This is a genomic window from Bordetella genomosp. 13, from assembly GCF_007679965.1.
In the GTDB taxonomy this organism is placed as follows: Bacteria; Pseudomonadota; Gammaproteobacteria; order Burkholderiales; family Burkholderiaceae_B; genus Bordetella.
Map to the genome: position 1 here is coordinate 169,545 of NZ_VEHL01000002.1, position 55,325 is coordinate 224,869.

Here is a 55,325-nt window from a genome sequence, read left to right on the forward strand (position 1 = left end):
TCGACGCGGCCCGGACGACGCATGCGGACGCCATCGGGCCAGGCGTGCCGGTCATCGCGCTCGGGATGGGGCGGCTCGCTCGCCGCCGCGCCCCTGTGCCGCGCACGCCGGCCCCCGTTGGTCGAGCGCACTGGCGCGCTCATGGCTCGTACTCCGCATGGGGCTCGGCCGCTGCTTCGGCGGATTGCTCGATCTCGGTCATGCGGACCAGGTCCAGCAGGTTGAAGCGGCCGTCGTGATGCCAGCCGGCTTCGGGCGTGCTCATGGCGCCCAGCGCGCTGATGCGGGTGACGCCCGCCGCGCCCAGTTGTACGCCCAGCGCATACAGCTCGTGCGGCGCGGCGGCCACGCCCGCGGTCTGCAGGTAGGCATGCAGGCCGGCCAGGGCGGGGGCCACCTGGTCCAGCGTATCGATGGCCGCCACGACGATGCTGCGTTGCAGGGCCGTCGGGGCCAGCACGCGCGGCGCGTCGACGTAGGCCACGTTCCAGGCGGCGTCGGGCTCGCCCAGCAGCGCATCGCTGGCCGGCAGCGTCCATTCGATCGATTGCCGCCACTTCGCCACGCTGGCCGATTCCTCCAGGTCCAGCGCGCGGCGCGGAAAGCGCCGTTGCAGGTTGGCCAGCTCCGCGCCCAGGTAGCCCGCGAAGTCGCGCGGCGAGACCGGTCCGCCGCGCTGCACGTAGAAGACGTGGGGCGAATAGCAGCCCTGCTGGTCGTAGCGCATCACGTCCCAAGCGGCGCGGCGCGCCAGCACGGGGGCGTTCACGGCGTCCAGCGCACTGGCGCTGACCACGCCGAAGCCCAGCTTGTGGCCGTGGGCCAGCAGGCGCGTCGTCACCGGCAGGCGGCGCTGGATGGCGTGCAACGCGTCGTTGCCGCCGTACGCCACCACGGTATCGGCCTGTGCGTACAGGGCGTCCGCCTCTTCGCCGCCCGCGCCGCGCCACCACACCACGGCCAGGCACTCGGCCAGCGGCGGATGCACTTCGGCCAGCAGGCGCGCGAACCAGCCGGCGAACAGCGGTTCGGCGCTGGGCAGCTTGCCGATGCTGCCGGCCTTGACCAACAGCCCGCATACCAGGCTCCACAGCGCCAGCGCGGGCACGTTGCCGGCCCAGCTGTGGGCCAGCAGCCGCGGCCCGTGGGCGCATACCGCGCCGCCCTTGGGTGCCGGCTGGAAGCCGTCGAGCACTTTCGGGTTGGCGAAGTCCTCTGCCACGAAGCGATGCAGCTGCGGCGCGCGAAACGTCTTGAAGAAGCCGGTCAGGCCCAGGCGGACCATCTCGGGGTCGTAGCCGCTGACCAGCGGCAACAGCGCGTCGGCCTGCCGGCGATACGGATCGTCGCGGTCGAGCAGCCGTGCGATGGCGCGGTCGATGACGGCGATGATCTCCGACACGGTCATGGTCTTCAGGTGCCGGGCGCTGGCCTGCCCGACGCGCTCGGCCAGCGCCTGCATCTGCGCCGCGGACAGCACCGGCACCGCGACGTCCAGTCGCTGGCCGTCCCGGACGAAGGGCAGCGTCTGCCATCGCACCTGGTCGGACGGCAACCCCGGCAGATAGCCCGCCTCGATCCTGCGTACGTTCATGCTCGCTCCTGCGCACCGCGGTATTCGCCCTTGGGGCGGCCCGGCGGGCTCATGCCGCCGCCGACCGGACGAACTCTTCCACCGCCAGCGAGCAGCCCTTGGCCTGCGCGCCTTCGGCGCGGCCCAGCAGCAGGAAGCCGCCCTCCGCGGGCTCGCCGACGTCTTCGGTGAGGATCGTGCTGACGGAATTGAAGTTGCCCAGGTCGCAATGCGCCAGGATGCCGCGCTCGCCGGCCGGCACGGTGCGGCCGGTGGCGGGATCGACCAGGCGCGAGCGTATCCAGTGCGGGCCCGACTTCACCGACGGCACGTCCACGTTGCCGTCGTCGTAGAACTGCGTGCTCAGTTCCGTCATGCCGTACATGTTGATGCACAGCGCGCGCGGCACGCCCAGCAGTTCCGACAGTTCGGCATAGAACGTGTCCAGCGGCAGTTCGCGCGACTGGCCCTTGTAGCCACCGGTGTCCAGGATGCGGCTGCCCGGCGCCAGGCGGAACGTGCGGCCCGCCTGGCGCAGCGCGTCGATCACGTGCACGAAGCTGAAGCTCGCGCCCAGCAGGGCATAGGGCTCGGCGCGCTGTTCGGCCTGTTCCAGGCGCTGCAACAGGCCTTGCAGGTCGATGCCCCGCGGCGACATGAAATAGCGGCTGTCGTCCGTGCCGAAGGCCGTCCTGGCCAGCGCCAGATAGTGGGCCAGCGACGAGTTCGGCATCGCGGCTTCGTCCGGGAACAGGATGCCCATGGGCATGCGGGCCACTCCCCGCATGACGCGCGCGGCGAAGTTGCGCGTCATGGAGAGATCGTAGACGTCCAGCCGGGGATGGAAGTGCCGTCCGCGCATGTCGGCGCGCGTGGTGCCGCTGGTCATGAAGACGCGCTCGCCCGGCAGGGGCGGCTCGCAGCGCAGCTCCATCGCCTTGAAGGCGTCGATGGGCACGGCCGGGATGTCGCTCCACGTCTTCACGGTGCGCGGCGTGGCGCCGCGGCGCTGGCAGAAGCTGCGATATGGCGCGTTGGCCGCGTATTGGTAGGCGAACAGGCGCAGCGCGATCTCGTCGAACTGGTCGTCGGTGCAGCCGTCCTGGGCGATGAATGAGAGCAGGTCCGCAACCGGGGGTTGGGCGTGGTTCATGGGCGTTCGTGATTCCTGTGCAGGGAAACTCCGAAGCCCGCCCTGCGCAAGGGCGCGTGTGTGCCACGCGGGACCCTGCCGAGGTCGATGCTCTTCTTACGCCGGTATGAGCCGGGTCAAGTTCGCGGGTCTGAATCTCAGCACTGGCGTGCACCCCGGAGCAATGGTCATGTTAACCCGCAATGCGCCGCACGGCTCGGCGGCCGCATGCCGCGGTGCAGCAAGGCGGCGGCCGGCGGTGTCAGGCCAGTGCGCTCAGCGCCTGGAGCAGCCGTTCCCGGTACCGCGGCAGCAATGCGCGCACGCGGGCCTGCCGGTCGTGCCAGACGGGCGTCTCGGCGCCCGCTGCCACGCGCGGCGCGGCCCAGACCGCGTCGGGAAAGTGCCGGTCGCCGCGCCAGCGCGGAATCACGTGCCAGTGCAGGTGCGGCACCATGTTGCCCAGCGCGGCCAGGTTGACCTTGTCCGGATGCAGCACCTCGCGCTGCGCCCGCTCCACGGCATACACGGCGCGCATGACGCGGTCGCGGTCCGGTTCGGACAGGGCGGTCATCTCGGCCACGTGCGCGTTCCACACCACGCGCGTGAAGCCGGGGTAGTCGGCATCGTCGACTTCTATCACGCGCAGCTGGTCGCCGCGCCACAGCAGCGCGCCGCCCGCCTGCTGGCAGAGCGGGCAATCGGCATCGTGGTTGCTCATGAAGGGCTCCTGGATCAATGCGAGGCGTTCAACGGCAGCGTTTTGCGGTACTGCACGAAGCCGGACCGGTCGGCGATGCGGTCGTACAGCTGCATGGCGGTCTGGTTGGTCTCGTGCGTCAGCCAGTACACGCGGGGCGTGTTGTTGCGCTGGGCGTCGGCGTACACGTGTTCGATCAGTGCGCGTCCCGCGCCGGTGCCGCGCACGTCGGGCGCCACGAACAGGTCCTGCAGGTAGCAGTAGTCGCCTGCCGTCCACGTGGACCGATGATAGATCCAGTGCACCAGCCCGACCGCGCGCCCGTCCTGCATCGCCAGCGCGGCATGCATGGGCTGCGCGGGATCGAGGAAGCGCTCCCAGGTGTTGCGCGTGACCGTATCGGTGATGTCGACGCGGTAGAACGATTGATAGCCTTTCCACAGCGGCAGCCAGGCATCGAAATCGTCGGGGGAAACAGGGCGGATCAGCAGGTCGGACATGGGTGTCGGCAAGTCAGAGTTGGGATTCCAGTGCATGCACCACGTGGCGCAGCACTTGCAGGCGCGCATGGCGCTTGTCGTTGGCCGGGACCAGGTGCCACGGCGCATGGCTGCTGTCGGTGCGCGCCATCATCTCGTTGGCCGCATCGGCATAGGGCTGCCATTTCTCGCGGTTGCGCCAGTCGTCGGGCGTGATCTTGAAGTTCTTGAAGGGCGAGGATTCCCGCTCCTGGAAGCGTTCGAGCTGCACGTCGGCCGTCACCGCCAGCCAGAACTTCAGCACGATGGCGCCGCTGTCGGCCAGCTGCTTCTCGAAGTCGTTGATCTCGCCGTAGGCGCGCTGCCATGCGGCGGGCGGGGTGAACTTCTCGACCCGCTCGACCAGCACCCGGCCATACCACGAGCGGTCGAAGATGGCGACGCGCCCGTGCGAGGGAATGCGGCGCCAGAAGCGCCACAAATAGGGCCGGGCCAGCTCGTATGGCGCGGGCGCGGACACCGGCGTGATGTCGAACTGGCGCGCATCCAGCGCCTGCGTGACGCGCCGGATGGCGCCGCCCTTGCCCGCCGCGTCCTGGCCCTCGAACACCAGCACCAGCGAATGCGCGTCGAACTTCGGCGAGCGCACCGCGCGCGCCAGCCGGCCCTGCAGCAGGCCCAGCTCGGTGTCGTAGTCGTCCTTGTCGGCGTGCACCGCGTAATCCAGTTTGCCGAGGCGGTCGGTGATGCGCGGACGGGCTGGCGTGCGCGGCTGCGCCACGCGGGGCAGGCTGCGCCGGCGCAATGCGCGCAGCACGGCCTCGGCGGTGCTGACGGTGCGCATGGATTCATCGGCGCTGGGTACCACCACCCACGGCGCGTGCGGCACGTCCGTGTGCGTCAGCGCGACCTCGGCCGCCGAGCGCAGCCGCTTGAATTTCCTGGCCACCTTGCGGTCGGCGGGCGTCACCTGCCATGAGGTCTCGGGGCTGGCCAGCAGGCGCTCGGTGCGTTCGGCCTGCGCTTGCGCCGACAGGTGATACCAGAGCTTGATCACCTGCACGCCGTTGGCGGCAAGCTGCGCCTCGAACGCACGCACGTGCGTGGCATGGCGTTCCAGCACATCGGCATCGGGCTTCTTGCGCGCGGCTTCGCGCAGCAGGGGCTGGTACCAGGAGCCGAAGACGATGCCGATGCGGCCGTTCTCCGGCAGCTCGTTCCAGTAACGCCACAGCGGCGGGCGCTGCGCCTCGGACTCGGCGGGATCGCCGAATGCCATGGTGTGGATGTGGCGCGGATCCATCCATTCGTTCAGCAGGTTGATCGTGGCGCCCTTGCCGGCGCCGTCGATGCCGGCCACCACGATCAGCAGCGAACGGTCCGCTTTTTTCAGCAGGTCGTATTGCGCCTTGAGCAGCGCGGTGCGCAGGCGTGTCTCGTGGGACTTGAACGTTTCCTTGGCCAGGACGGGATCGGTTTCCGCTTCGCTGAACATGAGGGCAGGGCGCCTTGCTGGGGGATGGTGGATTCGGGAATGGTGCGGGATATCGGCCGGCGGCGCAAGGCGGGGCGTCCGGTGGGCCTTTGCCGATGGCGCGTGCGGCAATCCTCGTCGCTGGCTGGGCGTGGGATTCGAGGCGCGCGCCGAGCGACGTACGTAGATCCCGCAATGGATGAAAGCGTGCGCGGCGCGGCCTGCCAGCCGGCCGCGCCGGTAGCGTATCGGTCATCCCGGACTCTTGATGAAGGCGCCATGACCCGCCACGACACCCTCTACAAACGCCTGTTTTCGCACCCGCCGATGATGCGATCCCTGCTGCAGGGATTCACGCCGGAAAGCTGGACCCGGCAGCTCGACTGGTCCACCCTGGAAAAACGGTCCGCCGAGTTCGTCGCCGAGAACCGGCGGACGCGGCGTGGCGATCTGGTCTGGCGCGTGCGTGCGGGGCGCGACGGTCCGCCGGTCTACCTGCTGCTGGAGTTCCAGTCCCGGGTGGATGCGCGGATGGCGTTGCGCATGATGACGTACCTGGGGCTGTTCTGCGAAGAGCTGGTGCGCCAGGACAGTGTCGGGCGCCTGCCGCTGGCACTGCCGCCGGTGCTTCCGATGGTGCTGTACAGCGGCGTTTCGCGCTGGCGGGCGGCGTGCGACATCGGCGATCTGTTCCTTTGCGGCCCGGACGTGCTGCAACCGTATCGCCCGCGATTGCGTTATCTGTTGATCGACCAGATCCGCGCGGTTCGTTCCGCGGAGCTGCCCGAGGAGAATCTGGCGGCGGCATTCTTCCAGATCGAAAGCGGCGCGTCGGTCGAAGTGTTCCTCGCCGCGTTGCAGACCTTGCATCGGGGCACGCTGGCGCCTGAAATGGCCGAATTGCGCGGTGATTTGGTCTTATGGTTGCGGGCGCATCGCGAATTGGCCGAACAGGCCATTAAGCTGCTGGAATCTCAAGACATGGAGACCGAGATGGGATTGTTCAAACGCGCCGAGGCCAATCGGATGCGGGCAATGATCGGGCAGATGGCCCATGAGGCGCTCGAAGCGGAAGCCCGCAGGAAATTCGCGCAAGGCATCGAGCAAGGCATCCGTACGGCAGGCATGGCAATGCTCGAACGGCAGCTGTCGCACCGGTTCGGCCCCTTGCCCCCCGACCTGCAAGCGCGCCTGGCTTCTGCGCCTGCGGAACAGATCCAGCAATGGGCCATCGCCGTGCTGGACGCCTCCAGCCCCGAAGAGGTGTTCGCGCTGCCTGGCCATTGACGTGCCGATGCCGGCCCGCCAGCCGCCAGGCCGACGGGCGCGCTCAGTCATACGACCGCACGTCATCGATCACCTTCCCGTCATTGGGCAGCGACTGCGGCGCGACCCATTCCACCTCGGCTCGCAGCTTGGTCACCTCGCGCACCGTCTGCGCGATGCGGGCGGCCAGGTCGGGCGTGCCGGCGCCGTGCTCTATCTTCAGTGTCATGGTGTCGCTGCCCACCTTGCCGCTGATCACCAGCCGGGCACGGCCGATGCCGGGATGGCGCGCGGCCACCTCGGCTACCTGTGACGGGTGCACGAACAGCCCGCGCACCTTGGTGGTCTGGTCCGCGCGTCCCATCCAGCCGCGGATGCGCGTATTGGTGCGGCCGCAGGGCGACAGCCCGGGCATCACCGCCGACAGATCGCCGGTCCCGAAGCGCACCAGCGGATAGTCCGGATTGAAGGTGGTGATGACGACCTCGCCCACCTCGCCCTCGGGCACGGGCTCGCCGGTGCCCGGCCGCACGATCTCCAGTATCAGTTCCTCGCCCAGCACCAGGCCGTCGCGCGCCGGCGTCTCGAAGGCGATCATGCCCAGGTCCGCGCTGCCATAGGCCTGGTAGCCGGCCACGCCGCGCGCCAGCAGCCAATCGCGCAGCGACGGCGGGAAGGCCTCGCCCGACACCAGTGCGTGGCGCAGCGAGGGCAGGGCCACGCCCATCTCGTCGGCCTTTTCAAGAATGATCTTCAGGAAGCTGGGCGTGCCCACGTAGCCGTGCGGCGCCAGGTCGGCGATGGCGCGCACCTGCTGCTCCGTCTGCCCCGTGCCGCCCGGAAACACCGTGCAGCCGATGGCGTGCGCGGCGGTTTCCATCATCGAGCCCGCTGGCGTGAAATGGTACGAGAAGCAGTTGTAGGCCAGCTGGCCCGAGCGAAACCCCGCCGCGTACAGCGCGCGCGCGAAGCGCCAGTAGTCGGGCCGCGCGCTTTCGGGTTCGTAGATGGGGCCGGGCGAGGCAAAGGCGCGCATGGCCTGTCCCCAACCGATGGCCGAGAAGCCGCCGAAAGCCTTGGCAGGTCCGGCCGGCGCATTGCCCGCGCGGCTGTGCTGCTGGGTCTCCAGCAACTCGTGCTTGCGCAGCACGGGCAGCCGTGCCAGGTCGCCCCGGCTGGCCACGCCGCGCAGGTCGATGCCCTGCAGTTGCAGCCCGATGGCCGGGGCGCCCGCGGCCGCGCGCTGCAGCGCCTGCGGCAAGGCCGCCATCAGGCCGCGCTCGCGCTCGGCGGGGTCGCGGGTTTCCAGGGTGTCGAAGTAGTCGGACATGTGAGCGCCTTTATGCGATGCGGATGCGCCGATGTGGGAATCAGGATTCAGGCCAGCCAGCGTTTGCGGCGGCGATAGAACTTCTGGTCGCGGAAACTCTTGCGTTCGCCGCTGGCGATGCCCAGGTAGAACTCCTTGACGTCCTCGTTGCGCGCCAGGTCGCCGGCCGCGCCGTCCATCATCACGCGGCCGTTCTCCAGGATGTAGCCGTAGTCGGCATAGCGCAGCGCGATGTTGGTGTTCTGTTCGGCCAGCAGGAAGCTGACGCGTTCGCGCTGGTTCAGGTCGCGCACGATCTCGAAGATCTCTTCCACGATCTGCGGCGCCAGCCCCATCGAGGGCTCGTCCAGCAGGATCATGTTGGGGCTGGCCATCAGCGCGCGGCCGATGGCCGTCATCTGCTGCTCGCCGCCCGAGGTGTAGCCGGCCTGGCTGGCGCGTCGCTGCTTCAGGCGCGGAAAATACTGGTACACCTTGTCCAGCGAGGCCGCCACCTCGCCGCGGCCGTGGCGCGTGTACGCGCCAGTCAGCAGGTTCTCTTCCACCGTCAGGTGCGCGAAGCAGTGCCGGCCTTCCATCACCTGTACGACGCCGCGCCGCACCAGTTCGGCCGGCGACAGCCGCTCGATGCGCTCATCGCGATAGCGGATGTGGCCCTTGGTGACGTCGCCGCGTTCGCCCTTCAGCAGGTTCGACACCGCGCGCAGCGTGGTGGTCTTGCCCGCGCCGTTGGCGCCCAGCAGCGCCACGATGCGGCCCTCGGGCACCTGAAGCGACACGCCTTTCAACACCAGGATGACGTGGTTGTAGATGACCTCGATGCCGTTGACGTCCAGCAGCACCTTGTCGGCGGCCGGCACGGGCGCGACGCCGGAAGCGGGTAGGGTGTCCATCGCGATTCCTGTGGGGTTGTGGCCCGCCGCCGGCACCGGCCGGCGGCGGCCGCGATCATCAGCCGGCGCAGTTGCGCGGGGTGATGTTCTTCTCCTTGGCGTACTTGGCCGCCATTTCCTTCACCAGCGGGCCGACCACGTTCCTGTCGGCCTGGTACCAGTCGGACTTCACCTCGAACTTGGCCCCGTCCCACTGCGCGATGCGCGCCCAGTCGCCGCCGGTGTGGTCGGCGCAGCTGGTCTTGACCGGCCGCATGATCTCGCCGAAGCCCAGTTCGTTCAGCCGCTCCTGTGTCAGGTTCAGGTTCTCGAAGCCCCAGCGCACCTGCTCGGGCGTCAGCGCCTTGCCCTTGCCGTACTTCTCCTGCGCGGTACGGATGGCCTCGACCTGAAGCATCGAGATCATCATGCCGCGCGTGTGCGCGATGGTGCCCAGCGTGTTCTTGGCGCTGCTGTCGCTGCCCTGGCCCTTGTCGTAGACGAATTTCTTCAGGTCGGCGTGCACCTTGCCGTTGGCCGTGGCGCTGTTGTGGATGGTGACGGTGTTGTAGCCCTTGGCGACCTGGCCCAGGTCCTTCACGTCGCCTTCGGAACCCGCCCACCAGATGGCGTACATCTTGTCGCGCGGATACCCGCTGGCCTGCGCTTCGCGGATGGCGGTCGGCGTCATGATGCCGGCGCTCCACAGCAGCACGTACGCGGGCCGCTGCTGGCGCACCTGCAGCCAGGTCGACTTCTGCTCGACGCCCGGTGCGGTCACGGGATAGAGCAGCAGCTCGAAGCCGGCCGCGGCCGCGCGCTTCTGCAGCAGCGGAATCGGTTCCTTGCCGTACGGCGAGTCGTGGTAGACCAGGGCGATCTTCTTGCCCTTGAGCTTGTCCATGCCGCCTTCTTTCTTGGCGATGTCCTGGATCATGACGTCGGCCGCGGTCCAGTACGTGCCCAGCAGCGGGAAGTTCCACTCGAACACGCTGCCGTCGGTGGACTGCGACAGCCCGTAGCCCACGGTCTCCACGGGGATCTTGTCGACCATCGCCTTGTCGCTGACCGCGAAGGTGATGCCGGTCGACTGCGAATCGAACCCTGCGGCCCCGGTGCCCCGTCCCTTCAGCCGCTCATAGCACTCGACGCCACGATCGGTCGCATACGCGGTCTCGCACTCCTCATACGTCAGCTTCACCCCGTTGACGCCGCCATCCCGGGCATTCACCAGCTTCAGGTAATCCAGCTTGCCGTCGGCCCACGGAATGCCCAGCGGGGCGAACGATCCGGTGCGATACACCAGCAGCGGAATGAACTGCTCATCGGCGGCGGCCGGCGCGGCGGCCGCCAACGAGCCCAGAACGGCCAGCGCGGCCGCGGCGGATTTCAGATTCAGGCGCTTCATAGTCGTTGTCTCCGTTTGTCCGGTCTGCATGCCGGGTTTGCTTCGTTTTTTCAGACTGGTTCAGCTGACTGCACGTACATCTCTGAATGCGTTGATTTGACCTTGAGCCGCATCGCTGCGTCTGGAATGGGCCGCGCCGGCCAGGTCGTCGGGCTCGGGCGCGCCACCAGGCGCCCTCGGTCCCCTGCGGGGACTACCCCTCCTCCAATTGGCCGTCACGGCCCATTCCAGACGCAGCGATGCTCAAGCATCTCCATCAACACCCTTAACATCCTTGCCCCAAAAAAAGCGTTCTCGCTCTGCCGCCATCCCCACGCCAAGAACGCCTGTTTTCTCTCTCACCCCCCGACATCGGCCAACACGATGTCGGGCCCTGCGATTCATGAGTCAGTCGGCAACCCGAGGCCTCGACGGCCAATTGGAGAAGGGGAAGCCGCGCAGCGGCCGAGGGCGCCTGATGGCGCGCCCGAGCCCGACGACTTGGCCGGCGAGGCCTCGGGTTGCCGACTGACTCCTCAAGAACCCAAACAACCCCTCCAAAGCAATCAATGCGGAAACGGCCATATCCGCAATTTCTCCTTCCCGATGCTCCACAACCTGGCCAACCCATGCGGCTCCGCGATCAGGAAGAACACGATCAACGCCCCGAACACCATATGCTCCACGTGCGCCGCCGTATCCACCGACAATGGCAACCCCAGCATGTGCGGAATGTTGGTCAGCGCCACCGGTACCAGCACGATGAACGCCGCCCCGAAGAAGCTGCCCAGGATCGATCCCAGCCCGCCGATGATCACCATGAACAGCAGCTGGAACGAGCGCGCCAGGTCGAACGCCAGCGGCTCCCACGACCCCAGGTGGATGTAGCCCCACAGCGCGCCGGCCACCCCCACGATGAACGAGCTGACCGCGAACGCCGACAGCTTCGCGTACATCGGCCGGATGCCGATCACCGCCGCGGCCACGTCCATGTCGCGGATCGCCATCCACTGCCGGCCGATCGCGCCGCGCACCAGGTTCTTGGCCAGCAGCGTGAACACCGCCACGAAGCCCAGCACGAACAGGTACTTCTGCATCGCCGTCTGCACGGGCAGTCCGAAGGCGGTCAGCGCGGGCACCGATACGCTGCCCGACGAGGAATAGTTCGTGAAGAACGGGATGCGCAGGAAGGCCCAGTCCACGAAGAACTGCGCCGCCAGCGTGGCCACCGCCAGGTACAGGCCGCGGATGCGCAGGCTGGGGATGCCGAAGATCACGCCCACCAGCGTGGCGAAGCAGCCGCCTACCAGGATCTGCAGCACCAGCGGTGCGCCGGGCAGCCGCACGCCTACATTCCAGGCCGCATACGCGCCCACGGCCATGAAGGCGCCCGTGCCCAGCGAGATCTGCCCGCAATAGCCCACCAGCACGTTCAGGCCCACCGCAGCCAGCGACAGGATCAGGAAGGGAATCAGGATGGCGCGCAGGAAATAGTCGCTGGCCAGCAGGGGAATGGCCACGAAGGCCACCGCCAGCAGCAGCGCGATGAAGATGCGGTCCTGGCGGATCGGGAAGATCTGCTGGTCGGCGCGGTAGCTGGTCTTGAACTGGCCGTTTTCGCGATAGAACATGTCTTTATCCTCAGATCCGGTCGATGATCTTCTCGCCGAACAGCCCCTGCGGGCGGAACAGCAGGAACACCAGCGCCAGCACGTACGCGAACCAGATCTCGATGCCGCCGCCCACCAGCGAGCCCAGGTAGACTTCGGACAGCTTCTCGCCCACGCCGATGATCAGGCCGCCGATGATGGCGCCCGGCACCGACGTCAGCCCGCCCAGGATCACCACCGGAAGCGCGCGCAGCGCCGCGGTCGACAGCGTGAACTGCACGCCGAACTTCGAGCCCCACACGATGCCCGCCACCAGCGCGACCAGGCCGGCCACGCTCCACACGATCACCCAGATGCGGTTCAGCGGAATGCCGATGGACTGCGCCGCCTGGTGGTCGTCGGCCACGGCGCGCAGCGCGCGGCCCGTGGACGTGTACTGGAAGAACAGCGCCAGCGTGGCCACCAGCAGCGCGGCCACCAGGGCCGCCGTCAGGTCCTCCAGGTTGATCAGCAGGCCGCCCTCGAACATGCCCTCCAGGATCACCGCCGGGTCCTTCGGCATGCCCACGTCGATCGAATACACCGAGCTGCCGAAGGCGATCTGCCCCAGGCCGTCCAGGAAGTAGCTGATGCCCAGCGTGGCCATCAGCAGCGTGGTGGCCTCCTGGTTCACCAGGTGGCGCAGCACGAAGCGCTCCACCGCCATCGCCAGCAGGAACATGATGGCCGCGCTGACGATGAAGGCCAGGATGTTGGCCACCAGCATGTTCTCGAAGCCCAGCCAGCGCGGGATCCATTCGGAGAAGCGCGCCATCGACAGCGCCGCCACCAGCACCATCGCGCCCTGCGCGAAATTGAAGACGCCCGAGGCCTTGAAGATCAGCACGAAGCCCAGGCCGATCAGCGCGTACAGCATGCCGCTCATCAGCCCGCCGAACAGGGTTTCCAGGAAAAATCCCATCGTCGTTCCTTGTGCTCAGTGCGCCAGCGCGGCATCGCCGCCCACGCCCAGGTAGGCGCGGATCACGTCCGGATCGGCGCGCACCTCGTCGGGCGTGCCGTCGCCGATCTTCTTGCCGTAGTCCAGGACCACCACCCGGTCGGAGATGTCCATGACCACGCCCATGTCGTGCTCGATCAGCACGATGGTCGTGCCGAACTCGTCGTTCACGTCCAGGATGAAGCGGCTCATGTCCTGCTTCTCCTCGATGTTCATGCCGGCCATCGGCTCGTCCAACAGCAGCAGGCGCGGCTCCATGGCCAGCGCGCGGCCCAGGTCCACGCGCTTCTGCAGGCCATAGGGCAGGCGGCCCACGGGCGTCTTGCGATAGGCCTGGATCTCGAGGAAGTCGATGATGTTCTCGACGAACTCGCGGTGCGCGATCTCCTCGCGCTCGGCCGGGCCCCAGCGCAGCGCCTGCGCCAGCAGGCCGCATTTCATGCGCAGGTTGCGGCCGGTCATGATGTTGTCCAGCACGCTCATGCCCTTGAACAGTGCCAGGTTCTGGAACGTGCGCGCGATGCCCATCACGGCCGCGCGGCGCGGGTTCATGCGCGAGAAGCGCTCGCCGCGCAGCATGATGCCGCCCTTCTGCGGCGTGTAGACGCCGTTGATGACGTTGAGCATCGAGCTCTTGCCGGCGCCGTTCGGGCCGATGATGGCGCGGATCTCGTGCTCGCGTACGTTGAACGAGATGTCGGTCAGCGCCTTCACGCCGCCGAAGGACAGCGAGATGTTCTGCATGTCCAGCATGACGTCGCCGATGCGCTGCGCGTGTTGTCTGTCGCTCATGTCGTTGCCTCATGCCGCCAAGCAGCACACGCTGCACCTGGAATGGATGCGGCCCGATCGGGGACGCGGCGGATCCGGCTTTGCCCGGCCGCCCGCGTCGCCCCCTGGGGGGCGCGCGTCAGCGCGTAGGGGGGAGTCATCACTTCATGCCGCCTTTGCCGTGATGGCGGGAAAGGTCTTCACGGAGCAGATGCGCAGGTCCGCCGAGATGCGGCCCGTGCGGCCGTCCTCGTACTTCACCTCCGTCTCGATGAACTGGTTCTGGCGCCCGTCGTACAGCGCGTCCACCAGCACCGCGTACTTCTGCGCGATGAAGGCGCGCCGCACCTTGCGCGTGCGCGTCAGTTCGTCGTCGTCCGGGTCAAGCTCCTTGTGCAGGATCAGGAAGCGCGCCACCTGCGAGGCGGCCAGCCGCGCGTCGCCCGCCAGGTCGGCGTTGACCTGCTCCACGCAATCGCGGATCAACTCGTATACGGCGTCCTTGCCCGCCAGGTCGGTGTAGCCCGCGTAGGGCAGGCCGCGCCGTTCCGCCCAGTTGCCCACGGCTTCCAGGTCGATGTTGATGAAGGCGCATGCCTCGGCGCGCCCCGCGCCGAAGGCCACCGCTTCCTTGATGTAAGGAAAGAACTTCAGCTTGTTCTCGATGTACTTGGGCGCGAACAGGCTGCCGCCGGCCAGCTTGCCCACATCCTTGGCGCGGTCGATGATCTTCAGTTGTCCATCGCCGTCCAGGTAGCCCGCGTCGCCGGTATGGAACCAGCCTTCGGCGTCGCGCGCCTCGCGCGTGGCCTCGGGATTGCGGTAGTACTCCTTGAACAGCCCGGGGCTCTTGACCAGTATCTCGCCGCTGTCGGACACGCGGATCTGCACGCCGTCCACGGGCGGGCCCACGGTGTCGTCGCGCACCTGGCCGTCGGCCTGCACGCACACGAACACCGAAGTCTCGGTCGAGCCGTACAGCTGCTTCAGGTTGATGCCGATGGACCGGTAGAACACGAACAGGTCCGGTCCGATGGCCTCGCCGGCGGTATAGGCCACGCGTACGCGGCTCATGCCCAGCGCGTTGCGCAGCGGGCCGTACACGGTGACGTCGCCCAGCAGGTAGCACAGGCGGTCCCAGGCGCCCACGGGCTGGCCGTCCAGGATGCGCGTGCCCACGCGCCGCGCCAGCCCCATGGCCGCGTGATACAGCTTGCGCTTGAGATAGCCGGCGTCTTCCATGCGGATGGTGACGTGCGTCAGCAGGCCTTCCAGCACGCGCGGCGGCGCGAAGTAATAGGTGGGACCGATGTCGCGCATGTCGATCGACACCGTCTCGGGCGACTCGGGATGGTTCACCGTGAAGCCCGACACCAGCAGCTGGGTGTACGAGAACATGTTCTGGCCGATCCACGCCGGCGGCAGGTAGGCCAGCACGTCTTCCTGGTCGGTCAGGCGCTCCATCTCGGCCACGGCGCGGGCGCGGTCGATCAGCGCATGGTGCGTCAGCACCACGCCCTTGGGGCGGCCCGTGGTGCCCGAGGTGTAGAACATGGCGGCGGGGTCGTGGGGCTGCACGGCCGCGGCCGCCCGTTCGAAGTGATCGGGATGCTGCGCGGCGTAGGCCTCGCCCAGTTGCTCCAGCCTCTCGTACGCGCACAGCATGGCATCGGAATAATGGCGCAGGCCACGCGGGTCGTCGTACACCACGTGCGCTAGCGCGGGGCACTGCTCACGCACCTCGAGCATCTTGTCGACCTGCTCCTGGTCCTCGACCACCGCCACGCTGATCTCGGCGTCCTGCAGCACATACACCATCTCCTGCGCCACGGCGTCCTGGTACAGCGGCACGGGAATGGCGCCCAGCGCCTGCGCGGCCATCATCGCCACGTACAGGCGCGGCCGGTTCTCGCCGATCACGGCCACGTGCATGCCGGGGCCGATGCCCAGATGGGCGAGCCCATTGGCCACCAGGCGGGCGTGATGCGCCACGTCGCTCCAGCTCAGCGTCTGCCAGATCCCGAGATCCTTCTCGCGGATGGCGGGACGCGCGCCGCGGACGCGGGCGTGTTCCTGCAGCAGCGCGGGAAACGTCTGCGCCGCCGCCGGCACCGCCGCGGGCGTTGGATGTGCCACGTTGTCTCCTCCGGTGCATGGCGCCCGTCGTCCGCAAGCGTGGCGGAACGATGGGTGCGGCCCAGTTCGTTTTTAGATTTACGGCAGGACTTAAGGTATAAGGTTACGCAGCACTCAACTGTCGTTATCGCGACATTCGACGACAATCAAGGGTAATTCCCCATGCAGATCGCCGACTCCCTGCAGCTGGCCGCCGCCTGGTTCCGCGTCCTGGACGCGGACCAGCAGGCGCGCGTCGAACGCGACGTGGCGGTGCAGCAGGTGCAGGCCGGCGCCATCATCGAACGCAAGGGCGATCCCGCGCTGGTGTGGATCGGCGTGCTGGCCGGGCTGGTGCGCGTGTCGGTGGGCAACTCTGACGGCAAGGTCGCGTCGTTGACCGGCGTGCCCGCGGGCGGCTGGATCGGCGAGGGCTCGTTGCTCAAGCGCGAGGTGCGCAAGTACGACGTGGTGGCCTTGCGCGATTCCGTGGTCGCGCGCCTGCCCGCCGCCACCTTCGACTGGCTGCTGGACACCAGCATTCCGTTCAACCGCTACCTGCTGCACCAGTTGAACGAGCGCGTCGCGCAGTTCATCGGCAAGGCCGAATACGATCGCCTGCTCGATCCCGACGCGCGCGTGGCGCGCTGCCTGGCCGAGTTGTTCAACCCCTTGCTCTATCCCGGCATGGGCATGCGCCTGGCGATCACGCAGGAAGAGGTCGGGTACCTCGCGCGCGTGTCGCGCCAGCGCGTGAACCAGGCGCTGCGCAAGCTCGAGGAAGCGGGCTTGCTGACCGTGGAATACGGTGCGGTGCGCGTGCGAGACCTGGACGGTTTGAAGCGCTACGGGTCGGATGCGTTGCGGGATGCGGCGGTGGTTTGAGGCAAATGTCTGGCGTACGCTACTTCCACGGATTGAAGAGCGTTGCGCCCGTCGATTCGAAGTCGGCCACATTCCGCGTGACGACGGTCATGCCGTGCACCAGCGCCGTTGCAGCGATCAACGCACCGGCTTCGGCTCCGGGATCGGGAACGTGCATCCGCGCGCAGCGTTGTGCAACGACGGTATCGACAGGAAGCACGCGTGCCGCGAACTCGGGCAGGACGCGGCCTTCCAGCCAGGCTCGCAGCAAGGCCCCTTGCCTGGCGTCCTTGCGTTCCAGCTGAAGCACGCCTACCTCCAGCTCGAGCACCGTGAGCGCGGACAGATAAAGGCTGTTCGCGTCGACGCTTTCGGCCCACTTCGCGACGCAAGGGTCTGCCTTGCCCGAACTGATCTTGCGCAGTTCGGATACGACGTTGGTATCGAGCAGGTACATCATGAGAAATCCGCGGGCCGTATGCCGATGTTGATGCGCGGTGGGTCGAACTCGATGTCAGCGACTTCGGGCATTGCCAGTGCATCCGCGATCTTCCGACGGCCGCCGGTAAGCCGTTGATAGTCTTTCATGCTCAGCAGCACGTGTGCCGGTTTGCCGCGGTCCGTGATGAAGACCGGGCCATCGGCTGCGGCTTTTTTTGCGCGGCCGGTGTCCTGGTTGAACTCGCGGCTGGTTAGGGTGGTGATGGGCATGGGCAGCACCGCGGGCAGGCGGCCGGGGTTGATATGTATAAACATTACTACATACTTCCTGGCGTGGACAACCGGGAACCATTCCTATTTTCTGGGCAGGCGTTTGCCTCAAGAAAGGGTAAATTCATGCGCGGGCTCTTTGCGGTGCAGCAAGTCGATCGATGTCGCTCAGCTTATTACTTGTCCGGGCCCGTTCAATTGGACAAAAAAAGCCCCGCGTCGTAAACGCCGCGCCGCCGCCCTTCAATGCCCCCCACCCAGATACGCCGCCACCACCGCCGGATCATGCTTCAGCTTTTCCGCCGGCCCGTGCACGGATATGCGGCCGTTCTCCAGCACGTACCCATAATCCGCCACGTTCAGCGCCGCCGCCGCGAACTGCTCCACCAGCAGCATGGTCACCCCCTGTTCCTTCAGGCGGCCGATGATGCGGAACACTTCTTCCACCAGGATGGGCGCCAGGCCCATGGATGGCTCGTCCAGCAGCACCAGCTCAGGGTTCAGCATCACGGCGCGGGCCATGGCCAGCATCTGCTGCTCGCCGCCCGACAGCGTGCCGGCCAGCTGGTTGCGCCGCTCTTTCAGGCGCGTGAACAGTTCCAGCGCGCGCTCCAGGTCGGCCTGCACGTCGCCGCGCGGGCGCTTGCCGGTCAGGCGCGGATACGCGCCCAGCAGCAGGTTGTCGGTGACCGACAGCGTGGGGAACACGCGCCGGCCTTCCGGCGAATGCGCCAGTCCCAGGCGCGCGATGCGGTGCGAATCCAGGCCGTCGATGCGCTTGGCATCCAGCGTGATCTCGCCCGCAGTCGGCTTGATCATGCCCGACAGCGCGCGCATCGTGGTGGTCTTGCCCGCGCCGTTCGAGCCGATCAGCGTCACTACCTTGGCGCGAGGCACGTCCATACTGACGCCGTGCAGCACCTTGACCTTGCCGTAGCCCGCTTCCAGATTCTTGATGGACAGCATTGTGTAGTTCTCCGGATCAGGCGGGCTGGCCGCCCAGATACGCTTCGATGACCTTGGGATTGGCCTGCACCTCGCCAGGCAGCCCCTCGGCGATCTTCTGGCCGAAGTCCAGCACCGACACCGTGTCGCACACGCCCATCACCACGTCCATGTGGTGCTCGATCAGGATCAGCGTGATGCCGTGGTCGCGCACCTTGCGGATGATGGTCAGCAGCTCGGCGATGTCCGGCGCGGTCAGGCCCGCGGCGGGTTCGTCCAGCAGCAGCAGTTGCGGGTTCAGCGCCAGCGCGCGGGCGATCTCCAGCAGGCGCTGCTTGCCGTAGGGCAGGTTGCGCGCCTCTTCGGCCGCCAGTTCGCCCAGGCCCACGAACTCCAGCAGCGCCTGCGCCCGCGCGCGGCCGTCGCGTTCCTCGCGATGCCACTTGCCGGTGCGCAGCGCCACGCCGGGCAGGCCGGTGCTGAAGCTGTGGTGCAGGCCCACCAGCACGTTCTCCAGCGCGGTCATCTCGCTGAACAGCTGCACGTTCTGGAACGTGCGGCCCACGCCGGCCGAGGCGATATCGGCCGGCTGCAGGCCCACCAGCGAACGCCCGCCGAACTCCACGCTGCCCGCGGTGGGCACGTAGATGCCGGTCAGCACGTTCATCATCGTGCTCTTGCCCGAGCCGTTGGGGCCGATCAGCCCGTGGATGGTGCCGCGCCTGACCACCAGGTCGACCTGGTTCAGCGCCTTCAGGCCGCCGAACTGCATCAGCACGCCGCGGGCGGCCAGCAGTTCCTCGCCCGCGGTGCCGGCGGTGGTGAAGGGCACCGCGTCGGTGGCGCGCGCCGCGTCCGCCTGCACCGACAGGGCCTTGCGGCGCGCCGAGAACAGCTGGTTGCGCACGAAGCCCACGATGCCGTCCGGCAGGTAGTACACGACGAACAGGATCATCACGCCGAAGATGGTCAGGCGCCAGTCGGTGACCGACTCCAGCCAGAACGCGAAGATCGCCAGCAGGATGGTGCCGACCACGGGTATCGCCAACCGTTGCGCGGTGGCCCGGCCGCGCGCCACGGCCAGCGCCGATCCCAGCGCGACCAGCACGGCCACCGTCAGCGCGATGGTGCGGAAGGTGCCCACGTCGTCCAGCATCTTGGGCAGCAGCACGATGATGGCTGCGCCGAGGATGGCCCCGGTGCGCGTCTTGCGCCCGCCCATGATGATGGCCAGCAGGAACAGGATGGTCAGCTCGAAGTTGTAGGTGTTGGGCGAGATGTACTGCTCGGAATACGAATACAGCGCGCCCGACAGGCCCGCGAAGCCCGCGCTGACCACGAAGGCATACACCTTGTAGCGGTACACCGACACGCCCATGCAATCCGATGCGATCGGGCTGTCGCGCAGGGCTTCGAAGGAGCGGCCCAGGTGCGAGCGCAGCACGCGGTGCGCCACGATCAGCGACAGCACCAGCAGGGCGGCCACGAGCCAGAAGTACTCGCGCTTGTCCAGCATGTGCGCGCCGAACATGGGCTTGGAGATCTTGATGCCCAGCGGGCCTTCGGTCAGGAAGTCCATCTCGTTGATCAGGATCTGGATGATGGTGCCGAAGGCCAGCGTCACCATGGCCAGGTAGGGCCCGATGACGCGCAGCGCGGGCAGTGCCAGCACCGCGCCGAACACCGCGGCGATGGCGATGGCCGCGGGCAGCGTCAGCCAGATGGGCATCTGCAGGTGGAAGAACAGCACGCCGGCCACGTACGAGCCGATGCCGAACAGGCCCGCATGGCCCAGCGAGACCTGCCCCGTGTAGCCCACCACGATGTCCAGCCCGAACAGCAGGATGGAATAGATCATGATGGTCTCGATCAGGTGCAGGTAATACGTGTTGGTCACGCCCAGGGGAATGGCCGCCAGGCACAGCACGCCCGCGATGGCGAGGAATATGCGCAGGGACTTCATCGATTACACCTTCTTGATCGCGGTCTTGCCGAACAGCCCGGCGGGTTTGACGGTCAGCACCAGCAGCAGCAGCACCAGGCCGGGCACGTCCTTGTAGCCTGTTGACAGGTAGAAGCCGGTGGTGGTCTCTGCGATGCCCAGGATCAGGCCGCCCACGACCACGCCCATGCCGCTGGACAGGCCGCCGATGATGGCGACCGCGAAGGCCTTCAGGCCCAGCACCGCGCCCATGGTGGCGCCGGTCAGGGTCAGCGGCGCCACCAGCACGCCCGCGAAGGCGGCGGTCAGCGACGACAGCGCGTACGAGAAGGTGATGACCATGCCGGTGTTGATGCCCATCAGGCCGGCCGCGTCGCGGTCGGCGGCGGTGGCCACGAAGGCCTTGCCGTGGATGGACTTGCGGTTGAAGACTTCGACCAGCAGCATCATGGCCAGCGCGCCGAACACCACCAGCAGTTCCATGGGCAGCACGTTCGCGCCCAGCACCTTCATCGGGGCTTCGGGCAGGGGAGAGGGAAAGCGCAGGTCGTCGCGGCCCCAGACGTTCTCCGCCACGTTGCGGAAGATGATGCCCAGCGCGATGGTGGCCATGATCCACCCGAATTCCGAACGCGTCTTGATGGCGGGGCGCACGCCCACGCGCTCGACCAGCGCGCCCTGCAGCAGGCCGAAGACGCACACGATGGGAATCATCACCCAGTAGTTCACGCCGAGGCCGACCAGTGTCAGGCCGACCAGCGCGCCCAGCATCAGGGACTCGCCCTGGCCGAAGTTCAGCGTGCCCGACGTCGCGAAAGTCAGCTGGTAGCCGAATGCGATGACGGCGTAGATCATGCCCAGCGCGATGCCGCTGTAGATAAGCTGTAGAAGAATCATCGAATACCCGCGGATGAAGGCATCCTTCCCCCATCCCCAGGAGAAGGAAAAACAGGAAACGTGCTGGTCCGAACACCGCGCGGGCCGGCCAGGGCAATGCCCGGCCGGCCCGCGCGGTGCGCTGCGGAAGTTACTGCGCCCTGACCACGCGGCCGCCCTTGACCTCGCCCATCACCACGTTCTTGGCGGAGATGGCGTCATGGTTGTCGTGGTTGAACGGCTTGTCGTAGGTCATCACGACGCCGTCGTACGGCGTCTGCAGGTTCTCGAGCGCCTCGCGCACCTTCACGCCGTCGGTCGAGTTGGCCTGCTTGAAGGCCGCGGCCAGCAGGTAGATCGAATCGTAGGCCTGCGAGGCCGACACCGGCGAGTCGATGCGGTTGTTCTTCGGCTTGAACTTGGCCAGGTAGGCGTCGATGAAGGCCTTGCGCTTGGGCGTGTCCGGATCCTGGATGAAGGTCTGCGGCATGATCGCGCCTTCGCCGTTGGCGCCAGAGTTGTCGATGTAGTTGGCCATGGACAGCGTCCAGCTGCCGATGATCGGCACCTTCCAGCCCAGCTTGGCCATGCCGTTGGCGATCTGCGCCAGTTCGGGGCCGATGCCGTAGGTCAGCACGGCTTCGGCGCCCGCTTCCTTCGACTTCAACAGCTGGGCCGTCATGTCGACGTCCTTGATGTTGAATTTCTCGACGGCCACGGGCTTGACGCCCTTGGCGGCCAGCGCCTTTTCCAGGTCTTCGCGGCCCAGCTGGCCGTAGTTGGTGGAGTCGGCCAGGATGGCGACCTTCTTGAAGCCGCGCTTGGTGACCGCCTCTTCCACGATCATCGGTGCCTGCAGGCTGTCGTGCGCGGCGTTGCGGAAGACGTAGTTGTCCTTGAACTCGGGCGGATTGAACTGGTGCGTGATGACGCTGCCCGTGGCCACGTTGTTGAACACCGGGATCTTGGCGTCCTGGTAGAAGCGCTGCGAGGCCAGCGCCACGCCCGTGTTGATGAAGCCGACGGTGGCGGCGACCTGTTCCTTGTTGATCAGTTCCTGGGCGATCTGCACGCTGCGTTCGTTCTTGGCCTCGTCATCGCGTTCGACGGCCTGGAGCTGGCGCCCGAGCACGCCGCCGTTCTTGTTGATCTCCTCGATGGCCAGGCGCACGCCGTCGCGCATGCTGACACCCATCGACGAGGAACCGCCCGTGAAGGGGCCGGTCACGCCGATCTTGATGTTGTCGGCTGCCTGGGCGGCGGCGCAAAGGGTGAGGGCCAGGGTTCCTGCAAGCAGCTTCAAGCGAAAATCCATCTATGTCTCCGTTTTGGTACTTGTATCGATGGCACTGCAAAACCGCTGCCGGCGAGGACATCGCGTTGCATGGACGACGCGTCGGCTCACCGTGATGGCGTAACTCTCTGCCATATCCCTGACTGCCACCTGAACATTTGTACAGCTTCCGCGTAAACACCTACGCTTTGGTCTGACCATCTCACCCGAATGGATGAAAAGCGCAACGCCGGGCATCGATGCCCGGCGTTGCGTGGCAAAGAAGGTGCAATCGCCCTAGGATGCCAACGCAAGCCGGATGGCCAGGCAGGCCATGACCAGCGCGATCGCGCCGTCCAACACGCGCCAGGCGCGAGGGCTGCCCAGCAACGGCGCGCACAGCCGGGCGCCCAGGCCCAGCACCGCCAGCCAAAGGGCGCTGGCGGTGAGCGCCCCGCCGGCGAACGCCAGGCGGGCTTCGCCGAAGCTGTGGGCCAGCGTGCCCACCAGCACGATGTCCAGCCAGAAGTGCGGATTGACCAGCGTGAAGCCCAGCGCGCCCAGCAGCGCCGCGCGCAGCGTGATGGCGCCCTGGCCGGCCGCGTGCAGCCCGTCGCCCCTCCGCAACGCCCGGCGTGCCGACTGCAGCGCGTACCAGGCCAGGAAAACCACGCCGCCCACCATCATGGCCTCGGTCAGCCACGGCGCGGCCGCCGTCATCACCTGCAGGCCCAGCACGCTGCCGAAGATGAACAGCGCGTCCAGCAGCGCGCAGACCGCCAGGATGCTGCCCAGGTGGGCGCGCATCAGGCCCTGCCGCAGGATGTAGGCGCTTTGGGCGCCCACCACGGCGAACAGGCCCAGGCCGGTGGCGGTGCCACTGAGCCAGGCGCTGAACAGGGGGGAAAGGGCGGCGGTGAACGGCATGCGGGACTCGGCTTCTGCGGCGGCTGTGCGGGCGGCGCGGCATGCGCCGCCCTGTATGAATCCGCATTCTGGCGTGCCGGGCATGGTGAAATACAGCTAATTTCCTTAAAGCAAATTAAGTATTCCTAATCCAATGCAGATCGATCATGCCAACCTGCGCGCGCTGGCCGCGGTGGTGCGCGAAGGCAGCTTCGAACGCGCCGCGGCGGCGCTGCACGTCACGCCATCGGCGGTCTCCCAGCGCATCAAGACGCTGGAGGACCGCATGGGCCGGTTGCTGGTGCAGCGCACCGTGCCTGCGCGCGCCACGCGCGATGGCGAGGTCCTGGTCCACCTGGCCGAGCAGACCGCGCTGCTGGAGCACGATGCGCTGGGTCGCCTGGGCGTGGGGACCGAGGCCCCGCGCGCCAGCATTCCGGTGGCGGTCAACCACGACAGCCTGGAGACCTGGTTCGTCCAGGCGGCCATCCGCTTCTCGGCCCATGCCAACGCCACGCTGGACTTGCAGTCCGAAGACCAGGACCACACCGCCGCGCTGCTGCGCAACGGCTCGGTGCTGGGCGCGGTCACCACGCTGTCCGAGGCCGTGCAGGGTTGCCGCATCCATGCACTGGGCAGCATGCGTTACGTGGCGACCTGCACGCCCGAATTCCATGCGCGGCACTTCGCGCAAGGGGTCAGCGCGCGCACATTGGCGCAAGCTCCCGTGCTGGTGTTCAACCGCAAGGATGCGCTGCAGGCGCGGTTCGCGCGGCGCATCATGCGCGGCACGCCGTGGCGGCCGCCGGTGTGGTGGCTGCCGTCGACGCGCGCCTTCGTGCAGGCCACGCTGGGCGGGCTGGGCTGGACCATGAACCCCCTGATGCTGGTGCGACAGGAGATCGAGGCCGGCACGCTGGTGCCGCTGCGGGCGCGCGCCTGGGAAGACGTGCCGCTGTACTGGCAGCATTGGCGGGTAAACTCGCAGGCGATGAACGCCTTGACCGACGCGGTCCTGGCGGCCGCCCGCGTGCTGGTCCGGCGGCGCTGAATCCGCCCGCGCCGCGCGCCGGGCCCGACACCTACCGGAGACTTCCATCATGACGATCCGTAATCTTGCCCTGGCCGCTGCCCTGAGCATGTGCGCCGCCACCGCCTGGGCCGACAGCTACAAGGCCGGCCAGATCGAGGTCGACGACCTGTGGGTGCGCGCCACCGCCCCGGGCCAGCCCAACGGCGCGGGCTACTTCGAGATCGAGAACGAAGGCAAGACGGCCGACCGCCTGGTGTCGGTGCGCTCGGACGCCGCCGAGCGCGTCGAACTGCACAACGTCGTCACCGAGAATGGCGTGGCCCGCATGCGTGCTGTCGATGGCGGTGTCGAAGTGCCGGCCGGCGGCGAACTGAAGTTCGCGCCCGGCGGCTACCACGTGATGTTCCTGAAGGTGAAGGGCGCCTTCGCCGAGGGCAAGGACGTGCCCGCCACGCTGACCTTCGAGAAGGCCGGCGACGTGGCCGTGAAGTTCACGGTGAAGCCGCTGTCCTACAGCCCCGGCGCGGGCGGCCACGCCATGGGTGGCCACGACATGGGCGGCATGAAGCACTGAGGCGGCCTGTCCGGACCGCCGCAGGGCTGGCTGGCGCAATCCCCGGCTTCGTAAAGCAAGGCGCCTGGTGCACGACGTGCCCAGGCGCCTTTGCTCATCGGCGGGCCGGCGCGGGGCAGGCCCATGCTTGGGTCACTCCAGCCTGATGCCGGCCTTCTTGATCACCTGCGCCCACGTGTCGCGTTCCTCGGCGGCATAGCGCGCGAAGTCCTTCGGACCCATCGGCATCGGCTGCACGCCCATGTCGGCCAGCTTCTGCGCGATCTCGGGCGATTTCATCGTGGCTTCCAGCTGCGCGGACAGCTTCTGCACCACGTTGTCCGGCAGGCCCGCGGGGCCGACCAGTCCCTGCCACGCGTAGGCCGTGAAGTCTGCCACCCCGGCTTGCGCCATGGTGGGCGCGTCCGGCAGCGCCGACACGCGCTCGGGCGTGGCCGAGGCCAGCACGCGCAGCTTGCCCGCCTTCACGTTGGGCAGGCCGGCGGCCAGGTCGATGAACATCATGTCCACCTGTCCGCCCAGCAGGTCCTGGATCGCGGGCGCGGCGCCCTTGTAGGGCACGTGCAGCACGTCCACGCCGGCACGCTGCTTGAACAGCTCCAGTGCCAGGTGATGCGGCGAACCCGAGCCCGCCGACGCCGCGGTCAGCTTGCCCGGCGTCTTGCGCGCGGACTGCAGCACGTCGTCCACCGACTTGAAGGGCGAGTCGGCGCGTACCGCCAGCAACAGCGGAAAGCGCGCGATGCCGCCGATGTAGGTGAATCGGGTCGGGTCGTAAGCCAGCTTGGCGTACAGCGACGGGTTGAAGGCCAGCGTGCCCGTGTCGGCCGTGCCGATCATGTAGCCGTTGGGTTCGGCGCCGGCAATGGCCGTGGCGCCCACGATGGTGGCCGCGCCGGGCCGGTTCTCGACCACGATGGTCTGGCCCAGCGGCTTCTCCATGCCGCTGGCCACCGCGCGCGCCACTACGTCGGCGCCGCCGCCGGCCGGGTAGGGCACGATCCAGCGGATCGGTTGGGTGGGCCACTGCTGCGCGCCGGCGGCAGCGGCGAACGACAGGGCGGCAAGCGCCAGCAGGCGCCTCGCAAGAATGCGCATGGGGTGTCTCCTCGTGCGGGATGGATGATGGATCGTCATGGCGGACGGCATCGGCCGTCTCGCGCAGGCGGCTATTATGCGCCGCGTGCCTCCGGTAACGACTACACGCCATAGTCCCGCGCGCCGAACAGCGCGCTGCCGATGCGGATCTCGGTGGAGCCTTCCTCGATGGCCAGCTCGAAATCGCCGCTCATGCCCATCGACAGCCGGTCCAGCGACACGCCGTCGATGCCTTCGCCGCGCAGCTGGTCGCGCAACTCGCGCAGCCGCGCGAAACAGGCACGCACCGCCTTGGGATCGTCGGAATTCACCGCCAGCGTCATCAGCCCCTGCACGCGCAGGGCGGGGCAGTCTCGCGCCACGGTGCGCAGCAGGGACGGCAGCTCCTCCGGCGCCAGGCCGAACTTGCTGGGTTCGGGCGAGGTCTTGACCTGCACCAGCACGTCGAGCGTGCGATCTTCCTGCTCCAGCCGCCGCTGCAAGGCCTCCGCCAGCTCCAGGCGGTCCAGCGACTGCACCTCGAAGGCATCGCGCGCGGCGTCCTTGGCCTTGTTGGTCTGCAGGTGGCCGATCATCACCCACTGCAGGCCCAGGTCGGCCAGCGGGCCGGCCTTCTGGCGGATCTCCTGCGTCTTGTTCTCGCCGAAGCGGCGCAGGCCCAGGGAAGCGGCTTCGCGCACCGCCTCGGCGTCGAAGGTCTTGCTGACGGGCAGCAGCGCCACGCCGTCGGCGGGCCGCCCCGCGCGTACGCAGGCGGCGGCCATGCGCGCGCGGATCGCCGCCAGCCGGCCGGCCATGGAAGTCGAGGAAGAGGTGCTCATGGATGTGCTGCCACCAGAAACGCCCGAGGGCTCGTGCACCGATTATCCCATCTCGGCCGTCGCGTTGACCCTGCCTGGAGGCAGGCATAGAATCGGCCGGAATTCGCATATATCCAGATCGTCTTTCCCTTCGGCGCGCCCGCGCATCCCCCCTTTCCCTTCCCGCCCACCATGTCCGCCGCCGCGCAGCAATACCCTTTCGCCGCTCCCTTCCAGCAGCAGTACATTCCCCCGATCCGCTCCCTGATGCCCTACGCGCTGCGCCCGGGCACCGTCTCGCTGGCCGGCGGCTATCCCGCGCAGGAACTGTTCGACCTCGAGGGGCTGGGCGAGGCGTCCACCCAGGTGCTGGCGCGCCTGGGTTCCTGCCTGCAGTATTCCAACATCGATGGGCAGGCCAGCCTGCGCAACGAGCTGGCGCGGCTGTCCGCGCAGCGCGGCATCACATGCGACGCCGATACCGAACTGGCCGTCACCGGCGGATCGCAGCAGGCCATGGCCCTGGTCGCGCGCGTGATGCTGCAGCACGGCGACTGCGCCATCGTCGAGAATCCCGCCTTTCCCAACACGGTGAACGCGTTCTCGTATACCGGCGCCACCGTGCACACCGTGCCGTCGGGCCCGCTGGGCATCGACGTCGACGCGCTGGACGAGCTGGCCGGCCGGGTCAAGCCCAAGATCGTCAGCGTGGTGGCCTCGTTCTCGAATCCCTGTGGCGCCACGCTGGGGCGCGCCCAGCGGGTGCGCCTGCTGGAACTGGCCGTCAAGCACAACTTCCTGATCGTCGAGGACGATCCCTACGGCGAGCTGCGCTTCGCCGGCGAGATGATTCCGCCCATCATGGCACTGGCCGAGGGCGAGGCGCGCAACCGCGCCGTCTATATCTCCAGCATGTCCAAGACCATGGCGCCCGGGCTGCGCATCGGCTGGCTGGTCGCGCCCGCCGACGTGCGCCGCCGCTGCGTGGCCGCCAAGGCCGCCGACGACATGGCCTGCCCGGCCTGGATCCAGGAGATCGTGGCCCAGTACCTGGCCAACGATCGCTACGCCGTGCACGTGCCGCGCATCCGCGAGGCCTACGGCAAGCGCTGCGACGCCATGGCCGACGCGCTGTCGCGCGACATGGCCGGCCACATCGAATTCATCAAGCCCGAAGGCGGCATGTTCTTCTGGGCGCGCCTGACCGGCGACATCGACGCCACGCGCCTGCTGCCCTACGCCATCGAGAAGGAAGTGGTCTACGTGCCCGGCAAGGCCTTCTATGCCAACGAGGCCGGCGCCGATCGCCACGCCATGCGCATGTCGTTCGCCACCATGAACGAGGCGCAGATCGCCCTGGGCATCGAGCGTCTGGGCCTGGCCATGCAGGCCTGCGAAGCCGGCGAACCGACCTCGATCACGCTGCCCTGACGCCGTCCGCGGCGCGCCGCCCTCAACCGGATATAAGCAAGGATGCCGGGGAAATTTGGCGGCGCGGCCCGCTGTCGCTAAGCTTCTCCCATCGAAGGCGGCGCCATCCGGCCCGCCTGCCGAAGGAGAAGCGACATGAAGACCCGGAAAACGGCACAGTATCTGCTGGGCGCGGCCCTGATGGCGGGCGCCCTGGGCGCGCAGGCGGCCACGCTGGACGTAGTGAAACAGCGTGGCGCCGTGGTGTGCGGCACCACCACCGGCTTCGCCGGATTCTCGGCGCCCGACGACAAGGGCACGTGGAAAGGCCTGGACGTGGACCTGTGCCGCGCGGTGGCCGCGGCCGTGTTCGGCGATGCGTCCAGGATCAAGATCGTGCCGCTGAATTCGCAGCAGCGCTTTACCGCCCTGCAATCGGGCGAGATCGACGTGCTCACGCGCAACACCACCGTGACGCAACAGCGCGACACCGGCCTGGGCATCATCCACGCCGGCATCAACTTCTACGACGGCCAGGGCTTCCTGGTGCCCAAGTCGCTGGGCGTGAAAAGCGCCAAGGAACTGAACGGCGCCTCGATCTGCCTGCAGACGGGCACGTCCAACGAGAACACGCTGGCCGACTGGGCGCGCGCCAACAAGGTCACCTACAAGCCCGTGGTGATCGAGACATTCGACGCCGTGGTCAACGCCTTCGCCTCGGGTCGCTGCGACGTGTTCAGCACCGACGCCTCGGGCCTGGCCTCGATCCGCATCTCGAAGCTGCAGAAGCCCGACGACTACGTCGTGCTGCCCGAGATCATCTCGAAAGAGCCGCTGGGCCCTTTCGTGCGCCAGGGCGACGATGCCTGGCTGAACGTGGTGCGCTGGTCGCTGTCGGCCATGATCGAGGCCGAGGAATACGGCGTCACCTCGGCCAACGTGGACGAGCAGGCGAAAGGCGACAATCCCAATGTGCGCCGCATCCTGGGCACGACGCCGGGCGCGGGCAAGAACATGGGCCTGGACGACAAGTGGGCCTATAACATCGTCAAGCAGGTGGGCAACTATGGCGAGAGCTTCGAGCGCAACGTGGGGCAGGGCAGCCCGCTGAAGATTTCCCGCGGCTTGAACCGGCAGTGGACGGACGGCGGCCTGATGTACGCGCTGCCGATCCGCTGAGCGGCCGGCGCACGGGGCCGCGCGGCGCCGGCGGCAGCGCTACTGGCGCGCCCGCCCCTGGTACAGCGCCGAGATCTTCTCGAATGCCGTCTGCAGTTCGCGCGTGCCGCCCTGGAACACCACGGGCGGGCCGCGATGCGGGAACACCACCAGGCGCTTCGAGAACAGCAGGGGCACGAAACGCGCGAAATGGATGTCGTGCCAGGCCACGTGGCGCGGCCGGATCCAGCTCTGGTGCAGGCCGGTTTCATCGATGGTGGTGACGGCCGTCTGCATGTGCAGCGATACGAAGCCCAGCGCCAGGAAGCACAGCGCCACGAAGCCCGCCATGATCCAGTTGGCGTGTTCCTGCGGCATGCGGATGGCCGCGCTGATGGCCTGTACGCCGACCACCGCCAGCACCACCCAGGCCAGGATGCGGACCCAGTCGGGCCACGCCTGGCCCGACAGCGGAAGCGGGCCGATCTCGTTCAGCAGCGCTTCGTGCTCCAGGTTGGTGGGAGCGGATGACGCGTCGGTCATGGAGCGGGTTCCTCGTCGCGTAAAAAGGCCGCTGGGCGGGGACGCGCCCATTCTACGAAAAACCGCGCCGCCCTGGCGCGTGTGCGGGGTCCGGCCGCGCGGCGTCAGGCGGCTCTCTTGGCGGCGATGGCGTTGCCGGCGCGGCTGCCGCCGGCGCGTTGCAGGTAGGCCGAGATCCACTGGCCGGTGTCGACCACCGCGTCGAAGTCCACGCCGGTATCGATGTCCAGGCCGCGCAGCATGTACAGCACGTCTTCGGTGGCCACGTTGCCGGTCGCGCCCTTGGCGTAGGGGCAGCCGCCCAGGCCAGAGGCCGAGGCGTGGAAGATGCCGATGCCGACTTCCAGCGAGGCCAGGATGTTGGCCAGCGACTGCCCGTAGGTGTCGTGGAAATGGCCCGAGACGCGCGCCGGGTCGATCACCTGCGTGACGGCGCTCATCACTTCGCGCACGCGGCGCGGCGTGCCCACGCCGATGGTGTCGGCCACGTCGACCTCGTCGCAGCCCAGCGCCATGTAGCGCCGCACCACGTCGACCACGGCCTCGATGGGCACCTCGCCCTGGTAGGGGCAGCCCAGCGCGCAGCTGATGCTGCCGCGCAAACGCACGCCGGCTGCCTTGGCAGCCTGCGCCACCGGTTCGAAGCGCGCGATGGATTCTGCGATGGAGCAGTTGATGTTCTTCTGCGAGAAGGCTTCGCTGGCGGCGCCGAAGATCACCACTTCGTCGGCCTTGGCCGCCAGCGCGCCCTCCAGGCCCTTCATGTTGGGCGTCAGCACGGAATAGATCGTGCCCAGGCGGCGCGCGATGCCGGCCATGACCTCGGCGCCGTCGGCCATCTGCGGGACCCACTTGGGCGACACGAAGGACGCGGCCTCGACGTTGGCGAAGCCCGCTGCGGACAGCCGGTCGATCAGCTCGATCTTCACCTCGGTGGGCACGAAGGTCTTTTCGTTCTGCAGGCCGTCGCGGGGAGCCACTTCGACGATCTTGGCGCGGGTGGGCAATGCCATGGGTAAATCCTGTCTCGGGGATGGAGGGCCGGGCGTGGACGCCCGTTTTCCCAATAGTAGTCCCGCAGGGCCCGCCGCGTCGTGCAGGGCACCGGGGGCGGCTTACTTCAAGCGCTGGAAACGGCCGCCGTCGATGCGGGCCACGTAGCCCTGCAGTTCGAGTTCCAGCAATTGCGTCTGCAGGGTAGAGGTGTCCAGGCCGGTGCGCGCCTGCAGGGTGTCGGCGTGCAGGGGGTCGAAGCCGAGCGCGCGCAGCAGCGGGTGGTCACGGTCCGGGCTGCCTGCGGGCGTGGCGTTCATGGCGGGCGGGTAAGGCGCCTGTCCGGCGGCCTGATCCGATGCCTGCCCGGCAACCTGTTCCAACTCCTCCCTGGAGGCATGCTCCGCAACCGGCGCCGGCGTGGCGGACGCCGGTTGCCGCCGGCTCCTGCGGCCGCGCGGCGGCTCGGCGGGCGGGGCGCCCATCGTACCCAGTTCGTCCGTGATGTCCTGCGCCGTCTCGACCAGCTTGGCGCCTTGCCGGATGAGCGCATGGCAGCCGCGCGAAAGCGGCGAGTGGATGGAGCCCGGGATCGCGAAGACCTCGCGTCCGCCCTCCGCGGCCAACCGCGCGGTGATCAGCGAGCCGCTCTGGCGCGCCGCCTCGACCACCAGCACGCCGCGCGCCAGGCCGGCCACCAGGCGGTTGCGTTGCGGGAAGTGGTGCTTCAGGGCCGGCGTGCCCAGCGGCAGTTCGCTGATCAGCGCGCCCTGGGCGGCGATGCGGTGCGCCAGGTCGCGGTGGCTGGCCGGGTAGACCCGGTCGATGCCGGTGCCCATCACCGCCACCGTGCCCGCGCCGGCCGGTCCAGCCGACAGGGCGCCCTCGTGCGCGGCCGCGTCGATGCCCTGGGCCAGGCCGCTGATCACGCACCAGCCGTGGCCGGCCAGGTGCCGGGCGAAAGCCCGCGCGTTGTCCTCGCCGCCCGGCGTGGCGCTGCGCGCGCCCACCACGGCCAGCGCCGGACCCGTGAGGCGTGCCGGATCGCCCGTGACGTACAGCAGCACCGGCGGGTCGGCGATGTTGAGCAACTGCTGCGGGTAGGCGGGATCGGACAGCGTCAGGATGTGGCGGCCGGGCTCGGCCACCCACTGCAGCGTGCGTTCGATCTGCGCCCGCACCTCGTCGGACGGCGGCCCGGCCAGCTGGATGGCCAGGTTCTGCGGCACGTGGCGTGCCAGCGTGGCGGCGCCGTGGTCGTAGATTTCTTCAGGCAGGCCCAGGGCCGCCAGCAGCGTGTAGGCCGTGGCGGGGCCCACGCCCGGTTCCAGGGACAGGCGCAGCCAGGCGGACAGTTCGGCTAAGGAGTGCGACAGGGGCATCGGGCAGGGCGGGATGGCGCCGGCGCAGGGCCAGCCATCAGGAAAAAGACGCACAGTGTCGCATGGCCCGGCAGGCCGCCGTGCTGCAAACGGCACTCCTGCGCTATGCGGCTTTTAGCGGAAAACTATTAGAAATCAAGCCCCTGATCAACTATGATGTAACACCAAGGTTTTCCGAACACGGCTTTTTCCATGGCACTGCTTCCCATCCTCCGATTCCCCGATCCTCGCCTGCACAAGAAGGCCAAGCCGGTCGCGGTGGTGGACGACCGCATCCGGAAGCTGGTTCGCGACATGGCGGACACCATGTACGAAGCGCCCGGCGTCGGCCTGGCGGCCACGCAGGTCGACGTGCACGAACGCGTCATCGTCATCGACGTCTCCGAGGACGGCAACCAGCTGCGCGCGCTCATCAATCCAGAAATCGTCTGGAAGAGCGACGAACGCCAGACCTACGAAGAAGGCTGCCTGTCCGTGCCCGGCATCTACGACGAGGTCGAACGCGCGGCACGCATCCGCTGCAAGGCCCTCGACGAAAATGGCAAGCCCTACGAGTTCGAGGCCGACGGCCTGCTGGCCGTGTGCGTGCAGCATGAAATCGATCACCTCGACGGCAAGGTATTCGTCGAATATCTGTCGTCGCTCAAGCAGAACCGCATCAAGACCAAGATGAAGAAGGCCGAGCGCGATACGCAGAAGGCTTGAGCGTCGAGGCGGGTGTTGTTTTTTACGGAAAGTTTTTATCCGGAATAACCCTGCTTGATAATCGCAGGCCTTTGCTCGGGATATTTTCCCGAGCCATTTTTCAAGCGGTCTTCCCGAGCGTAGTTCCCATCTTCCATAAAGGCGCCCGCTGGGGCGCTTTTATCTTTGCCTGCCCGTCCGGATATTCGCGCCATGTCTCGTGCGCTAAAACCGCCACGCCTAGCGGGATTCCTCTTTTCGTTTTTTCTGTTTCCCGCGATCCATTACCCATTTGAGGTATGGACGCGTTTCGTTGCGCCCCGATAGACTCGGTCGCCTTCAGCGATCACCGGTTTTCCGGTTGATCGCGGGCAGCGGGACATATACCTCACGCAGGCATTTTCGGAGCAATTCATGGATTACAAAATGGGCCGCCGGGTGTTGCCGGCTTTGGTGAGCATCGCGCTTCTGAGCCTGGCCGGTTGCGGCGGCGGGGGCGGAGATGGCGATGACGACAATGGCGCCAGCAATCCTCCGGCCACCACGCCGGTCGCAGCAACCCGCCTGACCGGCACGGCCGCCACGGGCGCCGCGCTGGCCAACGTGGCCATCAGCCTGACCGACGCCACGGGCAAGGTGCTGACCTCGAAGACCGACGCCGATGGCTCCTTCGTGTTCGACATCAGCGGCGCCAAGGCGCCGTTCGTGCTGGTGGCGGCCGATCCGCTGGGTCGCTCGGTGCCCGTGGTGTCGCTGCTGTCCGAAGTGCCCACCGCCGCCGGCAAGGCGCCCACCGCCGTTGTCAACCTGACGCCGCTTACCACCGCCGTGGCCGCGCTGCTGACCAAGTCAGGAGACCCTCTGGAGCTGGCCAAGAATCCCGCTCTGGCCAACGTGTCGCCCGCCACGCTGCAAGCCGCCGTCGCTGCGCTGAAGACGATACTGGCCGACATTCTGTCCGCCAATGGCGTGCCCGCCAATTTCGATCCTTTCACCACGGCATTTGTTGCCGACCACAGCGGTGTCGATGCCGTCATCGACTCGCTGTCCGTGCAGAACACGACCGGTGGCCTGCGTATTGCTTCGATCGGCGATACCGCCGCCGGCCTCGTTCTGAATCAGGACGCGCTGTCCTCCGGTGCCCTAGGCCAGAAATTGGCCAAACCTCCCGTTGCTGCCAACTATCTGGCTGCTCTGCCTGCTGCGTTGCAGAGGTGTCTGGCCGACGGCCGCATCGGCAGCAGCGAGGCCGCCTGCGCCACGGCCATTTCGTCCGGCTATCGCTTCAACGGCCTGACCAACTTCGTCGACGCACATATCGAAGCGGCCGCAGGCGTCACCGCCGTGGGAACGCCCAAAACGTTGACCCTGCTGAACGACGGCAAGCGTGCGCTGGTGCAGATTCCGTATACGCTGGCCAACGGCACCACCGGCTCGTGGACCGAGTTCGTGGTAAACACGCCCAATGGCGGCTGGCAGGTCGACGGCAACCAGCAGGTCTACGAGGTCCGCCTGCGCAGCTTCCTGAGCCGCGTGCGGATCCTCTCCAGCCCCGGCACGGACCACCTGGAGGCCGGCGTGCAGTTCGGTATCCCTGCCGGCGGCAAGATTGGCGAAGAAACTGTGACCTATGCGTCCGTTGCCGGTCCCGGCATTGCCGGCAAGGCATGGCTGGCGCCGCGTTATGCACAGGGTGCCGCTTCGTTGGGCCTGCTCCAGGGCACGATGGAATCCCTGCCCAGCCCGCCGTTCCAAATCAATGGCTACGACACGGCGCTGTACCGCTGGTCGTGGATCCCGCTGAACGAGGACAACCACTACACCGCACCCTACTGGCCGGGCGTCTACAACCGCGCCACTCGCGTGTACGACGCCAGCACGATCCCGCCGTACTCCGCCTATACCGTTACGTTCTTCAATGCAGACGGGGTAAAGATCGGAGAAAGCGCGGTCATCAATCCCGCTCTGCCGATGATCGCCGATGCGGGCCGCACCCTGAACGCGTGGCGCGACCTGACCCAGGAGAGTTCGGATGCTTTCCTGTCGCCCTCGGGTGCGCAGGCTGGAGAAGTACCGTCGGTGACGCTGTCCTGGACCGAGACGGTCATCAATGGCGTCAACGTCACGCCGGCATTGGCGACGACCCAGGTCAAGAGCACCGATGCGGTGGGCTTTGGCGTTCATGGCAATCGTCGCCGTGGGGATGTGCCCACTGTCTCAAATGGTGTATACAGCCTGACCATTACGGCCGGCGTGCCGCAGAACGGTACGGCGTCCGTATGCGACCCGGCTTGCAGCTTCCTGGCGTTGACGCCTGGCGTGAATCGCCTGATCGAGTTCAGCGGCACGCTGAGTGAAGCGGCCATTTATGACGATACGTCTTTCTACAACGCGGGACAGCTCCGAAACTAGCGATGGCTGTTGCCGGGACGCCCGCGCGTTCCGGCATTGTCGTCTTACTAAGTGCGCACGCCGATCCGTGCGCATTTTGCTTTTTACGCCGCAAATTCATTCACGGCCGCGGTTGTTTCGATTTGCTCGTGCGCTGGTGTTGCAAGCGGTCGTGGCGCCGGCGCCGCATTCGGCCCATCCATGTGTAACTTCCCACCCATATTTCGTACGATGTTGTAACGTGTACGAAACTATTAACAGGGTGGGACGGGTTTCATGGATGTGTCGTATGCACGTTATGACGCGCTAGTGCATGCGTTATACGAGGCCGCGCTGCATCCGTCCGCGTGGGGGCGTTTCTTTGCCGACCTCAGCCTGGCTCTGGACGTGCCCACCGTCCATCTCATGGCGGTGGACAAGCGCCATGGCCTGGTGGCCTACCTGGACGGGCACAACCTTCCCGCGCCGTCCCGCATGCGCTACCTGCAGCAGAACGGCCGTATCCACCCGCGCGCGGCCGTGCTCGCGCCGTATGCCGTCGGCCACTGGCTGCATTCGCATGAGCACTGCGACGATGCCTTGGTCTCGGCGGACCCCTTCTTCCAGGAACTGCTGATTCCCAATGGCCTGCGCCACGTGTCGGGCTGCAAGCTGCTGGACGACGAGGCGACCTGCGCCTTTTTCTCGGTGCTGCGCGGTGTCGACCAGCCGCCGCTGGGGCCGGACGAGATCAGCCTGCTCGAACGCCTGACCCCGCATCTGCGCCGCGCCGCGCAGTTGCAGAGCGGCCGCTTCGCATCCTCGACCCAGGCGCTGATCGGGCGTGCGCTGGTGAATAAACTGCGCCAGCCGCTGGCGCTGCTGGGGGCCGACGGCACCGTGGTGTCGGTCAACGACGCCTGCCGGCGGCTGCTGGAGGCGACGCCCCTGCTGGCGTCGGCGGGCGGCATGCTGCGGCTGCCCGAACCCTATCAGCAGCAGTTCATGGAAGGCTGTTGCGCCATGGCGGCAAGCCTGGGCGACGCTGCCGGCGCGGCGATGGGGTATCGATCGATGCAGATCGCCTCGCCCGACTTTCCCGACGCGGGCAGCGACGTGCTGTATGCGTTCTATACCTTGCTGCTGCCCGAGCCCCGGGCCGACGCTTACGGCATGCAGCCCTTGATGCTGGTGCTGTTCCACCATCCCGCCACCGCCGCGCCGCTGGACGCGGAACTGCTGGCCGAGACCTTCGACCTGACGCCGTCCGAACTGCGCGTCAGCCGCATGCTGGCCGGAGGTTATACGGTGAAGGAAATCGCTTCGCGTGCCGGCGTGCAGCACGACACGGTGCGCAAGCAACTGCAATCCATCTATCGCAAGACCACGACCAGCCGGCAGGCCGACCTGATACGGCTGATGCTGCAGCTGCCGTCCAACGCCTTCATGGCCTGAGTCCACGCTGGCTCCTGCCAAGCGGGCAGTGCGCATCACCAGCGCATTCCGCAAAATTTTGTATCAAGTTGCACGTTTCAGACACTTTTGGCATTGCTGAAACACAAATTGCAAGATTTTTCGCGATACTCCTCGCAGATCCGGGAATGTCGCGCTTCAAGCGGCTTTCCAGCGCCGCTGCGCCCCTGAATGCGCCATGTTGGCCCCGCCCGCCAGGCAGCCGCAAAAAATACGAGCCGTGATCGCGCCGGCCCCGCTGTTCGGGCCAACTTCGACAGTGCCTTCAACCTAGCTTCCTCTTTCCGATGCGATCCGTCCCGTCCCGCACCTTGTTCGTGCGCAGCGTCCTTGCGCGCGCCGCTTTCGTTCACCTGCGCGCCGCCGCCTTGCTGGCCACCACGGCCGCCGCCGCGCTCGCCACCCATCCCGTCCACGCACAGGAGGTCTACGCCAATGCCGGCTTTCTGGGCGCGGGCATCGGCTATGCCCAGGGGATCACCCAGTCGTTCACCCTGCGCGCCGATTTCAGCACCGTCGGCACGGTCAAGCACAGCGGCACCACCAATGATTTCGACTACGACGGCCGGTTCCGCAGCAACCAGGCCATGGTTTACGCGGACTGGTTTCCGTTCGACGCCGGCTTTCGCCTGACGGCCGGTATCGGCTGGCGCGAGATGACGGGCTCGGCCGAGCCCCGGCCCGACGAGAACGGCCGCATCCGCATCGGCGATACGAAGCTGCGCTACCGCGAGGGCGACTATGCCCGCGCCAAGCTGGACTTCCCGCGGATCGCGCCATACCTGGGCATCGGCTGGGGCCACAATGTTGTGCAACGCAAGCAGGGCTGGGGCTTCATCGCCGACCTGGGCGTGTTGTTCGGCAGGCCCACGGTCAACATGGACGTCAACCCGGCGCTCTACACGCGACTGGGCATCCGCTCGGGCGATGCGCAGCGCGAGATCGACAAGCAGCGGGACAAGATGCAGGACGACGCGAATTCGCTGCGCTTCTTCCCCCAGGCCTACGTGGGCGTGTCGTACACGTTCTGAAGCCGGCCGGCGGCGCGATCGCGGTATAAATCGGGCTGGATGTCATCGCGCCTGACGCGCGGTGGCTGCACTTCATACTTGCCCGATCCCCATGCGCCTTGTCTTTGCCGGAACCCCCGAATTCGCCCGTATCGCCCTGGATGCCCTGTTGGCCGCCGGGCACGAGATCCCGTTGGTGCTGACCCAGCCCGACCGTCCCGCGGGCCGGGGCCTTAAGCTCACGCCCAGCCCGGTCAAGCAGGCGGCGCTGGCCGCCGGCATCGAGGTGGCGCAGCCGCGCAGCCTGCGGCTGGACGGCCGCTATCCCGACGAGGCCGCGGCGGCGCGCGACCTGCTGGTCCGTACGGCGCCCGACGTCATGGTGGTGGCCGCCTACGGCCTGATCCTGCCGCAATGGACGCTGCAGCTGCCGCGGCTGGGCTGCCTGAACATCCATGCCAGCCTGCTGCCGCGCTGGCGCGGCGCCGCGCCGATCCAGCGTGCCATCGAGGCCGGCGATGCGCGCACCGGGGTCACCATCATGCAGATGGACGAAGGCCTGGATACCGGCGACATGCTGCTGGAACACGTGGTGCCCATCGGCCCGCAGCAAAGCGCGGCCGAACTGCACGACGCGCTGGCCGCCGCGGGCGGACAGGCCATCGTGCAAGCGCTGGCTGCCCTGCCGCGCGGCGAGCTGGTGCCGCGCAGCCAGCCGGAAGACGGCGTCACCTATGCCGCCAAGCTGGACAAGGCCGAGGCCGCGCTGGACCTGGCGCAGCCGGCCGAGACGCTGGCACGCCGTATCCGCGCCTTCAATCCCGTGCCGGGCGCCACGCTGCGCCTGCCGGGACTGCCCGATCCCGTGAAGGTGTGGCGCGCCCAGGTGCTACCGGCCGAGTCCGCGGGCGCCGAGCCGGGCCGCGTGTTGCGCGCGTCCGCGCAAGGCGTGGACGTGGCCACGGGTGAGGGCGTGCTGCGCTTGCTGGAGCTGCAGAAGGCGGGCGGCAAGCGCCAGCCGGCCGAGGCTTTCGTGCTGGGATGGCAGCCGCCGCAGGCGGGCTGAGGACCGACCGGACAGGCTTGCGGCCTTCCTGCCGGCAGCGCCGCGGGCGATGCGCCGATGCGGCGTCGGCGATGAGCCGAAGATCGACGCGATGCGCGGGGAGCCCGCGCCCCTAGGCCAGTTGCGCCGGGATGTCCGCCACGTCCAGGAACAGCGTATCGGGCGATCCCGCGCGCAACGCGTCCACGTGGTTGTAGCCCCAGGCCACGCATCCCACGCGCACGCCGGCCTGGCGCGCTGCCTCGATATCGCGCAGCTCGTCGCCCACCAGCATCAACTGCTGCGGCGGGATGGCATGGCGCGCCAGCAGGCGCTTGAGCTTGGCCGGCTTGCCGAACATGTCGGTGCCGCACTCGTAGTCATCGAACAGCGTCTGGACCTTCGGGCCCAGCACGCGCCGCACGTTGTCCAGCGAGTTCGAGCTGACCACGGCCAGCTGCACGCCGGCCTCCTTCAATTGCGCCAACGCGTCGGCGATGCCGTCGAACAGCCGCACCTCGCCGGGCGCGGCATCGGCCATGCGCTGGCGCACGTGGATCATGATGGCGGGCAGTTTCCAGAAGGGCACCCGCAGCATCCGCAGGATCTCTTGCGCGCTGCAATGGCGCATGCGCAGCCGCTCCTGCGCGTCCGGCTTGCGAAAGCCGTAACGGTCGGCCACGTCGTCCAGGATGCCATCGAACCACGGCAGGGTGTCGGCCAGCGTGCCGTCGAAGTCGAAGGCCGCGATGCGAGGCTTCAAGCCGTCTCTCGGGCAGGGGGCGGACCGTTGCGGCGGATCCATTGCAGGACCGGCGCCAGTTCCTCGATGGCCGGCGCGGCGGCCACGACCTGCGTGGCGTTGGTCCACGGATAGGGCAGGCCGGTCAGCCATTCCAGCACGGGCTCGCTGTCGCGCGCCGGCAGCGTCAGCATGGTCTCGATGGTGATGACCAGCTTGCTGGCCAGGTGCGGCTCGCGCTGGAAGGTCCAGTCGTAGCGGCCGCAACCCAGGCGCACCTGGCCGCTGGCCTTCTCGGTCATGCCGACGATCCAGTCGCAGTCGTACGTGTCCAGCACGGCGCCTTCCTCGGGCCGGGACAGGTAGAACGTGTAGACGTTGTCGTAGGTCTGGCCGAAGCGCCGCACCAGGGTATCGGTGATTGCCTCGCGGCCGCGCGCCTCGGGCGGGAAGGCGATGGCCTCCGTGCGCAGCGCCATCTTCAGGATGGCGTCGGACGCGAAGGCGCGCCCCATGTACCACGGGCGATTCTCGTCCTTGGCATGGAAGTAATCGCGCAGCACGGCTGCGCTGTCGCGCGCCTGGAGGGAGGATTTCAATGTTCGCCCTTTTCGATCCATTTGGATACCGTGGGAGCAGTGTAGGCGGCGAAGCGATCCAGCAGCGCCGCGGGATCGGACTCGACCGTCAGCATGGCGCGGTGCTGCTCGCGCACGAAGGCTTCTTCGACGGTGTGGTCCAGGAAGGCCGCCAGCTGGTCGTAATAGCCGGCGATGTTGAGCAGGCCGCAGGGCTTGGCATGCATGCCGAGCTGGGCCCAGGTCCAGGTCTCGAAGATCTCTTCCAACGTGCCGGCGCCGCCGGGCAGGGCGACGAAGCCGTCGGACTCCTGCGCCATCAGCGTCTTGCGCTCGTGCATCGATTGCACCACGCGCAGGTCGGTCAGGCCGTGATGCGCCAGCTCCTTGCGCACCAGCGCTTCGGGGATGATGCCCAGCACGCGGCCGCCCTCGGCCAGCACGGCGTCGGCCACCGCGCCCATGATGCCGACGCTGGCGCCGCCGTACACCAGGCCGATGTCGCGGCGCACGAGCTCGCGCCCCAGGGCCTGGGCCTGTTCGATGTAGACGGGTTGGCGGCCGCTGTTCGAGCCGCAGTACACGCAGATGTTCTTCAGGGACATGGGACGCGCCGGCGGGTCGCGCCGGTTACAAATTGGGTGAGAGACGCAAGAATGATTAACTAGTTTACGCAACTCGCCGGGCCTGCCAGCCGCGCTGCCCCATGGGCGGGGCATTTCCGGCGCACTTTTGCCAGCAAGAATTCGACACAGCACAAAAAATCTCCATCGATACACTGGGTCGTTCCAGGCGCCCGGACAGAGAAGGGGCGTCTCCACCAGCCAGGAGCAACGACATGACACAGTCCACCCAGACCTCAGGTTCGTTCGATATGGATGTGCAGGCCATCCGCGCCAAGGCGCGTCAGGACATCGAGTCCGGCGCCGTCACCGACACGTACCGCGCCGATCGCGAAACGGTGCTGAAGCTTCTCAACGAAGCGCTGGCCACCGAAGTCGTCTGTGTGCTGCGCTACAAGCGCCACTACTTCATGGCCCGCGGCCTGAACGCCGAGCCCGTGGCGGCCGAGTTCGCCGAGCACGCGGCCGAAGAGCAGTCGCACGCCGACCGCCTGGCCGAGCGCATCGTGCAGTTGGGCGGCGAGCCCAACCTGTCGCCCGAGGGTCTGACCGCGCGCAGCCACTCGGAATATGTGGAAGGCAGCACGCTGCAGGACATGATCAAGGAAAACCTGATCGCCGAGCGCATCGCCATCGACAGCTATCGCCAGATGGTCGAATACATCGGCGACAAGGACACCACCACGCGCCGCCTGCTGGAAGAGATCCTGGCGGTCGAGGAAGAGCACGCGGACGACCTGTCGGACTTCCTGGAGAAGTGATGGTCCAGACGCCGCCGGCGCGACGTCCGTCATGGACGCGGCCGGTGGCCGGACGCGGCTACAGCAACGCGTCGTAGGGCGCCTGCTTCAGCGCTGCCGGGCATTGATGCGGCGGCAGGTCCGCCGCCAGCGTGAAGTCCCGGAACTCGAAGCCCGGGCCCACGGTGCAGCCGGCCAGGGCGTATTCGCCCGCCGGGCGCGCGGCCTGCCAAGCGCCCGCCGGAACCACGCGCACGGGCAGGGCATCCGCGTCCGCCATGCCAAGTTTCCAGGTGATCACCTGGGAGGCGCCGGGCAGCAGCACCATCAGGTCGATGGGCGCGCCTTCGTAGTGATGCCACGCCTCGTCGGCATCGACGCGATGCCACCGGCTGCACGCGCCTTGCGGCAGCAGGAAGAAGATGGACGTCAGCGCGCCGCGCGCCTCGCCGTCGGGCTGCCGCAGCACCGTCAGGCCCGAGCGGAAGACTTCGCGATACATCCCGCCTTCGGGATGCGGCTCCAGGCGCAGCCGCTGCGCCAGCTCCTTGGCGCGCGCGGACAGCGTCACAGCGCCTCGCCCCACAGATCGTATTCGTCCGAATCGGTGATCCGCACGCGCACGATGTCGCCGGCGGCCAGCGGACGGTCGCTGTCGACGTAGACGCAGCCGTCGATCTCGGGCGCATCCGCGCTGGAGCGGCCGATGATGTCGCCGTCCTCGTCAGTGCCGTCGATCAGCACGTCGATCTCGCGTCCCACCTTCGCCTTCAGGCGCGCGGCCGAGATGGCCTGCTGGTGCTCCATGAAGCGCTCCCAGCGTTCCTGCTTGACCTCGTCGGGCACGGGATCGGGCAGGTCATTGGCTGGCGCGCCTTCCACCGGCGAATACTGGAAACAGCCCACGCGATCCAGCTGCGCTTCGCTCATCCAGTCCAGCAGATACTGGAAGTCTTCCTCGGTCTCGCCGGGGAAGCCGACGATGAAGGTGGACCGCAGCGTCAGGTCGGGACAGATCTCGCGCCAGCGCTTGATGCGGGCCAGCGTCTTGTCCTCGAAGGCCGGGCGTTTCATCAGCTTCAGCACGCGCGGGCTGGCGTGCTGGAAGGGGATGTCCAGGTAGGGCAGGATCTTGCCCTCGGCCATCAGCGGGATGACCTCGTCCACGTGCGGATACGGGTACACGTAGTGCAGGCGCGTCCACACGCCCATCTCGGACAGGGCCGCGCACAGCTCGGTCATGCGCGTCTTCACCGGGCGGCCGTTCCAGAAGCCGCTGCGGAACTTCACGTCCACGCCGTAGGCGCTGGTGTCCTGCGAGACGACCAGCAGCTCCTTCACGCCGGCCTTCACCAGGCGTTCGGCTTCGCTCAGCACGTCGCCCACCGGACGGCTGACCAGGTCGCCGCGCATGGACGGGATGATGCAGAAGCTGCAGCGGTGATTGCAGCCTTCGGAGATCTTCAGGTAGGCGTAGTGGCGCGGCGTCAGCTTGATGCCTTGCGGCGGCACCAGGTCGACGTAGGGATTGTGGTTCTGCACCGGGGGCGCGGCCTGGTGCACGGCCTGCACGACCTGTTCGTATTGCTGTGGACCCGTCACGGCCAGTACGCTGGGATGCACCTGCCGGATGGCCGATTCTTCCACGCCCAGGCAGCCCGTGACGATGACGCGGCCGTTGGCCGCGATGGCCTCGCCGATGGCTTCCAGCGATTCGGCCTTGGCGCTGTCGATGAAGCCACAGGTGTTGACCACCACCACGTCGGCGTTGTCGTAGCTGGGCGTGATCTGGTAGCCCTCGGTGCGCAGCTGGGTCAGGATGCGCTCGGAGTCCACGAGCGCCTTCGGACAGCCCAGCGACACGAAGCCCACGCGCGGCACGCGGCCATCGGCGGCGGCCGCCGCGATGGCGTCGTCCAGTTGCTTGCCGGTGTCGTTGCCGGGGGCGTTGTCGGCATTGGAGGAGCCTTTGCCGGCCCGGGATTTTTCAAGGGTTTCCAATCTGGTTCACCGTAGTGTTCGTGTCTTCCGCATGCCAGGGCGGCAGGTCGCGCAAGGTCTCGGGGTGGAGGATGGCCACGCGCAACAGGGTCTTGGCCGCACCCGACGGGTTGCGGCGGCCTTGCTCCCAGTCCTGCAGGGTGCGCACGCTGACGCCCAGCAGGTCGGCGAAGTCGGCCTGGGGCAGGCCGACGCGGTTGCGCGCCTCGCTGATATGCGACGGCTGCCACTGTGCGGCTTGCGCCAGTGGGGCTGCTTTCTTCATGGTTGGTTCGAGGGTTGGGCGGCGGCGCGTTCGCGCGGCAGTCCGGAATCCAGGCCGTCGTGCCGGGGTGGCGACGAGGGAGGTGGCATTATACGGCATTGCCGTAGGGTGCCGTCCGCGGGCGCCGCGATCGCGTGGCAGCCCCTGGCATCCGACCCCACTAGACACTTCTTTTGCAAATGACCGGTAGGTGAAAGCGCGTCGGCCCTGTAGGCTGGGTCTTGCCGATCCAATGTGACAGAGCAATGCCATGACCCAGTGTGTACGCAGCGCGGGCGCGGTGCCGCTGGAGCATTCTCCTCCTCCGAATCCGACCTACCCCGACAAGCACCAGGACCGCCCGCCGCCCGCACCTCCTGCCCAGCGCACGCCGCCGCCGCAGAGGCACGGCTGAGCGCGCGCACCTGCCCGGCCGCACTGGCGGGGCGCAATCCCGCTGCCCTGTACGCGCGATTCCATGCGCGTATCGACAGACGGGGACGATCGTCCTACTCAACTGCCGGCGAGGCAAGCGCCATCCCGGCATGGACGGCATGACACAGGTGCAGAATTTGCCAATGACTTTTTCCTCGGCGACGAAGAGCCGGCCCCGCGAGACCGAATGGACGCCCCGCGCCTACCAATGCGCATGCGGCCGGCGGATCTTTTTCCGGAATACGCAATGCCTGGCCTGCAAGGCTTCGCTGGGCTACGTGGCGTCCCGCCGCACCGTCTATCCGCTGCTGCCCGGCCCCGGACCGCAGACGTGGCGCATCGTCGCGGACGAGGACGGCGACAGCCGGCCATATCGGCGATGCGCGAACTTCGCGACAGCCGCAGCGTGCAACTGGCTGCTCGAACCGGGTGAAGGCCACGCCATGCATTTCTGCCGGTCCTGCCGGCTCAACCGCACCATCCCCGACCTGTCCCAGGCACGCAATCCGCCGTTGTGGCTGGGCATGGAGCGGGCCAAGCGCAGGCTGGTATCGCAACTGATCGGCCTGGGGCTGCCCGTGGCATCCAAGGTGTCCGAAGATCCGCGCCACGGCCTGGCGTACGATTTCCTCTGCAACGCCGCTGGGCAGCCGCGCGTGATGACCGGGCATGCCGACGGCATCATCACCATCAACCTGGAAGAGGCCGACGATGCGGCGCGAGAGCGCATCCGCATCGACATGGGCGAGCCCTACCGCACGCTGCTCGGCCATTTCCGCCACGAGGTCGGTCATTACTACTGGGACCGGCTGGTGCGGGACAAACCGTGGCAGCAGGACGGCCGGCGGCTGTTCGGAGACGAACGCCAGGACTATCGCGCCGCGCTGGATGCGAACTACGCAAGCGGTCCGCCCGCCGACTGGCGGCTGCGGTACGTCAGTGCCTACGCGAGCATCCACCCCTATGAAGACTGGGCGGAGACCTGGGCGCACTACCTGCACCTGCGCGATACGCTGGACACCGCCGTGAGCTATGGCATCGCTGGCGCGGAGGACGACGACGAGCGCGCCGCGTTCGGTCCTGTCGACCTGTGGCGGCGCGATCTTTCCAACGGGTTGGCCTTCCTCGACATACTGAACCGGTGGGTGCGTATCACGAGCGTGATGAACGAGATGTCACGGGCCATGGGCCAGCACGACTTCTATCCTTTCGTGCTGCCCCATGCGGCCGTCGCGAAGCTGCATTTCATCCATTGCGTCGTGTCGCAGGACATGGGGGGCGCGCCGGCCCTGGAGGCGCGGGCATGATCGACGCGGAGAAGGTCCGGATCGCGCTGAGCGTCGACCTGGAGTATGAAATCGGTTCTTATGGCGCGGATTTCATCTTCAATATCCATGCCGCCCATACCGCTCGCCAGTCGGTGTCCAGCGAGCACGTGTCGCTGAGCCAGCCCATCGTCGCCGACGTGCAGACCGAACCCCTGACTGGGAACCGCTACATGCGGCTGCGCGCCATGCCGGGCCTGCTGAAAGTGGCCTATCGCGCGACCCTGGAACTGCAGCACCATCGCGCGGAACCGGCCCGCCTTAACGAGGTCGCCATCCGGGATCTGCCGCTCGCCACGCTGGGATACCTCTATCCCAGCCGCTATTGCGAGTCGGACAAGCTCATGCGCATCGCCATGAAGCAGTTCGGCGCAATGGCGCCCGGTTATGCCCGCGTGCAGGCCATCATGGCGTGGGTGCAGAAAGAGATCACCTACTTGCCGAACACCTCGGGATCGAGCACCTCGGCCGTCGACACCCTCCTGGGCCAGACGGGCGTGTGCCGCGACTTCGCCCATTTGATGATCACCCTGTGCCGGTCGCTGAACATTCCGGCGCGCTTCACCACCGGCACCGACTACGGCGCCGATCCGATGATCGGCCCGCCCGACTTCCACGCCTATGTCGAGGTGTATGTCGGCGACCGCTGGTACATCTTCGATCCCTCCGGCACCGGCGTGCCGATGGGTTTCGTGCGCATCGGCACGGGCCGCGATGCTGCCGATGTGTCGTTCGCGACGATGTTCGGCGCCGTGACCCCCCTCTGCGGGCCGAAAGTGGATGCCCGGGCGATCGAAGACGCTTCTGCCGGCATCGTCCGGCCGTACCACACGCATCTGGCCATTTCAACGGACACGCCCTAGGCGTGTTCCCCACCCCGAACAACGAGGCTCTCTCCATGAACCAGAACCATCTCATCTACAAAGGCTACAGGCTGACTGCCAGTGTCAAGCGGACGCCGGGCCCCGATGCCGCCCGCCCCGCCTTTACCGCGACCGTGACGGTGGCGCTGCCAGGCGACCAGGACATGCCCGGCGTCCCTCAGGCCGTGCCGCGATTCGCCTCGGGTGCGACCGTCTCCAGCCCGCACATCGCCGTGGATGCCGCCATCGACCATGGACGGTGCGTCGTGGACGGGTACCGCCGGCCTGCTTGAGGCTTGAGGAACGGCCGCATTCCGGGCGGCCAGATGCAGCCGCTCGCGTGAACGGAAACGCCGAACGGCGCACGCCAGCCGGGTAGCTGGGTGCGCCGCAATGCAGTGCGAGATCGGGCGGGTACGGGCAGTCCGCCGAAGCGGATGGCCAGATGCGGCAGGCCGTACCCGGGTACTTCAGAGAACGTGGATCTTGGTGGCTTGCGGGCCCTTCGGGCCGTCGCCAGCGACGTAGCTGACGCGCTGGTTTTCTTCCAGCGTCTTGAAGCCCGCGCTCTGGATTTCAGAGAAATGCGCGAAAAGATCCTTTCCGCCGCTCTCGGGCATGATGAAGCCGAAGCCCTTGTCCGCGTTGAACCACTTTACGATGCCGGTTTCCATGTCGGTACTCCTTCCTGAGATTGATGTGTGTTGTCCGGAAGACAATCAAGGAAGGGAAGACGAACAATGTGCGCCGCGTGGCGCAGGACCGAACGAATATCGCAATGCTTGAAGATCTGAGGTCACTATGGGGGGTGGACCGCCGCACGTCAATCGATTTGATGTCACCGGCGTGATACACCTCGCGGCAGCCGTCCCATGCGCTTTTCTCGCGTTACGCGGCCATGGGCCGCATGGCACACAGGATGCGGGCCTGGGCGACCAGCGTATCGCCCACCCAGGCCCGTCCCTGATATTTGCATAGGGAAGCGCTCAGGCGCAGGGCGTCGACCTCTATGCGCAGTTGGTCGCCCGGCACCGCCGGCGCCATGAATTTCGCGTCGTCGATGCCAAGGAAGTAGTACACCACCGTGCCGTGCGCGGGCCGGCTGTCCTGGCCTTCAAGCGTGAACGAGAACAGCGCGGCGGCTTGCGCCATGGCTTCGACGATCAGCATGCCCGGCATGGCTGGCGTACCGGCGCTGGAGTCGAAATAGGGTTCGTTGAACGTTAGGTTCTTGACGGCGGTGATGCGTTTCCGAGGGATGATCTCCGTCACCTTGTCGATGAGCAGCATCGGATAGCGATGCGGCAACCGGCGCAGGATTTCTTCGATGGCCAAGACCATGCGGCGCACTCCTGATAACCACTGGAGTCAGCGGCCGGCATGGCGGAGTCGAGTACCGGACCGTCAGCCGAACTTGCAGTGTCGCACGGAAAGACAGCGAAGCATCCGCCGGCGCCCAAAAAAAGCGCTGCCGAAGCAGCGCCAAACGTCTCAGCCCCTGGAGGGTGGGAACTGGATCAACCTTCTTCCACGAACGTCTCTTCGCGCTTCTTGCGGATATTCGGCAGCGCCACGATCACGATCAGCACCGCGGCGAAGGCCAGCAGCACGGCGGACAGCGGGCGGTCGACGAAGGTGAGGAAGTCGCCGCGCGACAGCAGCAGGGCACGGCGGAAGTTCTCTTCCATCATGGGGCCCAGCACCAGGCCCAGCAGCAGCGGCGCGCCTTCGCACTTCAGCTTGCTCCACACGTAGCCGACGATGCCGAAGGCGGCGGTCAGCCAGATGTCGAACGGGTTGTAGTTCAGCGAATACACCCCGATCGTGCAGAACACCAGAATGGCCGGGAACATCACGCGGTAAGGCACGCGCAGCAGCTTGACCCAGATGCCCACCAGCGGCAGGTTCAGCACCACCAGCATCAGGTTGCCGATCCACATCGAGGCGATCAGGCCCCAGAACAGTTCCGGGTGGCTGGTCATGACCTGCGGGCCGGGCTGGATGTTGTGGATGGTCATCGCGCCCACCATCAGCGCCATCACCGCGTTGCCCGGGATGCCCAGGGTCAGCAGCGGGATGAACGAGGTCTGCGCGGCCGCGTTGTTGGCGGACTCCGGACCCGCCAGGCCGGCCGGATGGCCCTTGCCGAAGCGTTCGGGGTTCTTCGACATCTTCTTTTCCAGCGTGTAGGACGCGAAAGAAGACAGCACGGCTCCGCCGCCCGGCAGGATGCCCAGCATCGAACCCAGCGCGGTGCCGCGGATGACCGCGGGCGCGGCTTCCTTGAACTCCTGCTTGTTCGGGTACAGCGTGCCGATCTTGTCGGTGATGTCGACGCGGTTTTCCTTCTGTTCCAGGTTGGTCATGATCTCGGCGAAGCCGAACACGCCCATGGCCACGATGGCGAAGTCGATGCCGTCCTGCAGCTCGGGGATGCCGAAGTCGAAGCGCGCCACGCCCGAGTTCACGTCGGTGCCGACCATGCCGACCAAGAGGCCCAGGATGATCATCGCGATGGCCTTGGTCAGCGAACCGGAGGCCAGCACCACAGCGCCCACCAGGCCCAGCACCATCAGCGAGAAGTACTCGGCGGGGCCGAACTGGAAGGCCACTTCGGCGAGCGGCGGCGCGAAGGCGGCCAGCAGCAGCGTGGACACGCAGCCCGCGAAGAAGGAGCCGATGGCCGCGATGGCCAGCGCGGAGCCCGCCCGCCCGTTGCGCGCCATCTGGTGCCCGTCCAGCACGGTCACCACCGCCGAGGTCTCGCCGGGCAGCGCCAGCAGGATCGAGGTGGTCGAGCCGCCGTATTGCGCGCCGTAGTAGATGCCGGCCAGCATGATCAGCCCCGCGGTGGGCGGCAGCACGTAGGTGATGGGCAGCAGCATGGCGATGGTCGGCACGGGACCGATGCCCGGCAGCACGCCGATCAGCGTGCCCAGCAGCGCGCCGATGAATGCATAGAGAAGATTCTGTCCCGTGAAGGCGACGGAGAATCCCAACATCAGGTTATCGAGTAGTTCCATGGCCGGCTCCTCAGTTCATGCCAAGAAAAGTCGGCCACAGCGGGAAGATGAGACCCAGGCCCTTGACGAATGCGATGTGGACGAACACCGTCAGCGCGATCGCGTTGGCGATGGCCACTTTCCAGCTGAATTCGTGGCTGGCGTAGCTGCTGGTCAACACCAGGATGAAGGTCGCCAGGTAGACGCCCAGCGGCTGCATCAGCACGGCATACAGCACGACCGTGCCCACGATCAGGCCGGCGGCGCGCCAGTCGAACCTGGCCACCGTCGTCGGCTCGGCCTTGGGCGACAGCGAACCCAGCGTGACGCCCGCGCCCAGCAGCGCCAGCACGATGCCCAGCCAGAACGGGAAATATCCCGGCCCCATGCGCGCCGCCGTGCCCATCTGGTATTGGCTGGCGATGGCGGCGAATCCTATTCCCAGTACCAGGAACATGATCCCTGACCAGAAGTTTTGCTGCGACCTTATCCTCATGACTCCTTCCCCACGGTTATCGAGCACGAACGCGGTCTGATTACCGCGCGTCGTCGTGCCGCCCTTGCCGCATGGACAGGCGGCAAAAGCAACCCGGAATGCTAGGGGAAAGGGCCCTGGGACAAGCATTACGAGAACATTACGATTCGGAAAGGTGAGGGCCGCGCAACGCGTCATATACTGGCCGGCCCTTTCAAGACCGGAGCACGAACAGGCATGTGGCGCTGTCTGATCATCGAGGACGACATCGAGAACGCCCGCTACGTCGCGACCGGTCTCAAGCAGATGGGCCATCACGCCGTGATCTGCGGCGACGGGCTGAGCGCCATGCGCCGCGCGCTGTCGGAGTCGTGGGACGTCATCGTGCTGGATCGCCTGTTGCCCAACGACATGGACGGCCTGTCCATCCTGTCCGCCCTGCGCGCGATGGACAAGCGCACGCCCGTGCTGGTGCTCAGCGCGCTGACCAGCGTGGACGAGCGCGTGCGCGGCCTGAAGGCGGGCGGCGACGATTACCTGTCCAAACCGTTCGTGTTCTCGGAACTGGCGGCGCGCATCGAGGCGCTGGTGCGCCGCTCGGTCACCACGCAGGACGACAAGCGCATGCTGCAGGTAGCCGACCTGCAGCTGGACCTGGTCAACCGCAAGGTGACGCGCGCGGGCAAGCCCATCGACCTGCAGCCCCGCGAGTTCACGCTGCTGTCGTTCATGGCGATGCATGCCGAGCAGGTGCTGACGCGCACCATGCTGCTGGCCTCCGTGTGGGACTACCACTTCAATCCGCAGACCAACGTGCTGGACGTGCAGATCAGCCGGCTGCGGCAGAAGATCGACGGGCCGTTCGGCCCGCCGCTGATCGAGACCGTGCGCGGCGTGGGCTACAGGCTGACCGCCGGCTTGCAAGGAGACGCGCATGCCGCTGGCGAAGCCTGACAAGGGCTGGCTGCCCCGCCTGTGGCATTCCATCGCGCTGCGGCTGACGTTCAACTATTGCATCCTGGCGCTGGTGACGTCGCTGATACCGCTGGGCGTCTTCTACAAGGAGACGCTGGCGCTGCTGGAGTCGCAGTTCTCGGTGCACGTGGACAACGCGGCCGAGCGCCTGGAGGCGCACTTCGCGCAGAACGGCATCGACGGGCTGCGCGAAGAGATCTCGCTGGAGCTGGGCGACACGGTCAACGGCGAGACCGAGATGTTCCTGCTGCTGGACGCGCGCGGCGAGCCCGTCATCGGCAACATGGACCCATCGCCCGATTTCACGGCGCTGGACGAGCAGGGACGGCGCGTGGACGTGCTGCTGCGCGGCCGGCCCGTGACGGGCCTGCTGGTCAAGCGCCACCTGAACGGCGCGGGCACGCTGATCGTCGGGCACGACGTGAAGGACCTGTACACGCTGACCGACATCGTCACCCGCGTCAGCATGGCTGCCATCGCGACGATCCTCGTCGCCATCCTGCTGGGCGCGTATTTCTTCCGCCTCAGCCTGCGGCGTCGCATCGACGAGATGCGCCTGGTGGCGTCGCAGGTGGGCGTGGGACAGCTGGGCAGGCGTATCCCCATCGACGAGGACGGGCACGACGAGTTCTCGCAGCTGGGGCGCGACATCAACACCATGCTGGACCAGATCGAGGCGCTGATGAACGGCGTGCGCAACGTGTCCGACTCCATCGCGCACCACCTGCGCACGCCGCTGAACCGCATGCTGGCCAAGCTGCACATCGCCGCCACCGAGGCCGGCAGCGTCGAGGAGCTGCAGGCCTATCTGGGCGCGCTGACCAAGGACATCGACGTGCTGGCGAAGATCTCGGAGAAGCTGCTGCAGATCGCCGAGTTCGAGTCGGGCACGCGCCGTTCCAACTTCCAGATGGCGCGGCTGGACGTCATCGCGCGCGACGTGGTTGAGCTTTACGAGGCCATCGCGGACGAGCAGGGCACGCGCCTGTCGCTGCATGCGCCGGATGCCGTCACGGTGCCGGGCGATCGCGACCTGCTGGCCGGCGCCATCATGAACCTGGTCGAGAACGCGTTGAAGTACGGCGGCGAGGGCGGCGAGATCCGCGTCGAGATCGACCATGCCGACACGCACGCCACGCTGCGGGTAAGCGACTGCGGACCGGGCATACCGGAAGGCAAGCAGAAGCGCATCGGCGAGCGCTTCTATCGCCTGCATAGCGACCAGCAGGGATACGGGCTGGGCATTGCCACCGTGGTGGCGATCTGCAAGCTGCATGGCGGCGATTTCAGCCTGAGGAATGGGCATCCGGGGCTGGTGGCCAGCATCCGCGTGCCGCTGCGCGCGGACCGGCTGTCGCGGGACCCCAATCTTTCCAAACCGTAATCATGAGGTAATGCCGCGCGCCGCGGCGCCCGGCTTAGACTCTGGGGCTATCGAACAGGCCCGCGTCGCCGCGGCCAGTGCCCCATTACGTTGGAACGTCCCATGGAGAACACGCGCGAGATCCAGGTGCCGCCCGCGCTGCCGGGCGACCAGGTGGTATTCCGCTTTTTCGACCTGTCGCAGCTGGCCGAGCTGATGACCTTCCAGCAGCTGCTGTTCCAGCCGGCCGACCCGCTTCAGCGCGTGGCATTCGCGCATCTGGTGGGCAATGCCCGGCCGCGTGCGCCGCGCGGCGCACGCAAGCCCCACAGCCGCGGCGACATCCATGCCGACCGGCAGCGGCGCCATGCCTACCGCGACGTCATGGATGCCTCGTTGCTGGGCTTCCAGAAGTGGCGGGCGCTGCCCGCCGGCGCCGCGCCGCGCTGGGATGGCCTGGGCGACCCCGACGGCGGCGTCTACGCGTTCTCGACACTGGCCTGCATTGCCCGGTCTACCCATCTCGCGCCGGACCGGGCGCTGTACGTGGAGCCGCTGCCCGCGCAGCCCGGGACGCCGCATCCACACGGGCCTGCCGCCGCCGATGAAGGCATCGAGGCGGACTGCGACATCTACCTGATCTACAGCGCGGGCTCCCGGCGCAGCTACGAAATGGCCGAGCAGCGCCTGTACATCGACCTGCACGATTTCCTGCATGGCGTGCAGGTGTCGCCGCTGGCGTCCGCGCGCTTCCAGGAACGCGTGTACGGCGCGATGCGGGCGTACTCCGACGGACGCCTGCAGCGCCTGTCGGCCTAGGTGGTCGCCGTCGCTTCAGTTCCGCGCAGTGGCGGTCCGCTCGCGCGGCCTGGCGGGCGACGCCGCCAGTTCGTCGAATACCTGTTGCACGCAGTCGGTGAAGCGGGTGGCCAGGAAGCTGACGGGCAGGTGGTCCGACGTGACCGCATAGCTGTGGAACAGCACTTTTCCGGAGAACGGGATCTCGCAGACGTCGGGCATGCGCAACGCGCGCGCCACGATGCCGCTGACGATGGAGACCCCCAGGCCCTTGCCCACCATGGCGCATATGGTGGGCGCGTAGGGCGTCTCGATGGCCATGATCCGCTTGTCGTCCGGCATGAAGTGCCGGTCGATCTCGATGCGGTTGACGCTGCCGCCCGGCAGCGAGATGAAGTTCTCGTGGGCGAAGTCGGCGGGGCGCAGCAGCGCACGGCCCGACAGGCGATGCGCGCGGCCCACCACGCCCACGCCGCGCGCGGCGTTGACCTCGCTGAAGCGCATGCCGGGCAGCTCGGTGCGCAGCGAGCAGAAGCCGATGTCGCAGTATCCCGTGGCGACCCACTTGGCCACGACATCCGAGCGGCCCATGTTGATGACCACGGGAATGTCGGCGTGGGCCTGCCGGAACCGCAGCAGGGCATCGGGCAGCACGTACTGCGTGATCGATCCCACCGCGCCCACGCGCAGCACGCCGGTGCCGCGGCGCCGGATCGAATGGGCGCTTTCGCCCAATGATTCCAGGCCGATGAACGCACGCTCGACGTCGGCATGAAAGGCCTCGGCCTCGGCCGTGGGAATGAGCTTGGTGCCGTTGCGGTGGAACAGCGCGAACCCCACCGAGGCCTCCAGCAGCGCGATCCAGCGGCTGACGTTGGGCTGCGAGGTATGCAGAAGGCTTGCCGCCGTGGTCATCGAGCGCGTCATCATCACCGCGCGAAACGCCTCCACCTGCTTGAAGTTCATACGCCTGTTTCCGTTGTGCGGCGCGGGCCGCCCGCGTCATGATGTCAGCATATCAAAAATGCATAGATAGCTGTAAACGGCTGATTTGACGCATATATATGCCGGTTCCACACTAGGCTCATCTCTACAGCCGAAGACCGACATGGAATCGAAAGTCAGCCGCCGCCTCAAGGAGTCTCCCGCCCCGGAGCTCATCCAGTACATCTTCCAGCCGCGCACCAGCCGCGAGTTCTTCATCGCCAATTTCGGCATCCTGACGCGGATCAACCTGGCGCACCTGCTCATGCTGGACCGGCAGGGCATCCTGGAGCACGGCGTGTCGCAACGCCTGGCCGATGCGCTGCTGCGCATGCGCGAAGCGGGGCCGGACGCCGTCGAACTGGACCCCGCCCGCGAGGACGCCTACTTCAACTACGAAGCGCATCTCATCGGGATGGTGGGCCAGGACGTGGGCGGCCGCCTGCACACCGCTCGCAGCCGCAACGACATGAGCGCCACCAACGACCGCATCCGGGCCCGCCACTACGCGCTGCGCATCGGCGGCGCGTTGGCCGACGTCGTCACGGCGGCGTTGCAACAGGCCGAGCGTTATGCCCATCACGTGATGCCGGGCTACACGCACATGCAGGCCGCGCAGCCGATCACCTACGGGTATTACCTGGCCGCGCTGGCGGACGCCTGGTCGCGCGACCTGGACCGCCTGCTGCACGTGCTGCGGTCGCTGGACGCCTGCCCGCTGGGCGCGTGCGCGCTGGCGGGCACTTCGTTCGACATCGATCGCGGCTACACCAGCGACATGCTGGGCTTCAGCGAGCCCTTGCCCAACGCGCTGGACGGCGTGGCCTCGCGTGATTTCGCGCTGGAACTGAGCGCGGCGCTGTCGGTGCTGGCGGTCACGTGCAGCCGGATGGTGCAGGACTTCTACATCTGGTCCACGCCCGAGTTCGGCTACCTGTCCTTCCCGGACAGCATCGCCAGTACCTCCAGCATCATGCCGCAGAAGAAGAACCCCGCCGTGCTGGAGTACCTGCGCGGCAAGACCTCGCACCTGATCGGGCTGACCGCCGCGGCGCTGACCTCGGTCAAGTCCACCCACTTCACGCACTCGGGCGACAGCAGCCGCGAAAGCACGCGCACCTGCTGGGAGAGCTGCGAGGAAACGCTGAAGTCGCTGGCGCTGGTGAAGCTGTTGGTGGAGCGGGTCGAGCCGGACCGCCAACGGATGGCGGCGCGCGCGGCCGACGACTTCTCCACCGTGACCGATCTGGCGGACCTGCTGGTGCGCCGCGCGGACCTGTCGTTCCGCGACGCGCACCACATCATCGGCGCCGTCGTGCGGCAGGCATTGGACGCGGGCCATGGCGCCAGCACGATCACGGCCGACATGATCGACGCC

55 protein-coding genes and 1 riboswitch (1 of these 56 only partly in view) are annotated in these 55,325 nt (G+C 67.4%); of the genes, 20 read left to right on the forward strand and 35 right to left on the reverse strand.

What is annotated here, in order from left to right:
• Positions 1-139 precede the first annotated feature (139 nt).
• The 5 genes from FS845_RS06625 to pap form a co-directional block, all read right to left on the reverse strand.
• Positions 140-1,594, reverse strand: a complete 1,455-nt coding sequence (locus FS845_RS06625) for an acyl-CoA reductase (protein ID WP_144631650.1) — start codon at positions 1,592-1,594, stop codon at positions 140-142.
• Between the two features lie 49 nt (positions 1,595-1,643).
• On the reverse strand, positions 1,644-2,726 hold the full coding sequence (locus FS845_RS06630) for a long-chain fatty acid--CoA ligase (protein ID WP_144631653.1): 1,083 nt from the start codon (positions 2,724-2,726) through the stop codon (positions 1,644-1,646).
• 76 nt (positions 2,727-2,802) lie between these two features.
• A riboswitch (TPP riboswitch) is annotated at positions 2,803-2,894 on the reverse strand.
• Positions 2,895-2,967: 73 nt separating this feature from the next.
• The gene (locus FS845_RS06635) at positions 2,968-3,426 is read right to left on the reverse strand and encodes an HIT family protein (RefSeq protein WP_144631657.1); all 459 of its coding nucleotides are present in this window, start codon (positions 3,424-3,426) and stop codon (positions 2,968-2,970) included.
• A 14-nt stretch (positions 3,427-3,440) separates the two neighbouring features.
• Positions 3,441-3,905, reverse strand: coding sequence for a GNAT family N-acetyltransferase (locus FS845_RS06640; protein ID WP_144631660.1), 465 nt, complete (start codon positions 3,903-3,905; stop codon positions 3,441-3,443).
• A gap of 13 nt (positions 3,906-3,918) precedes the next feature.
• A complete protein-coding gene (pap, locus tag FS845_RS06645) occupies positions 3,919-5,379 on the reverse strand; it encodes a polyphosphate:AMP phosphotransferase (RefSeq protein ID WP_144631663.1) in 1,461 nt (486 codons plus the stop codon).
• A gap of 258 nt (positions 5,380-5,637) precedes the next feature.
• Between pap and FS845_RS06650 the strand changes: the two genes are divergently transcribed.
• Positions 5,638-6,645 (forward strand): Rpn family recombination-promoting nuclease/putative transposase, encoded by a 1,008-nt coding sequence (locus FS845_RS06650; RefSeq protein WP_186332188.1) that lies wholly within the window; start codon positions 5,638-5,640, stop codon positions 6,643-6,645.
• 43 nt (positions 6,646-6,688) lie between these two features.
• Here the strand turns inward: FS845_RS06650 and FS845_RS06655 are convergent, their stop codons facing one another.
• The 7 genes from FS845_RS06655 to FS845_RS06685 all read right to left on the reverse strand — a co-directional run bounded on the left by FS845_RS06655 (position 6,689) and on the right by FS845_RS06685 (position 15,730).
• A complete protein-coding gene (locus tag FS845_RS06655; RefSeq protein ID WP_144631669.1) occupies positions 6,689-7,954 on the reverse strand; it encodes a phenylacetate--CoA ligase family protein in 1,266 nt (421 codons plus the stop codon).
• Between the two features lie 47 nt (positions 7,955-8,001).
• Positions 8,002-8,847: an ABC transporter ATP-binding protein gene (locus FS845_RS06660; RefSeq protein ID WP_144631673.1), complete on the reverse strand. Its 846-nt coding sequence runs from the start codon at positions 8,845-8,847 to the stop codon at positions 8,002-8,004.
• 58 nt (positions 8,848-8,905) lie between these two features.
• Positions 8,906-10,234 (reverse strand): ABC transporter substrate-binding protein, encoded by a 1,329-nt coding sequence (locus tag FS845_RS06665; RefSeq protein WP_144631676.1) that lies wholly within the window; start codon positions 10,232-10,234, stop codon positions 8,906-8,908.
• Between the two features lie 545 nt (positions 10,235-10,779).
• The gene (locus tag FS845_RS06670; protein WP_144631679.1) at positions 10,780-11,844 is read right to left on the reverse strand and encodes a branched-chain amino acid ABC transporter permease; all 1,065 of its coding nucleotides are present in this window, start codon (positions 11,842-11,844) and stop codon (positions 10,780-10,782) included.
• A gap of 10 nt (positions 11,845-11,854) precedes the next feature.
• Positions 11,855-12,784, reverse strand: a complete 930-nt coding sequence (locus FS845_RS06675; RefSeq protein WP_144631682.1) for a branched-chain amino acid ABC transporter permease — start codon at positions 12,782-12,784, stop codon at positions 11,855-11,857.
• A gap of 15 nt (positions 12,785-12,799) precedes the next feature.
• Positions 12,800-13,615 (reverse strand): ABC transporter ATP-binding protein, encoded by an 816-nt coding sequence (locus FS845_RS06680; RefSeq protein ID WP_144631685.1) that lies wholly within the window; start codon positions 13,613-13,615, stop codon positions 12,800-12,802.
• Between the two features lie 144 nt (positions 13,616-13,759).
• Complete coding sequence (locus FS845_RS06685; protein ID WP_144631688.1) at positions 13,760-15,730, reverse strand: AMP-dependent synthetase/ligase; 1,971 nt, start codon at positions 15,728-15,730, stop codon at positions 13,760-13,762.
• 162 nt (positions 15,731-15,892) lie between these two features.
• Between FS845_RS06685 and FS845_RS06690 the strand changes: the two genes are divergently transcribed.
• A complete protein-coding gene (locus FS845_RS06690; protein ID WP_144631691.1) occupies positions 15,893-16,594 on the forward strand; it encodes a Crp/Fnr family transcriptional regulator in 702 nt (233 codons plus the stop codon).
• 19 nt (positions 16,595-16,613) lie between these two features.
• On the opposite strand, the gene FS845_RS06695 is transcribed toward FS845_RS06690, so the two are convergent.
• From FS845_RS06695 to FS845_RS06725, 7 genes are all read right to left on the reverse strand, one after another.
• Positions 16,614-17,033, reverse strand: a complete 420-nt coding sequence (locus FS845_RS06695) for a type II toxin-antitoxin system VapC family toxin (protein ID WP_186332189.1) — start codon at positions 17,031-17,033, stop codon at positions 16,614-16,616.
• Positions 17,030-17,284 carry a type II toxin-antitoxin system Phd/YefM family antitoxin gene (locus tag FS845_RS06700; protein ID WP_144631694.1) on the reverse strand — a complete coding sequence of 85 codons (255 nt, stop codon included), beginning with the start codon at positions 17,282-17,284 and terminating at the stop codon, positions 17,030-17,032. Before FS845_RS06700 ends, FS845_RS06695 begins: the two co-directional genes overlap by 4 nt.
• Before the next feature lie 243 nt (positions 17,285-17,527).
• Entirely contained in the window at positions 17,528-18,250 is a 723-nt protein-coding gene (locus tag FS845_RS06705) for an ABC transporter ATP-binding protein (RefSeq protein WP_144631697.1), read from the reverse strand.
• Positions 18,251-18,266: 16 nt separating this feature from the next.
• Positions 18,267-20,192 (reverse strand): ABC transporter permease subunit, encoded by a 1,926-nt coding sequence (locus FS845_RS06710; protein ID WP_144631700.1) that lies wholly within the window; start codon positions 20,190-20,192, stop codon positions 18,267-18,269.
• A gap of 3 nt (positions 20,193-20,195) precedes the next feature.
• Positions 20,196-21,068 carry a branched-chain amino acid ABC transporter permease gene (locus FS845_RS06715; protein WP_144631703.1) on the reverse strand — a complete coding sequence of 291 codons (873 nt, stop codon included), beginning with the start codon at positions 21,066-21,068 and terminating at the stop codon, positions 20,196-20,198.
• Positions 21,069-21,198: 130 nt separating this feature from the next.
• Complete coding sequence (locus tag FS845_RS06720; RefSeq protein ID WP_144631707.1) at positions 21,199-22,362, reverse strand: ABC transporter substrate-binding protein; 1,164 nt, start codon at positions 22,360-22,362, stop codon at positions 21,199-21,201.
• Positions 22,363-22,617: 255 nt separating this feature from the next.
• Positions 22,618-23,247 carry a LysE/ArgO family amino acid transporter gene (locus FS845_RS06725; protein WP_144631710.1) on the reverse strand — a complete coding sequence of 210 codons (630 nt, stop codon included), beginning with the start codon at positions 23,245-23,247 and terminating at the stop codon, positions 22,618-22,620.
• A gap of 133 nt (positions 23,248-23,380) precedes the next feature.
• Here FS845_RS06725 and FS845_RS06730 point away from each other — a divergent pair, with 133 nt between their 5' ends.
• Together FS845_RS06730 and FS845_RS06735 are read left to right on the forward strand one after the other, a co-directional pair.
• Positions 23,381-24,277 (forward strand): LysR family transcriptional regulator ArgP, encoded by an 897-nt coding sequence (locus FS845_RS06730; RefSeq protein ID WP_144631713.1) that lies wholly within the window; start codon positions 23,381-23,383, stop codon positions 24,275-24,277.
• A gap of 49 nt (positions 24,278-24,326) precedes the next feature.
• Positions 24,327-24,833 carry a copper chaperone PCu(A)C gene (locus FS845_RS06735; RefSeq protein ID WP_144631716.1) on the forward strand — a complete coding sequence of 169 codons (507 nt, stop codon included), beginning with the start codon at positions 24,327-24,329 and terminating at the stop codon, positions 24,831-24,833.
• A gap of 132 nt (positions 24,834-24,965) precedes the next feature.
• On the opposite strand, the gene FS845_RS06740 is transcribed toward FS845_RS06735, so the two are convergent.
• Entirely contained in the window at positions 24,966-25,931 is a 966-nt protein-coding gene (locus tag FS845_RS06740; RefSeq protein WP_144631719.1) for a Bug family tripartite tricarboxylate transporter substrate binding protein, read from the reverse strand.
• A 101-nt stretch (positions 25,932-26,032) separates the two neighbouring features.
• Positions 26,033-26,752, reverse strand: a complete 720-nt coding sequence (locus FS845_RS06745) for a YggS family pyridoxal phosphate-dependent enzyme (protein WP_144631722.1) — start codon at positions 26,750-26,752, stop codon at positions 26,033-26,035.
• A gap of 171 nt (positions 26,753-26,923) precedes the next feature.
• Here FS845_RS06745 and FS845_RS06750 point away from each other — a divergent pair, with 171 nt between their 5' ends.
• Complete coding sequence (locus FS845_RS06750; protein ID WP_144631725.1) at positions 26,924-28,162, forward strand: PLP-dependent aminotransferase family protein; 1,239 nt, start codon at positions 26,924-26,926, stop codon at positions 28,160-28,162.
• Between the two features lie 135 nt (positions 28,163-28,297).
• Positions 28,298-29,320: an amino acid ABC transporter substrate-binding protein gene (locus FS845_RS06755; protein WP_144631727.1), complete on the forward strand. Its 1,023-nt coding sequence runs from the start codon at positions 28,298-28,300 to the stop codon at positions 29,318-29,320.
• A gap of 39 nt (positions 29,321-29,359) precedes the next feature.
• Here the strand turns inward: FS845_RS06755 and FS845_RS06760 are convergent, their stop codons facing one another.
• The 3 genes from FS845_RS06760 to dprA all read right to left on the reverse strand — a co-directional run bounded on the left by FS845_RS06760 (position 29,360) and on the right by dprA (position 32,217).
• Positions 29,360-29,842, reverse strand: coding sequence for a hypothetical protein (locus FS845_RS06760; RefSeq protein WP_144631730.1), 483 nt, complete (start codon positions 29,840-29,842; stop codon positions 29,360-29,362).
• Between the two features lie 104 nt (positions 29,843-29,946).
• Complete coding sequence (locus FS845_RS06765) at positions 29,947-30,855, reverse strand: hydroxymethylglutaryl-CoA lyase (RefSeq protein WP_144631733.1); 909 nt, start codon at positions 30,853-30,855, stop codon at positions 29,947-29,949.
• 102 nt (positions 30,856-30,957) lie between these two features.
• Positions 30,958-32,217 (reverse strand): DNA-processing protein DprA, encoded by a 1,260-nt coding sequence (dprA, locus tag FS845_RS06770; protein WP_144631736.1) that lies wholly within the window; start codon positions 32,215-32,217, stop codon positions 30,958-30,960.
• Between the two features lie 192 nt (positions 32,218-32,409).
• Between dprA and def the strand changes: the two genes are divergently transcribed.
• The 6 genes from def (at position 32,410) to fmt (ending at position 38,820) form a co-directional block, all read left to right on the forward strand.
• Positions 32,410-32,922, forward strand: a complete 513-nt coding sequence (gene def, locus FS845_RS06775) for a peptide deformylase (RefSeq protein ID WP_144631739.1) — start codon at positions 32,410-32,412, stop codon at positions 32,920-32,922.
• A complete protein-coding gene (locus FS845_RS06780) occupies positions 32,919-33,197 on the forward strand; it encodes a hypothetical protein (protein WP_144631742.1) in 279 nt (92 codons plus the stop codon). The genes def and FS845_RS06780 overlap by 4 nt, the downstream gene beginning before the upstream one ends.
• Positions 33,198-33,315: 118 nt before the next feature.
• Entirely contained in the window at positions 33,316-35,313 is a 1,998-nt protein-coding gene (locus FS845_RS06785) for a hypothetical protein (protein WP_144631745.1), read from the forward strand.
• A gap of 255 nt (positions 35,314-35,568) precedes the next feature.
• Positions 35,569-36,726, forward strand: coding sequence for a helix-turn-helix transcriptional regulator (locus tag FS845_RS06790; RefSeq protein ID WP_144631748.1), 1,158 nt, complete (start codon positions 35,569-35,571; stop codon positions 36,724-36,726).
• 335 nt (positions 36,727-37,061) lie between these two features.
• Positions 37,062-37,775, forward strand: a complete 714-nt coding sequence (locus tag FS845_RS06795; protein ID WP_144631751.1) for a hypothetical protein — start codon at positions 37,062-37,064, stop codon at positions 37,773-37,775.
• Between the two features lie 91 nt (positions 37,776-37,866).
• On the forward strand, positions 37,867-38,820 hold the full coding sequence (gene fmt, locus FS845_RS06800) for a methionyl-tRNA formyltransferase (RefSeq protein WP_144631754.1): 954 nt from the start codon (positions 37,867-37,869) through the stop codon (positions 38,818-38,820).
• Positions 38,821-38,932: 112 nt separating this feature from the next.
• Here the strand turns inward: fmt and FS845_RS06805 are convergent, their stop codons facing one another.
• The 3 genes from FS845_RS06805 to FS845_RS06815 are packed head-to-tail and all read right to left on the reverse strand — an operon-like array spanning position 38,933 to position 40,724.
• Positions 38,933-39,562, reverse strand: coding sequence for an HAD-IA family hydrolase (locus FS845_RS06805; RefSeq protein ID WP_144631757.1), 630 nt, complete (start codon positions 39,560-39,562; stop codon positions 38,933-38,935).
• The gene (locus tag FS845_RS06810) at positions 39,559-40,140 is read right to left on the reverse strand and encodes a hypothetical protein (protein ID WP_260986193.1); all 582 of its coding nucleotides are present in this window, start codon (positions 40,138-40,140) and stop codon (positions 39,559-39,561) included. The genes FS845_RS06805 and FS845_RS06810 overlap by 4 nt, the downstream gene beginning before the upstream one ends.
• Entirely contained in the window at positions 40,137-40,724 is a 588-nt protein-coding gene (locus FS845_RS06815; protein WP_144631763.1) for a TIGR00730 family Rossman fold protein, read from the reverse strand. The genes FS845_RS06810 and FS845_RS06815 overlap by 4 nt, the downstream gene beginning before the upstream one ends.
• Positions 40,725-40,957: 233 nt before the next feature.
• On the opposite strand from FS845_RS06815, the gene FS845_RS06820 reads away from it, so the two are divergent.
• On the forward strand, positions 40,958-41,503 hold the full coding sequence (locus tag FS845_RS06820) for a bacterioferritin (protein WP_144631766.1): 546 nt from the start codon (positions 40,958-40,960) through the stop codon (positions 41,501-41,503).
• A 58-nt stretch (positions 41,504-41,561) separates the two neighbouring features.
• Here the strand turns inward: FS845_RS06820 and FS845_RS06825 are convergent, their stop codons facing one another.
• The 3 genes from FS845_RS06825 to FS845_RS06835 all read right to left on the reverse strand — a co-directional run bounded on the left by FS845_RS06825 (position 41,562) and on the right by FS845_RS06835 (position 43,748).
• Positions 41,562-42,053, reverse strand: coding sequence for a cupin domain-containing protein (locus tag FS845_RS06825; RefSeq protein ID WP_260986194.1), 492 nt, complete (start codon positions 42,051-42,053; stop codon positions 41,562-41,564).
• Entirely contained in the window at positions 42,050-43,363 is a 1,314-nt protein-coding gene (gene rimO / locus FS845_RS06830) for a 30S ribosomal protein S12 methylthiotransferase RimO (RefSeq protein WP_144632787.1), read from the reverse strand. Before rimO ends, FS845_RS06825 begins: the two co-directional genes overlap by 4 nt.
• A gap of 106 nt (positions 43,364-43,469) precedes the next feature.
• Entirely contained in the window at positions 43,470-43,748 is a 279-nt protein-coding gene (locus FS845_RS06835; RefSeq protein WP_144631769.1) for a helix-turn-helix domain-containing protein, read from the reverse strand.
• Positions 43,749-44,272: 524 nt separating this feature from the next.
• Between FS845_RS06835 and FS845_RS06840 the strand changes: the two genes are divergently transcribed.
• Genes FS845_RS06840 through FS845_RS06850 form a run of 3 tightly spaced genes read left to right on the forward strand, consistent with a single transcriptional unit; the run spans position 44,273 to position 46,643 of the window.
• Entirely contained in the window at positions 44,273-45,469 is a 1,197-nt protein-coding gene (locus FS845_RS06840) for a putative zinc-binding metallopeptidase (protein WP_260986195.1), read from the forward strand.
• A complete protein-coding gene (locus FS845_RS06845; RefSeq protein ID WP_144631772.1) occupies positions 45,466-46,350 on the forward strand; it encodes a transglutaminase-like domain-containing protein in 885 nt (294 codons plus the stop codon). Before FS845_RS06840 ends, FS845_RS06845 begins: the two co-directional genes overlap by 4 nt.
• 35 nt (positions 46,351-46,385) lie before the next feature.
• A complete protein-coding gene (locus FS845_RS06850; RefSeq protein WP_144631774.1) occupies positions 46,386-46,643 on the forward strand; it encodes a hypothetical protein in 258 nt (85 codons plus the stop codon).
• Positions 46,644-46,820: 177 nt separating this feature from the next.
• On the opposite strand, the gene FS845_RS06855 is transcribed toward FS845_RS06850, so the two are convergent.
• The 4 genes from FS845_RS06855 to FS845_RS06870 all read right to left on the reverse strand — a co-directional run bounded on the left by FS845_RS06855 (position 46,821) and on the right by FS845_RS06870 (position 49,848).
• Positions 46,821-47,024, reverse strand: coding sequence for a cold-shock protein (locus FS845_RS06855; protein WP_144631776.1), 204 nt, complete (start codon positions 47,022-47,024; stop codon positions 46,821-46,823).
• Between the two features lie 214 nt (positions 47,025-47,238).
• Positions 47,239-47,691: a 3-hydroxyacyl-ACP dehydratase FabZ gene (gene fabZ / locus FS845_RS06860; protein ID WP_144631782.1), complete on the reverse strand. Its 453-nt coding sequence runs from the start codon at positions 47,689-47,691 to the stop codon at positions 47,239-47,241.
• Positions 47,692-47,867: 176 nt separating this feature from the next.
• Complete coding sequence (locus FS845_RS06865) at positions 47,868-49,373, reverse strand: tripartite tricarboxylate transporter permease (protein WP_144631786.1); 1,506 nt, start codon at positions 49,371-49,373, stop codon at positions 47,868-47,870.
• Between the two features lie 10 nt (positions 49,374-49,383).
• Positions 49,384-49,848, reverse strand: a complete 465-nt coding sequence (locus tag FS845_RS06870) for a tripartite tricarboxylate transporter TctB family protein (RefSeq protein WP_144631789.1) — start codon at positions 49,846-49,848, stop codon at positions 49,384-49,386.
• Between the two features lie 216 nt (positions 49,849-50,064).
• Here FS845_RS06870 and FS845_RS06875 point away from each other — a divergent pair, with 216 nt between their 5' ends.
• The 3 genes from FS845_RS06875 to FS845_RS06885 all read left to right on the forward strand — a co-directional run bounded on the left by FS845_RS06875 (position 50,065) and on the right by FS845_RS06885 (position 52,984).
• On the forward strand, positions 50,065-50,781 hold the full coding sequence (locus FS845_RS06875) for a response regulator transcription factor (protein WP_144631793.1): 717 nt from the start codon (positions 50,065-50,067) through the stop codon (positions 50,779-50,781).
• Entirely contained in the window at positions 50,762-52,186 is a 1,425-nt protein-coding gene (locus FS845_RS06880; RefSeq protein WP_144631796.1) for a sensor histidine kinase, read from the forward strand. Before FS845_RS06875 ends, FS845_RS06880 begins: the two co-directional genes overlap by 20 nt.
• A 102-nt stretch (positions 52,187-52,288) precedes the next feature.
• The gene (locus FS845_RS06885) at positions 52,289-52,984 is read left to right on the forward strand and encodes a hypothetical protein (RefSeq protein WP_144631799.1); all 696 of its coding nucleotides are present in this window, start codon (positions 52,289-52,291) and stop codon (positions 52,982-52,984) included.
• Positions 52,985-52,999: 15 nt separating this feature from the next.
• Here the strand turns inward: FS845_RS06885 and FS845_RS06890 are convergent, their stop codons facing one another.
• Positions 53,000-53,929, reverse strand: a complete 930-nt coding sequence (locus FS845_RS06890) for a LysR substrate-binding domain-containing protein (RefSeq protein WP_144631804.1) — start codon at positions 53,927-53,929, stop codon at positions 53,000-53,002.
• 142 nt (positions 53,930-54,071) lie between these two features.
• Here FS845_RS06890 and argH point away from each other — a divergent pair, with 142 nt between their 5' ends.
• Positions 54,072-55,325 carry the 5' portion of an argininosuccinate lyase gene (gene argH, locus FS845_RS06895; protein WP_144631807.1) on the forward strand. 249 nt of this gene lie beyond the right edge of the window, so only the first 1,254 of its 1,503 coding nucleotides appear in the window; the start codon lies at positions 54,072-54,074; its stop codon lies off the right edge, out of view.

What these genes read in the sequence shown, in the direction of transcription:
- FS845_RS06835 (WP_144631769.1), bottom strand. Translation starts at nt 43,748, where the DNA reads ATGAAGAAAGCAGCCCCACTGGCGCAAGCCGCACAGTGGCAGCCGTCG.
- FS845_RS06880 (WP_144631796.1), top strand. Translation starts at nt 50,762, where the DNA reads ATGCCGCTGGCGAAGCCTGACAAGGGCTGGCTGCCCCGCCTGTGGCAT.
- FS845_RS06865 (WP_144631786.1), bottom strand. Translation starts at nt 49,373, where the DNA reads ATGGAACTACTCGATAACCTGATGTTGGGATTCTCCGTCGCCTTCACG.
- FS845_RS06630 (WP_144631653.1), bottom strand. Translation starts at nt 2,726, where the DNA reads ATGAACCACGCCCAACCCCCGGTTGCGGACCTGCTCTCATTCATCGCC.
- FS845_RS06680 (WP_144631685.1), bottom strand. Translation starts at nt 13,615, where the DNA reads ATGAGCGACAGACAACACGCGCAGCGCATCGGCGACGTCATGCTGGAC.
- FS845_RS06715 (WP_144631703.1), bottom strand. Translation starts at nt 21,068, where the DNA reads ATGATTCTTCTACAGCTTATCTACAGCGGCATCGCGCTGGGCATGATC.
- FS845_RS06840 (WP_260986195.1), top strand. Translation starts at nt 44,273, where the DNA reads ATGGACGGCATGACACAGGTGCAGAATTTGCCAATGACTTTTTCCTCG.
- FS845_RS06890 (WP_144631804.1), bottom strand. Translation starts at nt 53,929, where the DNA reads ATGAACTTCAAGCAGGTGGAGGCGTTTCGCGCGGTGATGATGACGCGC.
- FS845_RS06720 (WP_144631707.1), bottom strand. Translation starts at nt 22,362, where the DNA reads ATGGATTTTCGCTTGAAGCTGCTTGCAGGAACCCTGGCCCTCACCCTT.
- FS845_RS06855 (WP_144631776.1), bottom strand. Translation starts at nt 47,024, where the DNA reads ATGGAAACCGGCATCGTAAAGTGGTTCAACGCGGACAAGGGCTTCGGC.
- FS845_RS06650 (WP_186332188.1), top strand. Translation starts at nt 5,638, where the DNA reads ATGACCCGCCACGACACCCTCTACAAACGCCTGTTTTCGCACCCGCCG.
- FS845_RS06670 (WP_144631679.1), bottom strand. Translation starts at nt 11,844, where the DNA reads ATGTTCTATCGCGAAAACGGCCAGTTCAAGACCAGCTACCGCGCCGAC.
- FS845_RS06705 (WP_144631697.1), bottom strand. Translation starts at nt 18,250, where the DNA reads ATGCTGTCCATCAAGAATCTGGAAGCGGGCTACGGCAAGGTCAAGGTG.
- FS845_RS06700 (WP_144631694.1), bottom strand. Translation starts at nt 17,284, where the DNA reads ATGCCCATCACCACCCTAACCAGCCGCGAGTTCAACCAGGACACCGGC.
- def (WP_144631739.1), top strand. Translation starts at nt 32,410, where the DNA reads ATGGCACTGCTTCCCATCCTCCGATTCCCCGATCCTCGCCTGCACAAG.
- FS845_RS06660 (WP_144631673.1), bottom strand. Translation starts at nt 8,847, where the DNA reads ATGGACACCCTACCCGCTTCCGGCGTCGCGCCCGTGCCGGCCGCCGAC.
- FS845_RS06875 (WP_144631793.1), top strand. Translation starts at nt 50,065, where the DNA reads ATGTGGCGCTGTCTGATCATCGAGGACGACATCGAGAACGCCCGCTAC.
- FS845_RS06820 (WP_144631766.1), top strand. Translation starts at nt 40,958, where the DNA reads ATGACACAGTCCACCCAGACCTCAGGTTCGTTCGATATGGATGTGCAG.
- dprA (WP_144631736.1), bottom strand. Translation starts at nt 32,217, where the DNA reads ATGCCCCTGTCGCACTCCTTAGCCGAACTGTCCGCCTGGCTGCGCCTG.
- FS845_RS06850 (WP_144631774.1), top strand. Translation starts at nt 46,386, where the DNA reads ATGAACCAGAACCATCTCATCTACAAAGGCTACAGGCTGACTGCCAGT.
- FS845_RS06765 (WP_144631733.1), bottom strand. Translation starts at nt 30,855, where the DNA reads ATGGCATTGCCCACCCGCGCCAAGATCGTCGAAGTGGCTCCCCGCGAC.
- FS845_RS06640 (WP_144631660.1), bottom strand. Translation starts at nt 3,905, where the DNA reads ATGTCCGACCTGCTGATCCGCCCTGTTTCCCCCGACGATTTCGATGCC.
- FS845_RS06785 (WP_144631745.1), top strand. Translation starts at nt 33,316, where the DNA reads ATGGATTACAAAATGGGCCGCCGGGTGTTGCCGGCTTTGGTGAGCATC.
- FS845_RS06790 (WP_144631748.1), top strand. Translation starts at nt 35,569, where the DNA reads ATGGATGTGTCGTATGCACGTTATGACGCGCTAGTGCATGCGTTATAC.
- FS845_RS06740 (WP_144631719.1), bottom strand. Translation starts at nt 25,931, where the DNA reads ATGCGCATTCTTGCGAGGCGCCTGCTGGCGCTTGCCGCCCTGTCGTTC.
- FS845_RS06730 (WP_144631713.1), top strand. Translation starts at nt 23,381, where the DNA reads ATGCAGATCGATCATGCCAACCTGCGCGCGCTGGCCGCGGTGGTGCGC.
- FS845_RS06655 (WP_144631669.1), bottom strand. Translation starts at nt 7,954, where the DNA reads ATGTCCGACTACTTCGACACCCTGGAAACCCGCGACCCCGCCGAGCGC.
- FS845_RS06760 (WP_144631730.1), bottom strand. Translation starts at nt 29,842, where the DNA reads ATGACCGACGCGTCATCCGCTCCCACCAACCTGGAGCACGAAGCGCTG.
- FS845_RS06750 (WP_144631725.1), top strand. Translation starts at nt 26,924, where the DNA reads ATGTCCGCCGCCGCGCAGCAATACCCTTTCGCCGCTCCCTTCCAGCAG.
- FS845_RS06870 (WP_144631789.1), bottom strand. Translation starts at nt 49,848, where the DNA reads ATGAGGATAAGGTCGCAGCAAAACTTCTGGTCAGGGATCATGTTCCTG.
- fmt (WP_144631754.1), top strand. Translation starts at nt 37,867, where the DNA reads ATGCGCCTTGTCTTTGCCGGAACCCCCGAATTCGCCCGTATCGCCCTG.
- fabZ (WP_144631782.1), bottom strand. Translation starts at nt 47,691, where the DNA reads ATGGTCTTGGCCATCGAAGAAATCCTGCGCCGGTTGCCGCATCGCTAT.
- FS845_RS06690 (WP_144631691.1), top strand. Translation starts at nt 15,893, where the DNA reads ATGCAGATCGCCGACTCCCTGCAGCTGGCCGCCGCCTGGTTCCGCGTC.
- FS845_RS06675 (WP_144631682.1), bottom strand. Translation starts at nt 12,784, where the DNA reads ATGGGATTTTTCCTGGAAACCCTGTTCGGCGGGCTGATGAGCGGCATG.
- FS845_RS06845 (WP_144631772.1), top strand. Translation starts at nt 45,466, where the DNA reads ATGATCGACGCGGAGAAGGTCCGGATCGCGCTGAGCGTCGACCTGGAG.
- FS845_RS06635 (WP_144631657.1), bottom strand. Translation starts at nt 3,426, where the DNA reads ATGAGCAACCACGATGCCGATTGCCCGCTCTGCCAGCAGGCGGGCGGC.
- FS845_RS06745 (WP_144631722.1), bottom strand. Translation starts at nt 26,752, where the DNA reads ATGAGCACCTCTTCCTCGACTTCCATGGCCGGCCGGCTGGCGGCGATC.
- FS845_RS06710 (WP_144631700.1), bottom strand. Translation starts at nt 20,192, where the DNA reads ATGAAGTCCCTGCGCATATTCCTCGCCATCGCGGGCGTGCTGTGCCTG.
- pap (WP_144631663.1), bottom strand. Translation starts at nt 5,379, where the DNA reads ATGTTCAGCGAAGCGGAAACCGATCCCGTCCTGGCCAAGGAAACGTTC.
- FS845_RS06725 (WP_144631710.1), bottom strand. Translation starts at nt 23,247, where the DNA reads ATGCCGTTCACCGCCGCCCTTTCCCCCCTGTTCAGCGCCTGGCTCAGT.
- FS845_RS06665 (WP_144631676.1), bottom strand. Translation starts at nt 10,234, where the DNA reads ATGAAGCGCCTGAATCTGAAATCCGCCGCGGCCGCGCTGGCCGTTCTG.
- FS845_RS06735 (WP_144631716.1), top strand. Translation starts at nt 24,327, where the DNA reads ATGACGATCCGTAATCTTGCCCTGGCCGCTGCCCTGAGCATGTGCGCC.
- FS845_RS06695 (WP_186332189.1), bottom strand. Translation starts at nt 17,033, where the DNA reads ATGATGTACCTGCTCGATACCAACGTCGTATCCGAACTGCGCAAGATC.
- FS845_RS06885 (WP_144631799.1), top strand. Translation starts at nt 52,289, where the DNA reads ATGGAGAACACGCGCGAGATCCAGGTGCCGCCCGCGCTGCCGGGCGAC.
- FS845_RS06815 (WP_144631763.1), bottom strand. Translation starts at nt 40,724, where the DNA reads ATGTCCCTGAAGAACATCTGCGTGTACTGCGGCTCGAACAGCGGCCGC.
- FS845_RS06625 (WP_144631650.1), bottom strand. Translation starts at nt 1,594, where the DNA reads ATGAACGTACGCAGGATCGAGGCGGGCTATCTGCCGGGGTTGCCGTCC.
- FS845_RS06755 (WP_144631727.1), top strand. Translation starts at nt 28,298, where the DNA reads ATGAAGACCCGGAAAACGGCACAGTATCTGCTGGGCGCGGCCCTGATG.